Annotated in this window: 55 protein-coding genes (1 of these 55 only partly in view); 20 read left to right on the forward strand and 35 right to left on the reverse strand. The window is 76.2% G+C overall.

The window, feature by feature from the left end:
- Positions 1 to 249 precede the first annotated feature (249 nt).
- A complete protein-coding gene (locus ACI78Q_RS12880; protein ID WP_456923781.1) occupies positions 250 to 1,572 on the forward strand; it encodes an ABC1 kinase family protein in 1,323 nt (440 codons plus the stop codon).
- 8 nt (positions 1,573 to 1,580) lie between these two features.
- On the opposite strand, the gene ACI78Q_RS12885 is transcribed toward ACI78Q_RS12880, so the two are convergent.
- The 5 genes from ACI78Q_RS12885 to ACI78Q_RS12905 form a co-directional block, all read right to left on the reverse strand.
- A complete protein-coding gene (locus tag ACI78Q_RS12885) occupies positions 1,581 to 1,778 on the reverse strand; it encodes a hypothetical protein (protein WP_456923782.1) in 198 nt (65 codons plus the stop codon).
- 122 nt (positions 1,779 to 1,900) lie between these two features.
- Positions 1,901 to 2,065, reverse strand: coding sequence for a hypothetical protein (locus ACI78Q_RS12890; protein WP_456923783.1), 165 nt, complete (start codon positions 2,063 to 2,065; stop codon positions 1,901 to 1,903).
- Positions 2,066 to 2,147: 82 nt separating this feature from the next.
- Positions 2,148 to 2,489 (reverse strand): WhiB family transcriptional regulator, encoded by a 342-nt coding sequence (locus tag ACI78Q_RS12895; protein ID WP_456923784.1) that lies wholly within the window; start codon positions 2,487 to 2,489, stop codon positions 2,148 to 2,150.
- 139 nt (positions 2,490 to 2,628) lie between these two features.
- Complete coding sequence (locus tag ACI78Q_RS12900) at positions 2,629 to 2,970, reverse strand: hypothetical protein (RefSeq protein WP_456923785.1); 342 nt, start codon at positions 2,968 to 2,970, stop codon at positions 2,629 to 2,631.
- 184 nt (positions 2,971 to 3,154) lie between these two features.
- Entirely contained in the window at positions 3,155 to 5,173 is a 2,019-nt protein-coding gene (locus ACI78Q_RS12905) for an ATP-dependent helicase (protein ID WP_456923786.1), read from the reverse strand.
- 159 nt (positions 5,174 to 5,332) lie between these two features.
- On the opposite strand from ACI78Q_RS12905, the gene ACI78Q_RS12910 reads away from it, so the two are divergent.
- From ACI78Q_RS12910 to ACI78Q_RS12920, 3 genes are all read left to right on the forward strand, one after another.
- The gene (locus tag ACI78Q_RS12910) at positions 5,333 to 5,596 is read left to right on the forward strand and encodes a mycoredoxin (RefSeq protein WP_456923787.1); all 264 of its coding nucleotides are present in this window, start codon (positions 5,333 to 5,335) and stop codon (positions 5,594 to 5,596) included.
- A gap of 123 nt (positions 5,597 to 5,719) precedes the next feature.
- Entirely contained in the window at positions 5,720 to 6,262 is a 543-nt protein-coding gene (locus ACI78Q_RS12915) for an ANTAR domain-containing protein (RefSeq protein WP_456923788.1), read from the forward strand.
- 101 nt (positions 6,263 to 6,363) lie between these two features.
- Positions 6,364 to 6,909, forward strand: a complete 546-nt coding sequence (locus tag ACI78Q_RS12920) for a uridine kinase (protein ID WP_456923789.1) — start codon at positions 6,364 to 6,366, stop codon at positions 6,907 to 6,909.
- A gap of 24 nt (positions 6,910 to 6,933) precedes the next feature.
- On the opposite strand, the gene nudC is transcribed toward ACI78Q_RS12920, so the two are convergent.
- The 6 genes from nudC to ACI78Q_RS12950 all read right to left on the reverse strand — a co-directional run bounded on the left by nudC (position 6,934) and on the right by ACI78Q_RS12950 (position 13,870).
- Complete coding sequence (gene nudC, locus ACI78Q_RS12925; RefSeq protein ID WP_456923790.1) at positions 6,934 to 7,932, reverse strand: NAD(+) diphosphatase; 999 nt, start codon at positions 7,930 to 7,932, stop codon at positions 6,934 to 6,936.
- Positions 7,933 to 7,981: 49 nt separating this feature from the next.
- Positions 7,982 to 9,361: a M16 family metallopeptidase gene (locus tag ACI78Q_RS12930; protein ID WP_456923791.1), complete on the reverse strand. Its 1,380-nt coding sequence runs from the start codon at positions 9,359 to 9,361 to the stop codon at positions 7,982 to 7,984.
- Positions 9,358 to 10,668 carry a M16 family metallopeptidase gene (locus ACI78Q_RS12935; protein ID WP_456923792.1) on the reverse strand — a complete coding sequence of 437 codons (1,311 nt, stop codon included), beginning with the start codon at positions 10,666 to 10,668 and terminating at the stop codon, positions 9,358 to 9,360. The genes ACI78Q_RS12930 and ACI78Q_RS12935 overlap by 4 nt, the downstream gene beginning before the upstream one ends.
- A gap of 155 nt (positions 10,669 to 10,823) precedes the next feature.
- Positions 10,824 to 11,432: a hypothetical protein gene (locus tag ACI78Q_RS12940; protein WP_456923793.1), complete on the reverse strand. Its 609-nt coding sequence runs from the start codon at positions 11,430 to 11,432 to the stop codon at positions 10,824 to 10,826.
- A 64-nt stretch (positions 11,433 to 11,496) separates the two neighbouring features.
- On the reverse strand, positions 11,497 to 12,390 hold the full coding sequence (locus tag ACI78Q_RS12945; RefSeq protein WP_456923794.1) for a DUF2510 domain-containing protein: 894 nt from the start codon (positions 12,388 to 12,390) through the stop codon (positions 11,497 to 11,499).
- Between the two features lie 61 nt (positions 12,391 to 12,451).
- On the reverse strand, positions 12,452 to 13,870 hold the full coding sequence (locus ACI78Q_RS12950; protein ID WP_456923795.1) for a M20/M25/M40 family metallo-hydrolase: 1,419 nt from the start codon (positions 13,868 to 13,870) through the stop codon (positions 12,452 to 12,454).
- A gap of 56 nt (positions 13,871 to 13,926) precedes the next feature.
- Here ACI78Q_RS12950 and ACI78Q_RS12955 point away from each other — a divergent pair, with 56 nt between their 5' ends.
- Complete coding sequence (locus ACI78Q_RS12955) at positions 13,927 to 14,763, forward strand: alpha/beta fold hydrolase (RefSeq protein WP_456923796.1); 837 nt, start codon at positions 13,927 to 13,929, stop codon at positions 14,761 to 14,763.
- A gap of 7 nt (positions 14,764 to 14,770) precedes the next feature.
- Here ACI78Q_RS12955 and ACI78Q_RS12960 read toward each other — a convergent pair whose 3' ends face one another.
- The 9 genes from ACI78Q_RS12960 to ACI78Q_RS13000 all read right to left on the reverse strand — a co-directional run bounded on the left by ACI78Q_RS12960 (position 14,771) and on the right by ACI78Q_RS13000 (position 27,508).
- Complete coding sequence (locus tag ACI78Q_RS12960) at positions 14,771 to 15,262, reverse strand: GNAT family N-acetyltransferase (RefSeq protein ID WP_456923797.1); 492 nt, start codon at positions 15,260 to 15,262, stop codon at positions 14,771 to 14,773.
- A gap of 39 nt (positions 15,263 to 15,301) precedes the next feature.
- Positions 15,302 to 18,610, reverse strand: coding sequence for an ATP-dependent helicase (locus tag ACI78Q_RS12965; protein WP_456923798.1), 3,309 nt, complete (start codon positions 18,608 to 18,610; stop codon positions 15,302 to 15,304).
- Complete coding sequence (locus ACI78Q_RS12970; RefSeq protein ID WP_456923799.1) at positions 18,607 to 21,783, reverse strand: ATP-dependent helicase; 3,177 nt, start codon at positions 21,781 to 21,783, stop codon at positions 18,607 to 18,609. The genes ACI78Q_RS12965 and ACI78Q_RS12970 overlap by 4 nt, the downstream gene beginning before the upstream one ends.
- 70 nt (positions 21,784 to 21,853) lie before the next feature.
- The gene (locus tag ACI78Q_RS12975; protein ID WP_456923800.1) at positions 21,854 to 22,180 is read right to left on the reverse strand and encodes an MGMT family protein; all 327 of its coding nucleotides are present in this window, start codon (positions 22,178 to 22,180) and stop codon (positions 21,854 to 21,856) included.
- The gene (locus ACI78Q_RS12980) at positions 22,180 to 23,184 is read right to left on the reverse strand and encodes a hypothetical protein (RefSeq protein WP_456923801.1); all 1,005 of its coding nucleotides are present in this window, start codon (positions 23,182 to 23,184) and stop codon (positions 22,180 to 22,182) included. Before ACI78Q_RS12980 ends, ACI78Q_RS12975 begins: the two co-directional genes overlap by 1 nt.
- A gap of 82 nt (positions 23,185 to 23,266) precedes the next feature.
- Positions 23,267 to 23,851, reverse strand: coding sequence for a TIGR03086 family metal-binding protein (locus tag ACI78Q_RS12985; protein ID WP_456923802.1), 585 nt, complete (start codon positions 23,849 to 23,851; stop codon positions 23,267 to 23,269).
- Between the two features lie 68 nt (positions 23,852 to 23,919).
- Complete coding sequence (gene moeZ, locus ACI78Q_RS12990; protein ID WP_456923803.1) at positions 23,920 to 25,080, reverse strand: adenylyltransferase/sulfurtransferase MoeZ; 1,161 nt, start codon at positions 25,078 to 25,080, stop codon at positions 23,920 to 23,922.
- Between the two features lie 200 nt (positions 25,081 to 25,280).
- Positions 25,281 to 26,069, reverse strand: a complete 789-nt coding sequence (locus ACI78Q_RS12995; RefSeq protein WP_456923804.1) for a DUF3152 domain-containing protein — start codon at positions 26,067 to 26,069, stop codon at positions 25,281 to 25,283.
- Between the two features lie 398 nt (positions 26,070 to 26,467).
- Positions 26,468 to 27,508: an alpha/beta fold hydrolase gene (locus ACI78Q_RS13000; RefSeq protein WP_456923805.1), complete on the reverse strand. Its 1,041-nt coding sequence runs from the start codon at positions 27,506 to 27,508 to the stop codon at positions 26,468 to 26,470.
- A gap of 68 nt (positions 27,509 to 27,576) precedes the next feature.
- On the opposite strand from ACI78Q_RS13000, the gene ACI78Q_RS13005 reads away from it, so the two are divergent.
- Together ACI78Q_RS13005 and ACI78Q_RS13010 are read left to right on the forward strand one after the other, a co-directional pair.
- Positions 27,577 to 28,227: a TetR/AcrR family transcriptional regulator gene (locus ACI78Q_RS13005; RefSeq protein ID WP_456923806.1), complete on the forward strand. Its 651-nt coding sequence runs from the start codon at positions 27,577 to 27,579 to the stop codon at positions 28,225 to 28,227.
- Between the two features lie 102 nt (positions 28,228 to 28,329).
- A complete protein-coding gene (locus ACI78Q_RS13010; protein ID WP_456923807.1) occupies positions 28,330 to 28,566 on the forward strand; it encodes a DUF3107 domain-containing protein in 237 nt (78 codons plus the stop codon).
- 136 nt (positions 28,567 to 28,702) lie between these two features.
- Here ACI78Q_RS13010 and ACI78Q_RS13015 read toward each other — a convergent pair whose 3' ends face one another.
- Positions 28,703 to 29,362 (reverse strand): SDR family NAD(P)-dependent oxidoreductase, encoded by a 660-nt coding sequence (locus tag ACI78Q_RS13015; RefSeq protein ID WP_456923808.1) that lies wholly within the window; start codon positions 29,360 to 29,362, stop codon positions 28,703 to 28,705.
- Between the two features lie 11 nt (positions 29,363 to 29,373).
- A complete protein-coding gene (locus tag ACI78Q_RS13020; RefSeq protein ID WP_456923809.1) occupies positions 29,374 to 30,024 on the reverse strand; it encodes a ferritin-like fold-containing protein in 651 nt (216 codons plus the stop codon).
- 487 nt (positions 30,025 to 30,511) lie between these two features.
- On the opposite strand from ACI78Q_RS13020, the gene ACI78Q_RS13025 reads away from it, so the two are divergent.
- The 4 genes from ACI78Q_RS13025 to ACI78Q_RS13040 are packed head-to-tail and all read left to right on the forward strand — an operon-like array spanning position 30,512 to position 34,998.
- Positions 30,512 to 31,990 carry a DEAD/DEAH box helicase gene (locus ACI78Q_RS13025; protein WP_456923885.1) on the forward strand — a complete coding sequence of 493 codons (1,479 nt, stop codon included), beginning with the start codon at positions 30,512 to 30,514 and terminating at the stop codon, positions 31,988 to 31,990.
- 10 nt (positions 31,991 to 32,000) lie between these two features.
- The gene (locus ACI78Q_RS13030) at positions 32,001 to 33,143 is read left to right on the forward strand and encodes an outer membrane protein assembly factor BamB family protein (RefSeq protein WP_456923810.1); all 1,143 of its coding nucleotides are present in this window, start codon (positions 32,001 to 32,003) and stop codon (positions 33,141 to 33,143) included.
- A gap of 44 nt (positions 33,144 to 33,187) precedes the next feature.
- Positions 33,188 to 34,135 (forward strand): alpha/beta fold hydrolase, encoded by a 948-nt coding sequence (locus ACI78Q_RS13035; protein ID WP_456923811.1) that lies wholly within the window; start codon positions 33,188 to 33,190, stop codon positions 34,133 to 34,135.
- The gene (locus ACI78Q_RS13040; protein WP_456923812.1) at positions 34,132 to 34,998 is read left to right on the forward strand and encodes an oxygenase MpaB family protein; all 867 of its coding nucleotides are present in this window, start codon (positions 34,132 to 34,134) and stop codon (positions 34,996 to 34,998) included. Before ACI78Q_RS13035 ends, ACI78Q_RS13040 begins: the two co-directional genes overlap by 4 nt.
- A 23-nt stretch (positions 34,999 to 35,021) precedes the next feature.
- Here ACI78Q_RS13040 and ACI78Q_RS13045 read toward each other — a convergent pair whose 3' ends face one another.
- From ACI78Q_RS13045 to ACI78Q_RS13065, 5 genes are all read right to left on the reverse strand, one after another.
- A complete protein-coding gene (locus tag ACI78Q_RS13045; RefSeq protein ID WP_456923813.1) occupies positions 35,022 to 35,876 on the reverse strand; it encodes a RecB family exonuclease in 855 nt (284 codons plus the stop codon).
- Positions 35,877 to 35,912: 36 nt separating this feature from the next.
- On the reverse strand, positions 35,913 to 36,770 hold the full coding sequence (locus tag ACI78Q_RS13050) for a PHP domain-containing protein (protein ID WP_456923814.1): 858 nt from the start codon (positions 36,768 to 36,770) through the stop codon (positions 35,913 to 35,915).
- A 50-nt stretch (positions 36,771 to 36,820) separates the two neighbouring features.
- Positions 36,821 to 37,495, reverse strand: a complete 675-nt coding sequence (locus ACI78Q_RS13055; RefSeq protein WP_456923815.1) for a PH domain-containing protein — start codon at positions 37,493 to 37,495, stop codon at positions 36,821 to 36,823.
- Between the two features lie 9 nt (positions 37,496 to 37,504).
- A complete protein-coding gene (locus tag ACI78Q_RS13060; protein WP_456923816.1) occupies positions 37,505 to 37,663 on the reverse strand; it encodes a hypothetical protein in 159 nt (52 codons plus the stop codon).
- Between the two features lie 134 nt (positions 37,664 to 37,797).
- Positions 37,798 to 38,421: a DUF6758 family protein gene (locus ACI78Q_RS13065; protein WP_456923817.1), complete on the reverse strand. Its 624-nt coding sequence runs from the start codon at positions 38,419 to 38,421 to the stop codon at positions 37,798 to 37,800.
- Between the two features lie 74 nt (positions 38,422 to 38,495).
- On the opposite strand from ACI78Q_RS13065, the gene ACI78Q_RS13070 reads away from it, so the two are divergent.
- Positions 38,496 to 38,927 carry an NUDIX hydrolase gene (locus ACI78Q_RS13070; protein ID WP_456923818.1) on the forward strand — a complete coding sequence of 144 codons (432 nt, stop codon included), beginning with the start codon at positions 38,496 to 38,498 and terminating at the stop codon, positions 38,925 to 38,927.
- Between the two features lie 10 nt (positions 38,928 to 38,937).
- On the opposite strand, the gene ACI78Q_RS13075 is transcribed toward ACI78Q_RS13070, so the two are convergent.
- Positions 38,938 to 39,444 (reverse strand): MaoC family dehydratase, encoded by a 507-nt coding sequence (locus ACI78Q_RS13075; protein WP_456923819.1) that lies wholly within the window; start codon positions 39,442 to 39,444, stop codon positions 38,938 to 38,940.
- Positions 39,445 to 39,581: 137 nt separating this feature from the next.
- Between ACI78Q_RS13075 and ACI78Q_RS13080 the strand changes: the two genes are divergently transcribed.
- Positions 39,582 to 40,070 (forward strand): hypothetical protein, encoded by a 489-nt coding sequence (locus tag ACI78Q_RS13080; RefSeq protein ID WP_456923820.1) that lies wholly within the window; start codon positions 39,582 to 39,584, stop codon positions 40,068 to 40,070.
- Positions 40,071 to 40,162: 92 nt separating this feature from the next.
- On the forward strand, positions 40,163 to 41,014 hold the full coding sequence (locus tag ACI78Q_RS13085; RefSeq protein ID WP_456923821.1) for an MFS transporter permease: 852 nt from the start codon (positions 40,163 to 40,165) through the stop codon (positions 41,012 to 41,014).
- Between the two features lie 13 nt (positions 41,015 to 41,027).
- Here the strand turns inward: ACI78Q_RS13085 and ACI78Q_RS13090 are convergent, their stop codons facing one another.
- On the reverse strand, positions 41,028 to 41,321 hold the full coding sequence (locus ACI78Q_RS13090; RefSeq protein ID WP_456923822.1) for a WXG100 family type VII secretion target: 294 nt from the start codon (positions 41,319 to 41,321) through the stop codon (positions 41,028 to 41,030).
- Between the two features lie 150 nt (positions 41,322 to 41,471).
- Here ACI78Q_RS13090 and ACI78Q_RS13095 point away from each other — a divergent pair, with 150 nt between their 5' ends.
- The gene (locus ACI78Q_RS13095) at positions 41,472 to 45,722 is read left to right on the forward strand and encodes an FtsK/SpoIIIE domain-containing protein (RefSeq protein ID WP_456923823.1); all 4,251 of its coding nucleotides are present in this window, start codon (positions 41,472 to 41,474) and stop codon (positions 45,720 to 45,722) included.
- A gap of 20 nt (positions 45,723 to 45,742) precedes the next feature.
- Here ACI78Q_RS13095 and ACI78Q_RS13100 read toward each other — a convergent pair whose 3' ends face one another.
- The 4 genes from ACI78Q_RS13100 to ACI78Q_RS13115 form a co-directional block, all read right to left on the reverse strand.
- The gene (locus ACI78Q_RS13100; protein ID WP_456923824.1) at positions 45,743 to 46,255 is read right to left on the reverse strand and encodes a DUF6912 family protein; all 513 of its coding nucleotides are present in this window, start codon (positions 46,253 to 46,255) and stop codon (positions 45,743 to 45,745) included.
- Positions 46,256 to 46,327: 72 nt separating this feature from the next.
- A complete protein-coding gene (locus ACI78Q_RS13105) occupies positions 46,328 to 47,710 on the reverse strand; it encodes a WS/DGAT/MGAT family O-acyltransferase (RefSeq protein ID WP_456923825.1) in 1,383 nt (460 codons plus the stop codon).
- Positions 47,711 to 47,790: 80 nt separating this feature from the next.
- Positions 47,791 to 49,086 (reverse strand): AAA family ATPase, encoded by a 1,296-nt coding sequence (locus ACI78Q_RS13110; protein WP_456923826.1) that lies wholly within the window; start codon positions 49,084 to 49,086, stop codon positions 47,791 to 47,793.
- Positions 49,086 to 49,952 carry an SAF domain-containing protein gene (locus ACI78Q_RS13115; RefSeq protein ID WP_456923827.1) on the reverse strand — a complete coding sequence of 289 codons (867 nt, stop codon included), beginning with the start codon at positions 49,950 to 49,952 and terminating at the stop codon, positions 49,086 to 49,088. The genes ACI78Q_RS13110 and ACI78Q_RS13115 overlap by 1 nt, the downstream gene beginning before the upstream one ends.
- A 182-nt stretch (positions 49,953 to 50,134) precedes the next feature.
- Here ACI78Q_RS13115 and ACI78Q_RS13120 point away from each other — a divergent pair, with 182 nt between their 5' ends.
- Positions 50,135 to 50,425 carry a helix-turn-helix domain-containing protein gene (locus ACI78Q_RS13120; protein ID WP_456923828.1) on the forward strand — a complete coding sequence of 97 codons (291 nt, stop codon included), beginning with the start codon at positions 50,135 to 50,137 and terminating at the stop codon, positions 50,423 to 50,425.
- 6 nt (positions 50,426 to 50,431) lie between these two features.
- On the opposite strand, the gene ACI78Q_RS13125 is transcribed toward ACI78Q_RS13120, so the two are convergent.
- Positions 50,432 to 51,001, reverse strand: a complete 570-nt coding sequence (locus ACI78Q_RS13125) for a hypothetical protein (RefSeq protein ID WP_456923829.1) — start codon at positions 50,999 to 51,001, stop codon at positions 50,432 to 50,434.
- Positions 51,002 to 51,100: 99 nt separating this feature from the next.
- Between ACI78Q_RS13125 and ACI78Q_RS13130 the strand changes: the two genes are divergently transcribed.
- Both ACI78Q_RS13130 and ACI78Q_RS13135 read left to right on the forward strand, forming a co-directional pair.
- On the forward strand, positions 51,101 to 51,985 hold the full coding sequence (locus tag ACI78Q_RS13130) for a hypothetical protein (protein ID WP_456923830.1): 885 nt from the start codon (positions 51,101 to 51,103) through the stop codon (positions 51,983 to 51,985).
- A gap of 86 nt (positions 51,986 to 52,071) precedes the next feature.
- Complete coding sequence (locus ACI78Q_RS13135; RefSeq protein WP_456923831.1) at positions 52,072 to 52,638, forward strand: Rv3235 family protein; 567 nt, start codon at positions 52,072 to 52,074, stop codon at positions 52,636 to 52,638.
- Between the two features lie 78 nt (positions 52,639 to 52,716).
- Here ACI78Q_RS13135 and secA read toward each other — a convergent pair whose 3' ends face one another.
- On the reverse strand, positions 52,717 to 55,764 hold the full coding sequence (secA, locus tag ACI78Q_RS13140; RefSeq protein ID WP_456923832.1) for a preprotein translocase subunit SecA: 3,048 nt from the start codon (positions 55,762 to 55,764) through the stop codon (positions 52,717 to 52,719).
- Positions 55,765 to 55,823: 59 nt separating this feature from the next.
- Between secA and ACI78Q_RS13145 the strand changes: the two genes are divergently transcribed.
- Together ACI78Q_RS13145 and ACI78Q_RS13150 are read left to right on the forward strand one after the other, a co-directional pair.
- Entirely contained in the window at positions 55,824 to 56,216 is a 393-nt protein-coding gene (locus ACI78Q_RS13145; RefSeq protein WP_456923833.1) for a PPOX class F420-dependent oxidoreductase, read from the forward strand.
- Positions 56,217 to 56,226: 10 nt separating this feature from the next.
- Positions 56,227 to 56,391, forward strand: the beginning of a protein-coding gene (locus ACI78Q_RS13150; protein ID WP_456923834.1) for a GNAT family N-acetyltransferase. Its footprint extends 387 nt past the window's final position; the window shows 165 of its 552 coding nt (coding positions 1-165); the start codon lies at positions 56,227 to 56,229; its stop codon lies beyond the right edge, outside the window.

The following is a 56,391-nucleotide window of genomic DNA, read 5'->3' on the forward strand; positions in this document are numbered from 1 at the left end:
GAGGTCACGCGGGCGCACGGCACCGCCGGTTCCGCGGCCGAGGAGCGCCAGCGACGAGCGGCGCGGAACCGAGCTTGCGAGGTCACGCGGGCGCACGGCACCGCCGGTTCCGCGGCCGAGGAGCGCCAGCGACGAGCGGCGCGGAACCGAGCTTGCGAGGTCACGCGGGCGCACGGCACCGCCGGTTCCGCGGCCGAGGAGCGCCGGCGACGGAGCCGAGCGGGCGACCGCCGGTGAGGGGGCGACCGCGTGAGCGAGACCGGCGGGAGCATGCCCAGGGGCTCGGTTGCGCGCACGGCACGACTGGCGTCGCTGCCGCTCGGCGCCGCCGGCCGGGCCACGCTCGGGATCGGCAAGCGGCTCTCGGGCCGGCCCGCCGACGCGGTCACCGCCGAGCTGCAGCAGCGGACCGCCGAGCAGCTGTTCGCCGTCCTCGGTCAGCTCAAGGGCGGGGCGATGAAGCTCGGCCAGACCCTCTCGGTGTTCGAGGCCGCGGTCCCCGAGGAGGTGGCCGCGCCCTACCGCGAGGCGCTGGTGAAGCTGCAGGAGGAGGCACCGCCGATGGCGGCCCGCACCGTGCACGCGGTGCTGGCTCAGCAGCTCGGGGGCAGGTGGCGGGAGCGTTTCCGCCACTTCGACGACGCCCCCGCGGCGGCGGCCAGCATCGGGCAGGTGCACCGCGCCACCTGGCGGGACGGGCGCGACGTCGCGGTCAAGATCCAGTACCCCGGGGCGGCGACCGCCCTGATGGCGGACCTCAACCAGCTCTCCCGCTTCGCGCGGCTGTTCGCCGCCCTGTTCCCCGGGATGGACGTCAAGCCGCTGATCGCCGAGCTCAAGGCCCGGGTGGTCGAGGAGCTCGACTACGGCCTGGAGGCCGACGCGCAGCGCGCCTTCGCCGCTGCCTACGTCGACGACCCGGAGATCGTCGTCCCCCGGGTGGTGGCGAGCGCGCCGAAGGTGATCGTGTCGGAGTGGCTCGAGGGGACGCCGCTGTCCCGGATCATCGCCTCCGGCACCCGCGAGCAGCGAGACCGCGCCGGCCACCTGATGGCCGTGCTGCACTTCTCCGGCCCGCAGCGCGCCGGGCTGCTGCACGCCGACCCGCACCCGGGCAACTTCCGGCTGCTCGACGACGGCCGGCTCGGCGTCATCGACTTCGGCGCGACCGCCCGCCTGCCCGACGGGCACCCCGAGCCGATCGGCCGGCTGGTCCGCTGGGCCCTCGAGGGCCGCGCCGCCGACGTCCTGGCCGACCTGCGCACCGAGGGCTTCGTGCTCCCGGGTGTCGAGGTCGACGCGCAGGCGGTCCTGGACTACCTCCGCCCCCTCCTGGAACCGATCGAGGGGCCGTACTTCCACTTCACCCGTGCCTGGATGCAGGAACAGGCCGCCCGCATCGCCGATCCGCGCAGCGAGGCCAACCGGCTGGGCCGGATGCTCAACCTCCCGCCGGCCTACCTGCTCATCCACCGGGTGACGATCGGCTCGATCGGGGTGCTCTGCCAGCTCGACTGCGCGGGCAACTACCGCGGCGTGCTCGAGGAGTGGATGCCGGGCTTCACCGGCTGAGGGCCCGGTCAGGGGTCCAGCCGCGCCTCTAGGTGGCGGACGCGGTCCCGGGCGCAGGCGGGGCACAGAGCGGTGAGCGGTCCGTGCGCCCGCGCGGCGGTCGACCCGGTCGGCCGCGGCGGGGTGCTCATCGACCAGCCCGTCGCGACGTCGGCCGGGGTGCCGGTCCGGCCGCACGCGGCGCAGACCAGGTGCTCGGGGTCCACGCCCCCAGCGTGCCCGCGGGCACGCGGTCTGCACAGGGGGCGGCCGGGGCCGGACGCACCGGGAGCGTCCGGACCCGGCCGCGGTCGGGCGGAGGCCGGTCGCCTCCGCGGGGGTGCCGCCGTCAGCGGACGGCGGCGCTGGCCCGCGCGGCGCGCCGCGTCGCGTACTCGGCGCGACGGGCCCAGCGGCGGGCGGCGCGCAGCCGGCGGGCGCGCGCGGCGGTGTCGGCCTCGGCGCGTAGTTCGCGCAGCCGGTCAACGGCCAGGTCGTACTCGTAGCTGTTCACTGCTGGTCCTCGGTCCTCTCGTGTGGCCCCGTCCCGGGCACCGCCCCGAGCGTGCGAGGGGTGCGGAGGACGGGGTCCTCTCTCATGCGACGGCGACCTTGCGCGGGCGTCCGCGGGGGCGCTTGCGTGGGATCACCACGCCCCGCTCGAAGATCTCCCCGCCCCAGACCCCCCACGGCTCGCCGCGGTCCAGCGCGCCCGCGAGGCAGGCGTCACGGACCGGGCAGGACGCGCAGAGCGTCTTGGCCTGCTCCAGTTGCGCCGGGCTCTCGGCGAACCACAGGTCGGGGTCGTTCCGGCACGGCAGGGGGCGCCGCACCGGAGCCGGCGCGGCGGGCGCCGCCGGCCGTCGGGGAAGGGCACCGCCGGTCCGGGGGAGCCCGGGTCGGCGGTGGGTCGTCAGGCGGTCGATCGTCTGCTGCACTGCCGCTCCTCCTCGTACTCGTCGTTCGCAGCCGGCGGGGGCCCGCCGACCGGAGTCGGGGCCGGGTGCCGCGGAGAAAGACAGAGGCCGCGGATCCCGGGGTTCGGGTTCCGCGGCCTCGAGGAGGACCGGTCGAGCGCTAGCTCAGCGGTCTCCCCGGGGAGTGGATCCCGAGGGGGGTGGTGCCGTCGTGCTGGGTGTTCGGCGTACGGACGCCGGTGGTGCCGAAGGCATCGGCCACGCGGGTCGCACGGGTGGCGTCGAAGCCACCGGTGGTGGGCGCGATACCGAACCCGGGCGTGCCGGCGACCGGAGCGCCGAACACCGCGGTCTGCGGGAGACGGGTGGCGACGGCGCTGGTCAGGGGCAGGGCGCGCAGGCGCAGAGCGACGGGCCGGCCGCCGCAGGCGGCCGGACGCACGACGAGGCGACCCGGGCCGGAGACCCCGGCGGGGGCGCTGGACCACATGGTGCTGATCATCGTGTCCCCTCCTCCCGGGGTCGCAGTGCGGCTGTCAGGCCGGACCGTGGCTTGGTGCGGCTCGGGGCGGTACCCCGAGCGCGAGATGGACAGTAGGGGGCCGCCGCAGAGGCGGTCAACGCAATTAGTTCCCCGGTGTGGCGGTGACCCGGGACACCCGTCGGCCAGAGCAGACGGTGAGCGGTCAGGGGCTGACGGTGGCGAGCACGTCCTGGCCGTAGAGCTCCAGCTTGCGGGCGCCGATGCCAGGCAGCGCCCCGAGCTCCCGCAGGGTGGTCGGCCGGCTCTCGGCGATGGCCTGCAGGGTCGCGTCGGTGAACACGACGTAGGCCGGCACCGACGCGGACGCCGCCGCCTCGCTGCGCCACGCCCGCAACCGCTCGAACAGCTCGCCCGCGGCGCCCTCGAGCACCACCTTGGCGCGCTTCTGCCGGCGCGGTGCCGGCGCCGCCGTCGGGGCCGACTCCGGCACCAATCCGGTGAGGAAGCGGCTGCGCGGTCGCGAGCGCCGGCCACCGGGGTTGCGGGCCAGCGACCACGACAGGGTCAGGTGCTCGCGGGCGCGGGTCACGGCCACGTACAGCAGCCGCCGCTCCTCCTCGACCGCCTCGGGCCGGGACAGCGACTGCGCGATGGGGACGACGCCGTCGACCAGGCCGACGACGAAGACGACGTCCCACTCCAGGCCCTTGGCCGCGTGCATCGACGCCAGGGTGACGCCCTGGACCGTCGGGGCGTGCTGCGCGTCGGCCCGCGCCGCCAGGTGCGCGACGAAGCCGGCGAGGTCCAGCGTGGGGGTCTCGGCCACCAGGTCGACGGCGAGGTCGACCAGCGCGGCGAGGGACTGCCACCGGTCGCGCGCGGCACCGCCGGGCGGCGGCCGGTGCTCCACCCAGCCGGTGGAGGCGAGCACGTCGCGCACCGTGGGCACCAGCGCGCCGGGCTCCGAGCCACCTGCCGCGGCGCCGCGCAGCAGGAGGACCGCCTCGCGCACCTCCGGCCGCTCGAAGAAGCGCTCCCCGCCCTTGAGCACGTACGGGACGCCCGCGTCGGTCAGCGCGTTCTCGTAGACCTCGGATTGGGCGTTGATGCGGAACAGCACCGCGATCTCCGACGCCGGCGTCCCGGCCTCGATGAACGCCCGGCAGGCCTGGGCGACGGCCGCGGCCTCCGTCGGCTCGTCGGGGTGCTCGAAGAACCGTGGCGCCGGGCCCTCGGCGCGCTGGCCGAGCAACCGCAGCCCGGGCAGCCCCTTGCGTCGCGGCGCCTGCCCGATCAGCTTGTTGGCCAGCGCGACCACCTGCGGGGTCGACCGGTAGTCGCGCTCGAGCTTGACCACCTCGGCGTCGGGATAGCGGTCGGCGAAGCCCAGCAGGTAGTCCGGGTCGGCCCCGGTGAAGGAGTAGATGGTCTGGTTGGGGTCGCCCACGACGCAGACGCTGGCGCGCCCGCCGAGCCAGGCGTCGAGCAGCCGCTGCTGCAGCGGGTTGACGTCCTGGTACTCGTCGACGACGAAGTGCCGGTACTGCCCGCGCACCTCGCGGGCGACCTGGTCGTGCTCCTCGAGGGCGTAGGCGGTGACCAGCAGGAGGTCCTCGAAGTCGAGGACGCCGTCGCGCTGCTTGGCCGACTCGTAGCCGGCGTACACCTGCGCGACCACGGAGGGCTCGAACGGCGGCTCGCGGCCGGCGGCCTGCGCGCGGGCCGGGTAGTCGTCGGGCGTGGCCAGCGTGGTCTTGGCCCACTCGATCTCGCTGGCGAGGTCCCGCAGGCTGGTGCGGTCGGTGGACAGCCGGGAGCGGGAGGCCGCGGAGGCGACCAGCCGCAGCTTGTTCTCGACCAGCCCGGGCATCGGACCGCCGAGCACCCGCGGCGCGAAGTAGCGCAGCTGGCGCATCGCGGCGGCGTGGAAGGTGCGCGCCTGCACCCCGCCCACACCGAGGCCGGCCAGGCGGCCCCGCAGCTCGCCGGCCGCCCGTGCGGTGAACGTCACTGCCAGGACCTGCTCGGGCACGAACGCGCCGGTGTGGACGCCGTAGGCGATGCGGTGGGTGATGGTGCGCGTCTTGCCGGTGCCGGCACCGGCGAGGATGCAGACCGGCCCGGTCACTGCCTGCGCGGCCGCGCGCTGCTCGTCGTCCAGCTGCGCGAGCACCGCCTCGGCCCCCTGGACGACGGCGGGCGCCCCGGCGGGCTGCGACATCCGGACTCCTCCCCTCGACCGCCTGTCCCGGCGGCCGGCCCCCATCCTCCCAGTCGTCGCCGACGGTCCGGGGAAGCATCCCCAGGGGCGTGGTGTTGGGGACTTCGGTGGCGCGGACACCCCGCTCCACGGACCCGATCGACCAGGAGGACCCCCTCGATGAGCGCAGCCACCGCCGCCGTGACCATGTACACCACCCCGTGGTGCGGCTACTGCGTGCGGCTGAAGAAGATGATGCAGATCGAGGGGATCGACTACGCCGAGGTCGACATCGAGCGCGACCCGGCCGCCGCCGAGATCGTCATGAACGCCAACGGCGGCAACCGCACCGTCCCGACGCTCGTCTTCGCCGACGGCACCGCCCTGACCAACCCGAGCATCGGCCAGGTCAAGGCGCAGCTGGCGGAGGCCGCCAGCGCCTGACGGCGAGTGGTCCCCCCGCGCCGTTGCACCAGCGGGCATGATCGTCGTCCTGAGGGTCGCGACCGCGACCCCTGGACACCCCGGCCGGCCGGCCGGGCCCACGCCCCGCGGGAGGACGCCGTCGTGAGTTTCCGCGTCGAGCACGCCGCCGCCGAGGCCGCCTGCCCGGACGACGCGCTCCCGGTGGAGGGGCCGGCGGTGATGGTGGTCCGCACCGGCCGCGGCTGGTCGGTGCTCTCCCCCGGGCGCGCCGAGGACGTCGCCGACCTCGTCGAGGGCATGTCGCTGGCCGACCTGGTGGCCGAGGAGCTGGGCGCGCTCGTGGAGCCCGACCGCACCGCCCGCCGGGCCGCCCGTGGCGCCAAGGCCGACGTCGACGCCGACGCCGATCCCCGTGACGCCCGCCTCGCCGCGCTGGAGCGGACCGTGTCCCAGCTCGAGCACGCCCTGGCCGCGCGGGTGTCCACGGAGCGGGCGATCGGCGTGCTGGCCGAGCGGAACGGCACGACGCCGCGGCACGCCTTCGAGCTGCTGCGCGGCGACGCCCGCGCCCAGGGCCGGCCGGTCGCCGAGCTCGCCCGCGAGGTCCTCGACGCGCTGGAGAGAGGCGTCGACCCCGGCACCCCCGCGGACGGCGGCCCGGTGCCGGCGGAGGGCCGGTCCTGACCCGTCCGGAACCGCTGACCCCCGCGGCGCTGGGCGACCGGCTGGCCGCGCTGCTCGCCGACCTCGCCCCCGAGCCGGGCGCCGCGGCGCTGCGGGTCGCCGTGGACGGGCCTGACGTCGCGGCACCGACGGAGCTCGCCCACGCCGTGGCCGACCGGCTGCCTGCCCTGGGCCGCCCCGCCGTCGTCGTCCCCGCTGGCGGGTTCCTGCGGCCGGCCTCGCTGCGGCTGGAGCACGGCCGGACCGACCCGGACGCCCGGTACAGCGACTGGCTCGACGCGGGCGCCCTCACCCGGGAGGTGCTGGGCCCGGTCGGCCCCGGCGGTGCCGGCAGCTACCTGCCCGTGCTGTGGGACGTCGCCCGCGACCGCGCCGCCCGCGCCCGGCCGCAGCCGATGCCGGCCGGTGGCGTGCTGCTCGTCCCCGGGTCGCTGCTGCAGGGGCTCGGGCTGGCCTTCGACGTCGTCGTCCACCTGCGGGTCGCCCCGGCCGCCCGGCGGCGGCGCACCCCGGCCGAGCAGGCCTGGGAGCTGCCGGCCTTCGACCGCTACGACGCCGAGGTGGACCCGGTCTCCCTGGCCGACGCCGTCGTGCTGGCCGACTCCCCCGACCACCCCGCCCTCGTCCTGCAAGGACGTCTCGCGTGAACGGACCCGGCCGGGGGCCCTCTCTCAGCCGAGTTCCCCCGCGACCCAGCGGTCGATGATGTGCCGGGCGATGGAGACCGCCGGCGGCAGGACCTGCGGACCGTTCCCCGACCGCAGCTCCTCCCGCGTGAACCAGCGGGCCTCCTCGATCTCGGTGGGGTCCAGCCGGAGCGTGGGGTCGCCGTCGACCCGGGCGGTGAAGCCGAGCATCAGCGACTGCGGGAACGGCCACGGCTGGCTGCTCACGTAGCGGATGTCGGTCACCGCGACGCCGACCTCCTCGGCGACCTCGCGGGCCACGGCCCCCTCCGCGGACTCCCCCGGCTCGACGAACCCGGCGAGGATGGAGAACCGGCCCGGCGGCCAGACCGCCTGCCGGCCGAGGACGCACCGGTCGCCGCCGTCGTGGACGAGCATGATCACCGCGGGGTCGGTGCGCGGGAACAGCTCGGCACCGGTCTGCGGGTCGCGCCGGACCCAGCCGGCCCGTTCCACCGTGGTCTCGGCCCCGGACAGCGGGCTGAAGCGGTGCCGCTCGTGCCACTCCAGGATGCCGATGGCCTGGGCCAGCAGGCCGGCGTCGAGGTCCCCGAGGTCGGCGCCGACCTCGCGCAGCCCGGCCCACGTGTCGACGGGGCGGCCGTCGACGGTCAGCCGCCGGTCCGCCCGCACCGCGGCGTAGGGCACGCCGTCGGCCTCCCCGAGGTAGACCGCCCCGGCGGGCAGCTCGGGTCGCTCGTCCCAGAGGAGCCGGGGGCCGCCCTCCGCCTCCTGCACGGGCACCGCCCGGCGCTCGTCGACGACGAGCACCCGGACCGGACGCCCGCCGGTCGGGTCGGGCAACGACCGCGCCAGGTGGCTGCGGTCGTGCGCCGAGCGGGAGAGCACCGGCATCGCACCGGCGGGAGACGGCCCGCTCTCGGGCCAGGCGACGGCGGCGCGGTCGGCGGGCAGGTCGCCGGCGGGCCGCTCGTCGGGCGCCGGGTTGTCGGCCGGTGTGCTGCCGCCGGCGGGGACGCTCACGGGGTCTCCTCGCTGCCGCTGGTGGGTCGGAGGGACCGTGTGGCTCCGGTCATGCGCTCGGCTCCGGGGTCGCCGCGGCACTGGCCGTGACGTCGACGGGGCCGAGGGTCCGCAGCGGGCCGGCCACCCGTTCGGCGTCGCCGACCACGACCGCGGTCAGAGCTGCCGGCTGCAGGTACCGCTGGGCGGCGGCCCGGACCTCGTCCACGGTGACCTCCGCGAGGGCACGCTGGTGGTCGGCCAGCCAGTTCGGCGGCAGGCCGGCGCCGACCAGCGAGGAGAGCGTGCTGGCCAGCCCGGCGTGGGTCGCGGTGGACAGCGCCATGCTGCCCAGCACGTACCGCCGGGCGCTGTCGAGCTCGTCGGCACCGACCGGGGTCAGCGCGATCCGGCCCAGCTCGTAGTGGATCTCCAGCAGCGCCGGGCCGGTGACCTCCGTGGCGACGTCGACCTCCACCAGGACCGAGGACGCGCCGGCCAGGTGGTCGACCGAGCTGCGCGGGCTGTAGCTGTACCCCCGCCGCTCGCGGATGTTCTCGACCAGCCGGGAGGAGAAGTAGCCGCCGAGGACCATGTTGGCCAGCCGGATGGCGGCGAGGTCCGGGTCGGTGCGGCTCGGCGCGGGGCCGCCCAGGCGGATGTTGGACTGCACCGCGCCGGGCCGGTCGACCACCTCGAGGTGACCGACCGCCAGCTGGGGTGCGGGCGGCGCGGTGACCGCCGTCCCCTCGCCGCTCCAGCCGGCCAGCGCCGTGCCCGCGGCGTCGACCGCCGCGGCGGGGTCCAGGTCGCCGACCAGGACCAGCGTGCTGCCGGCCGGCAGCACGCGTTCGCGGTGCAGCTTGCGCAGGGCGGGGCCGCGCACCGCCGAGACCAGCTCCGGGGGCGGCAGCTGCTCGGCGTAGGGGTGGGTGCCGTAGCGGCGGGCGGCCAGCGCGGTCCGGGCGATCACGCCGGGCTGCGAGCGGGCGATGGAGATGCGCTCGGCGACGCGACCGCGCTCGGCCTCGACCAGGTCGGCCGGGTAGGTGGCGCTGGTCAGGACCTCGGCGAGCACGTCCAGGACCGGGGCCAGGCCCTCGGACAGCAGGGTCGTCGAGAACAGCAACCGGTCGGGGTCGGTGGAGACCAGCAGCTCACCCCCGTGCGCCTGCATCAGCTGGGCGATGCCGGTGGCGTCGTGCCGGGTGGTGCCGAGCAGGACGGCGCCGGCGAGGACCGACGTCCGGGCGGCGTGCGTCGCCGCGGTCCGGGCCGTCGCGGCGGCGAACGGGACCCGCAGCCGCAGTTCGACCAGCGGGACGCCGGGGCGCGGGACGACGACCAGCCGCAGGCCGTTGGGCAGGGTCGTCTCGGTGACCGCCAGCTCCGGCTGGGGGCGGGGCTCACCCAGCGGCGGGACGAGGCCCAGGTCGGGCGCACCGGTCATCGTCGTCCTCCCGTCGCGCGCAGCTCGAGGATCGCGGCGGTGTCGGGGTCCAGCCCGGCGGCCGCGACCTGCAGCTGCTCCGGGGTGACCGCCGACAACCGGGCGGCGAGCTCCCCGGCCAGCTCGGCCCGGCCGTGGATGAGCTCGGCGGAGGCGAAGGCCAGCGTGCGGCCCAGCACCGAGTCCGCCTGGCGCAGCAGCTGCGCCTCCGCCCGGGCCTGCACCCGGGCCAGCTCGTCGCCGCCGACGCCGTCGGTGGCGATCCGCCCGATCTCCTCGTGCACCGCGGCGAGCACCTTCTCCACGGTGACCGACGCCGGGTGGTGCACCTGGGTGGTGAGCAAGGTGGCGTCGCGGACGTCGAAGGGGTCGCCGAACAGGCCCACGTAGCTGTTCTGCGCCACGGCCAGCTGGTCGTCGTGCACCAGCCGGCGCTCCAGGCGCGAGGCATCGCTCTCGCTGAGCAGCTCGGCCAGCAGCACCGTGCCCAGGAACGTGTCGAGGTCGCCGACGGGGTCGGGGACCCGCCAGCCGATCGCCACCGCCGGCGTGGGCGCCAGGCGGTCCTCGACGACGCCGGAGCGGACGGTCGTCGGCGACGGCTCGCCGGTGTACGGCGTCGCGGGGACCTCGCGGGCCTCGATGGGGCCGAACCACCGCCGGACCAGGCGCTCGGTCTCCTCGACGTCGAGGTCCCCGCCCAGGCACAGGACGGCGTTGCCCGGCGCGTAGTAGCGGTGGAAGAAGTCGGTCGCGTCGTCGACGGTCGAGGACTCCAGGTCGACGAAGGAGCCGTAGCCGTCGTGGGTGTTGGCGAAGCTCTCGAAGGCGATCCCCGGCAGCTGCAGCCAGGGGAAGGCGCCGTAGGGCCGGTTGAGCACGTTGACCCGGATCTCCTCCTTCACCACGTCGATCTGGTTGCGGAGGTTCTCCTCGGTGATGGCCGGCGCCGCCATGCGGTCGGCCTCGAGGAACAACGCGCGCTCCAGCGCCTCGGCCGGCAGCGCTTGGTAGTAGTTGGTGTAGTCCTGGTGGGTCGAGCCGTTGAAGGACCCTCCGGCGGCCTGGACGAGGCGGGCGTGCTCCATCTTCGGCACGTTGGCCGAACCCTGGAACATCAGGTGCTCGAAGAGGTGGGCGAATCCGGTGCGGCCCTGGGGCTCGTTGCGCATCCCGACGTCGTAGAAGACGGTCACGGCGACGACCGGCACGCTGCGGTCGGGCGCGAGCACGACCCGCAGCCCGTTCTCCAGTCGGAAGCGCTCCACCGGGTGCCGGAGGGTGAGGTCGGCCCCAGCTGCTGTCACGTGCCGACACTAACCGGGTCCGGGGACGGACCGCCCGTGCGGTTCCGCCTCGGCACCCGGGCGGAGGAGGGGCCGCGATCGGGTGAGCGCCCGTCCGGGAGCCCACAGCCGGGCCCGGCGCGGTGCGGCCGGGCCCGGCGGTGGGGCGGCGCGGGTCAGTCGTCGGACCCGTGCCCCCCACCGGACCGGCCGCGCGAGTCGTCACCGGGACCGTCGTCGGACCCGTGACCCCCACCGATCCGGCCGGTGGAGTCGTCGTACGCGGGCACCCGGGTCGGAGCGGTCGGGGCGGGCGTGGCCGCGGAGTCGTCCCGGCCGCGCCTGCGTCCGGAGTCGTCCCGGCCGCGCCCGCGGCCGGAGTCGTCGGCCCGCGGGCCCTCGACGAAGAACTGCGGCGTCCCGTCGGCACAGGCGACGTGCACCTCCAGCTCCTGGGTGGCGTTCTCGAACTCGACCTGGCCGGGGTCCTGGGAGTCGTCCAGCCACCACCCGGCGGCCGGCGTGCCGCTGAGGGCGACGCCGCCGCCGTCACAGGTGGCCGAGACGACGCCGGCGACGGTCACCTGCTCGCCGGCCGACGGGTCCGCGGGCGCGGACGCCGGGGCGCCGGCGGACGAGGAGGACGACGGGGAGGCGGTGGCCGACGCGGGCTGTGGGGCGGGCGAGGCGTCGGCCCCGCCGACCGAGGCGGCGAGGACGCCGAGGCCGACGGCTGCGGCTGCCGAGGCGGTCCAGAGGGCGCGGGAGGCGCGGGTTCGTGTCATGGACCGACCCTGTCGCCGGCGTGGTCAAGGTCACGCTAAGCCGGGACCAAGGATCCCCCGGGCCTCAGAGCACCTCGACGGCGTCGACGAGCCGGTCGATGACGCCGTACAGCTCGGCGTGGGTGTTGGGGATGGAGACGTAGAGCAGCGCCGGCGCCGGGCGGCCGACGTCGACGAGCAGCAGCGCGGCCCGCTCGCCGGTCGCGTCGTAGCCCGCGACGTCCCAGGTCAGGTCGAACTCGACGAGGTGCGCCTGCGCGCCGTCGACGGTGCGGGCCTCGTCGCGCAGGACGCGCCGCTCGTTGGGCGCCGGGTAGTAGTTGGCCCGCACGCTGTCGGCGACCTGGGTGACGGTGCCCTGCAGGCCCTCCGGGCCGGCGTAGCCGAACCCCGGGGCCAGCGGTCCGGAGGTGCACTGCGCGATGAAGGTACCGCCGCCGGGGGTGAGGTCCTGGGTGGTGAAGAACTGCCCGGCGACCGAGGTGGTCTCGACGACGATCCCGAGGTCGTACTCGTACCAGCCGTCCCCGAGGAACGGGTAGGAGATGCCCGCCGCCTCGTCGATGATCCGGACGGTGCCGGGCGGGAACGTGGGCGCGGCCGCGACCGGCGGGCCGGCGGCGCTCCCCTCGTCGGTGACGACGCCACCGGCGGGCCGGCCCACGAGGAACCCGATCAGGACGACGAGCACCACACCCAGCACCGACAGCCCGACGACCCACCCCGTGCGCCGTCCCCCGGTCGCCGGCGACGGCGGGAGCTCCTCCGGCGGGACGGCGGACGGCGGGACGGACGGCGCTGCGGGCTGCGCCGGTGCGGCCAGCACCCGCACACCGGGGCCGGCCGGCGTGGTGACGTCCGACCAGCTGACCCCGTTCCACCAGCGCACCATCCCGGGGGCGCCGTCGGGGTCGGGGTACCAGCCCGGGGGCGCGCTCCCCTGCCCTGTTGCCGTCACGGCGCCAGCCTAGGACCGCCGTCCGGCCGCACCGGTCACCGACGGGCGCCCGTCCGCACGATCAGCGGGCCGGGAACGGCACGGCCGCCAGCTCGCGCCACAGGTGGGCCGCGGCCTCCGCGCCGCGGTACAGCATCGGCAGCAGCACCCGCTCGTTCGGCGAGTGGATGCGGTCGGTGGGCAGGCCCGCACCGAGGAACAGCAGCGGCGCGCCGAGGACGTCGACCAGGTCGGCCTCGGGGCCGCTGCCGCCCTCGCGGGTGAACAGCACGTCGGCGGCGTCGCGGTCGAACGCCTGCCCGATGGCGGCGAGCAGTGCGGCCATGGCCGGGGAGTCCAGGTCGCTGGCGCACGGGGAGACGCCCCCGGGCGGCGTGTGCACCTCGGCCTCGACGCCCTCGGGCAGGCGCTCCTCGACCCAGGCACGCAGGAGCGGGCCGACGTCCTCCGGGCGCTGGTCGGCGACCAGCCGGAAGGTCAGCTTGGCGTGCGCCTCGGCCGGGATGATCGTCTTGTGGCCGGGGCCGGTGTAGCCGCCCCACATGCCGTTGACCTCGGCCGTGGGGCGAGCGCCGATCCGCTCGAGCGTGCTGAAACCGGCTTCGCCGCTGGCCGTGCGGGACGCCGCGGGCCCGGCCAGCCAGGCCGCCTCGTCGAACGGCACACGGGCCATGAGCTCCCGCTCCCGGTCGGTGAGCGGCCGCACCTTCTCGTAGAACCCGGGCAGCGTCACCCGGCCCTGCTCGTCGTGCAGGGCGGCGAGCAGGGTGGCCATGGCGTGCAGCGGGTTGGGGACGCCGCCGCCGAAGGACCCCGAGTGCAGGTCGACGGCCGGCCCGCGGAGGGTGATCTCGGCGTCGGCCAGCCCGCGCATCGCGACCACGGCGCTGGGCACGTCCGGGGCGGCCATCCCGGTGTCGCTGACCACGACGACGTCGCAGCGCAGCCGGTCGGCGCGCTCCCGGAGCAGGTCGGCGAAGTGCGGGGAGCCGGACTCCTCCTCGCCCTCCACGAGCAGCTTGACGGTGACCGCGGGGGTGTCGCGTCCGGTGGCGGCCAGGTGGGCGCGCATGCCGAGCAGGTGGAAGGCGACGTTGCCCTTGTCGTCGATGGCGCCGCGGGCGTGCAGCTCGGGGCCGTCGGGGCCCTCCACGCGGGTCGGCTCGAACGGCGGGTGCTCCCACAGCTCGACGGGGTCGACCGGCTGGACGTCGTGGTGGCCGTAGACCAGCGCCACCGGTGCGCCCGGGTCGGCCGAGGGCCACTCCGCGTACACGGCCGGCGCCCCGGGCGTCGGCCACACCTCGACGGTCGGGAATCCGGTGCGCCGCAGCGCCTCGGCCAGCCACTCGGCGCTGGCCGCGACGTCGCCGGCGTGCACCGGGTCCGCGGAGATCGAGGGGATGCGCAGCCAGGCGTCGAGATCGGCGTGCAGGTCGTCGAGGTGCGCGGTGACGAAGTCGCGTTCGGGGCTGCTCACGGCCCCGACGCTAGCGCCGGGCGCGGCGGCGCCCGTGCATGCCCTAGCGTCGCGGCATGCCGGGACAGCTGCTGCGGGTGGACGTCGGCGACCTCACCTTCGACGTCCGGGCCGACGGTCCGGACGACGGCCGGCCGGTGCTGCTGCTGCACGGCTTCCCGGAGACGTCGGCGTCGTGGGCGGCGGTCACGCCGCGGCTGACCGAGGCGGGGCTGCGCACGTACGCCGTCGACCAGCTCGGGTACTCCCCCGGTGCCCGCCCGGCCGAGGTCGGCGCGTACGCGCTGCCGAACCTGGCCCAGGTCACCGCCGACCTCATGACCGCGATGGACGTGCCGCGTGCCGACGTCGTGGGCCACGACTGGGGCGCGGGCGTGGGGTGGGCGCTGGCCGCGTGGCACCCCGACCGGGTGCGCACGTTGACCGCGGTGTCGGTGCCGCACCCCTCGGCGTTCACGGCGGCCTGGCGGTCGGACCCCGAGCAGCAGGAGCGCTCGGCCTACATCCGGCTGTTCTGGCAGGAGGGCAGGGCCGAGGAGGTGCTGCTGGCCGACGACGCCCGGCGGCTGCGGCGGATGTTCGGCGACGCCGTCCCCGCGGCGGCGGTCGACGAGTACGTCGCGGTTCTCTCCGCGCCCGGCGCCCTGACCGCCGCCCTCAACTGGTACCGGGCGATGAGCTCGAGCACCCCGGTCGAGCCGGTGGAGGTCCCGACGACCTTCGTGTGGAGCGACGGCGACGTGGCGATCGGCCGGCCCGCCGCCGACGGTTGCGCGGACTGCGTGCGCGGCGACTTCCGCTTCGTCGAGCTCAGCGGGGTCAGCCACTGGATCCCCGAGCAGGCCCCGGACGCGCTCGCCGCCGCGATCATCGACCGGGTCGCGTCGAGCTGACCCCGGGTCAGAGCGCCCGGTAGTACCGCACCAGGGGCAGCGCCGTGAAACCGGCCTGCTCGTAGACCGCCCGGGCCGGTGCGTGGCCGGGGTCCCCGCCGGTGGCGACGACGGCCACCCGCATCCCCTCCTGCCGCATCCGCTCGAGGGCGACGGCCATCAGCTCGGCGGCGATCCCCCGACGCTGGTGGCCGGGGTCGACCGCGATCATCTCGACCTCGCCGCTGCAGGGCTCGTCGTAGGACTCGTCGTGCAGGACGAGCGCCACGAACCCGACCGGCCGGCCGTCGTCGGCCACCCACACCGTGCGCTCCGGGTCGCGGCACACCGCCTCGACCGCGGCCGCCTGGTACGCCCGCCAGTCCGGGTACAGGTGCCGGTAGACGGCCGTCCCGAGCACGGCCTCGAACGAGGCGAAGACCGAGGCCCAGGCGCGCAGCGAGAGGGCGACGACCTCCTCGACGTCCGCGTCGGTGAGCGGGCGGATGACGACGGGCACAGGGTCAGGCTGCCGCTGCGGTCAACCGGTTTCCGGCCCTCACCGGGCGGTGCCCGAGACCAGGGCGAGCAGCCCGGCCTCGTCGAGCAGGTCGACCGGGCGCACCGTGACCCCGGCCGCGACGTGGTGGAAGCCCGCGCTGACCCGCTCCACCGGGACGCCGGTCAGCCGGGACCAGCCGAGCCGGTAGGCCGCCAGCTGCACACCGGCCGCGGCCAGCTCGCCGCCGGTCGGGGCCGGCCCGGTCTTCCAGTCGATCACCTCGTAGCCGCCCGCGCCGTCGGCGAAGACCGCGTCGATCCGACCCCGCAGGGTCAGCGGCCCCAGCGGCGTCTCGAACGGCACCTCGACCTCGACCGGCTGGCGGTCGGCCCACTCGCTGGCGAGGAAGGCCTCCTGCAGCTCGGCCAGGGCGCTGTCGGGGACGGCGAACTCGTCGCCGGAGCCGGGCAGCTCGTCCAGGTCGAGCAGCCTCGCGGCGCCGAAGCGCTCCTCCAGCCAGGCGTGGAAGGCGGTGCCGCGGCGGGCCAGCGGCGCGGGCGCGGCCGGCATCGGCCGGCGCAGCCGGCGGGCCAGCTCGCCCGGGTCGCGGCGCAGGGTGACCAGGGCCGAGACCGACAGGTGGGACGGGAGCGGGACGTCGACGGTGGGCCGGGCCGCGGACCTGCGCTCGCGCAGCAGCAGGTCGGCGTCGCGCACCCACTGGTCGACGACCGGATCGGCCTCCCCCACCCGCAGGTCCGGATCCAGCGGGTGCGCGGCGGACCCGGTGACCAGCTCCGCGGCGGCGGTGAGCGCGCGCCGGCGTCCGGGCGAGAGCGGGTCGGCCGGCCAGATCCCCACCGGCCAGTCCGCGAGCGCCGGGTTCTCCGCGCCGTCCTCCGGGGCCGGCGCCCAGCTCACGACGGTGCCGGCACCGGTCCCGCAGGCCTCGCGCACGGCGTGCAGCAGGGACGACGGGCCGCACGGGTTCACCCCGTCGCGCCACCAGCTGCCCGAGCACAGCAGCAGGTGCCGGGCGCGGGTGACCGCGACGTAGCCCAGCCGGATCTCCTCCCCGGTGCCGAAGGCCTTCCAGTCCTCGACGTACTGCTCGAGGGCCTCCTTGACCACCGCCTGGTCGCCGGAGCCGGGCACGGGCAGCCGCAGCCGGGGCAGCTCCTCCCGGTCGACGGTGCGCAGGTCGACCGGGACCGCGCCGGGGTCCTTGATCCACGAGTCGCTGGCGCCGGGCTTGGCCGGGAACTGGTCGACGGTCATGCCGGGCACGGCGACGACGTCCCACTCCAGGCCCTTGGCCGAGTGCCCGGTGAGCAGCTGCACCGCCTCGGGGTTGACCGCCACCTCGCCCGGTTCCAGGCCGCGCTCGCGCTCCTCGGCGTCGCGCAGGTAGCCGAGGAAGGCCGGCAGCGACGGCAGCTCCGCGAGCTCGGTGAACTGCGCCGCCACGCCGTGGAGGGCGTCGAGGTGCGCGCGGGCGCCGGCCGGGCTGACCTCCGGCGCGCTGGCCAGCTCGGTCTCCAGGCCGAGCGTGCGGGCCACCTCGTCGACCAGGTCGGGCAGCGACTCGCCGAGCCGGGAGCGCAGCCAGGCCAGCTCGGCGCCCAGCCGGCGCAGCCGGCGGTAGCCCTCGGCCGAGTACTCCTCGGCGTCGCCGAGGTCGTCGAGCGCCTCCACGATGCTGCCGCGTTCCTGCGGCGGCTCGGCCGCGCCCTCACCCTCACGGGCCGGGCGGCGGGAGTGCACCAGCGCACGGGCGCGGGCCTCCAGGACGGCGAGGTCGCGGGGGCCGATGCGCCACCGGGCGCCGGCGAGCAGCCGGCCGAGGGCGTCGCCGGCGGTCGGGTCGACGAGCACGGTGAGGGTGGCGACGACGTCGGAGACCTCGGGGACCTCCAGCAGGCCGCCGAGGCCGACGACCTCCACCGGCAGGCCCCGCTCGCGCAGCGCGGCGGCGATGCCCGGCAGCTGCTTGCGCGTGCGGGCCAGGACGGCGACGGTCGGCGGCCGGCCGTCGGGGCGGCGGGCGACGACCGGGTCCGTGCCGTGCCAGCAGGCGGCCAGCCGGTCGGCCAGCGCGGCGGTCTCGTCGGCCACGGTCTCGTACAGGCCGACGGTGACCGCCCCGCGGCCCGCGGTGGGGGCGGGCGCCAGGTCCGGCAGCGGGACGTCGGGTGGCGGCAGCAGGCCTGCGACGGCGTTGGCGACGGCGAGCACCGCCTCGTCGTTGCGCCAGCTGGTCGCCAGCGTCAGCCGCTCGGCACGCCGACCGCGGACGCCGGGGAAGGTGCGGGCGAACCGCTCGATGGTGCCGGCCGACGCGCCGCGCCAGCCGTAGATGGACTGCCGCGGGTCGCCGACGGCCAGCACCGGGTGGCCGGTGTCCCGGCCGAACAGCGCCTCCAGCATCCGCAGCTGCCCGACGCTGGTGTCCTGGTACTCGTCGAGCAGCACCACCCGCCACCGCGCCCGCTCCCGCCGTCCGACCTCGGGCGCGGCGACCGCGATCCGCGCGGCGTGGGCCACCTGGTCGGCGTAGTCGATCGAGCCCATCGCCCGCTTGCGCGCCTCGAACGCCTCGACCAGCGGCAGCAGCGCGACCCGGGCCCGCTGCCGGTCGAGCACGTCGGTGACGTCCTTGTAGGGACCCTTCTTCCGCGGGGCGTCGGGGTAGCCGGCGACCTGCGCCTCGAGTCGGGCGGTCCAGGCGCGCAGCGCGGCGGGGGTGACGTCGTGCTCGCCCATCTCGGCGGCGAGGGCGAGGACGTCCTCGACGGTGGTGAGCAGCGACAGCGGGACGTCGTCCATGTCGCCGGTGTAGGCGGACACGACCTGGGCGGCCTGGCCCCAGCACATGGCCGGCCCGAGCACGCCGGCGCCGGGCTCGACGCCGATCCGCAGGCCGTGCTCGGCGACCAGCGCCGCGGCGTACCCGTGGTAGGTGGAGACCGTGGGCTGGGCGATCTCCAGCCGTTCCCGCAGCTCCGGCTCGGTCTCCGGGTGCCGGGCCAGGGCGCCCAGCCGCAGCCGGATCCGCTCGTTCAGCTCGCTGGCCGCCTTGCGGGTGAAGGTCAGCCCGAGCACCGCCTCGGGTTCCACGACGCGGTTGGCCACCAGCCAGGAGACGCGCGCGGCCATGGTCTCGGTCTTGCCGGAACCGGCGCCGGCGACGACGACCAGCGGCCGGTCGGCCGGGGCGGCGACCACCCGGGCCTGCTCCTCCGACGGGGCGTAGGACAGCCCGCAGCGGGCGGCGACCTCGGCCGGGGAGAGCACCCGCCGGGGCGCGGCCGCGACGTCGGGTTCCAGGCTGAACAGGTCGTCGAGGCTGAGTTGCGCGTCCGTCACGCGGTCACCTGCCGGCCGCGCTCGTGCATCGGGCACGTGCGGCGTGCCGGGCAGCGCTGGCAGTGGGTGCCGGTGCGCACCTCGAAGGCACCCGCGCCCATGCCCTCCCCCACCGCGGCGATCAGCTCGCCGGCCGGGGTCTGCGCCAGGGGGACGTCGGCCGGCAGCGGCTCCTGGTGCTGCTCCTTGGCCTTGGCGCCGGTGCCGACCTGCAGCAGCGCCGCCCCGCCGGGGACGGTGCCGTGGTCGGCGAACGCGCCGGAGGCGACGGCGACCTGGTAGGCGGCCAGCTGGCCGTGCTCCTCGACGTTCCTCGCCGCGGTCTTCCCCGTCTTGAGGTCGACGACGACCAGCCGGCCCTCGGCGTCGCGCTCCAGCCGGTCGACCTGACCGCGCAGGCGGGCGCGGCCGACCACGACGTCGAAGTCCTCCTCGGCGGCGACGAGCTCGCGGCGGTTGGCCGCGTGCCAGCGGAGGAACCGCTCGAGCATCTGCTGCGCGGTGGCGCGCTGGCGCTGGTCGGACCAGCCCGGCCCGAGGTCGAGCTGGTCGAGCTCGACGGCGAGCGCGCCGGGCGCCTCGGCCGGGGGCAGCCCCTCGGCGACGCGCTGCGCGACGGCGTGCACCGCCGAGCCGACGGTGCGGGTGGCGTCGGGTGAGGCCTCCGCGCCGACCGCACCCAGCACCCAGCGCAGCGGGCAGCGCTGGAAGGTCTCGATGGCCGAGGGCCGCACCCGCACCGGGTCCTCCGGCGGCACCAGCGGCGCGTCGTCGGACAGCGGGGCCAGACCCCACCAGTGCGCCGGCGCCGCTCCCGGCACGCCCTCCTCGGCCAGCCGGCGCAGGACCGCCGCGGCGGCCGACCGCCGGCCCGGCGGGGTGTGCGGGTCGGCGACCGCGCGGCGCAGCTCGGCGACGAGTGCGGGCAGGGTGAGCGAGCGGGGCAGGTCGGTCAGTGGCCGGCCGCCCTCCGGCGGCGCCTCGACCAGGTCGAGGAACCGCGACGCCGTGGCGCCCGCGTCGGCGCCGTCGACAGCGCCCTGCACCGCCGTCACCACCAGGCGCCGGCGGGCCCGGGTGCAGGCGACGTAGAACAGCCGCCGTTCCTCGGCCAGGGTGAGGGTGCGCCGGTCGACGGCGGCCGCGTCGATGCCGGCCGCCCGCTCGACGAGGACCTCCGTGCCGAGCAGCGAGCCGCGCTCGCGCAGGTCCGGCCACACGCCCTCCTGCACGCCGGCCACGCAGACCACGTCCCACTCCAGACCCTTGGAGGCGTGGGCGGTGAGCAGCCGGACGGTCTCGTCGGTGGCCGCCCGGGCCGCGCCGGTGTCACCGGGCAGCTCCTGGGCCGCGAGGTGGTCGACGAAGGCCCGGACGTCGGCCGACGGCAGCCGGTCCACGAAGCTCCCGGCGGCGTCGAACAGGGCGACGACGGCGTCGAGGTCGCGGTCGGCGACCGCTCCGGCCGCACCGCCCGCGGCGCTGGCCCGCGCCCACCGCCCGGCCAGCCCGCTGCGCTGCCACATCGCCCACAGCACGTCCTCGGCCGAGCCGTCGGCGGCCAGCGCGACCCGGCCGGCGGCCAGGACGGCGGCGACCCGAGAGGCCGGCCGGGCGACGTGCTCGGGCAGCGTCTCGAGCAGCAGCTCGTCGAGGACGGCGGTCGCGAGAGGGGCGCCCCGCTCGGCGGCGTCGATGCCCTGCCGGGCCAGGGCGATGCGGACCGCCCGGCGCAGCCGACGCAGGTCGAGGACCGTGGCACCGCCCAGCGGGGAGGACAGCAGCGCCTCGGCGGCCGGCTCGTCGAGCCCGGCCGGCGCCCCGTCGTCCCCCGGCAGCAGCGCCTCGAGCGCGGAGAGGAACGGGGCGACCGCCGGCTGGGCGGCCAGCGGCAGCTCGTCGGCGGAGACGGCCGACGGGACCCCCGCGGAGGTCAGCGCCCGGCGCAGCGGCCCCAGCGCGGTCGCCGTCCGGACGACGACCGCCATCTGCGACCACGGCACCCCGTCGAGCAGGTGCGCCCGGCGCAGCACGTCGGCGACGTAGGCGGCCTCCACGGCGGCCGAGCCGAAGACGTGCACCTCCCCGGTGCCGTCGTCGGTGTCCTCGACCGGCTGGAGGCGGCGGTGCTCCCAGGGGCCGGGCAGGCCCTCGGCGACGCGGCGGCTGATCCGCAGCAGCTCGGCGCCCGACCGGCGGCACACCCCGAGGGACAGCCGGTCGGCGCGGCGGCCGTCGGCGTGCCGGAAGCGGTCGGGGAACTCGACGATGCCCCGCGGCTCGGCGCCGCGGAAGGCGTAGATCGCCTGGTCGGGGTCGCCGACGGCCACGAGGTCCCCACCGCCGCCGGCGAGCAGCTCCAGCAGCTCCACCTGGGCGGGGTCGGTGTCCTGGTACTCGTCGACGAACAGCCAGCGGGCCCGCTCCCGCTCCTGCCGCAGCAGCTCGGGGTCCGAGGCGAGCTCGGCGATCGCCTCCCGGACCAGCTCGGCGGGGTCGTACCCGGAGGCGTCACCGCGGCCGGCGGTGGCGAAGGCCGTGACCGCCTCGTACTGGGCCTGGAACGCCGCGGCGTGCACCCACGCGTCGTGGCCGAGCTCGCGCCCCCAGGCGGCGAGCCGGTCGGGCCCCACCCCCCGCTCGGTGGCGCGCAGCAGCAGCTCGCGCAGCTCGGTGCGGAAGCCGGCCGTCGACAGCGCCGGCCCCAGCGACTCCGGCCAGCGGACCGCCCCCTCCTCCTCGACGTCGCCGCGCAGCAGCTGCGCGACGACGGCGTCCTGCTCGGCGGCGGTGAGCAGGCGGGGCGGGAGGTCACCGCGGAGCAGCGCCGCCCGGCGCAGGACCCCGTAGGCGTAGGAGTGGAAGGTGCGGGCCAGCGGCTCCCGGATGGTGCGCGCCACCCGGGTGGTGATGCGGGTGCGCAGCTCGGCGGCGGCCTTGCGGCTGAAGGTCAGGACGAGGACCTGCTCGGGGTCTATCCCGCGGTCGATCCGGGCCGCGACGGCCTCGACGATCGTGGTGGTCTTGCCGGTGCCGGGACCGGCGAGCACCAGCAGCGGCCCGCCGGGGTGGTCGACCACCGCCTGCTGCGTGGGGTCCAGCCGGGGCCGGGCCACCGGGACCGGGTCCCCCTGCACGAGCCGGTAGACCGGCGCCCCGTCCGCCCCCCGCACTGCCGCCACCTCTCGATGACACCACGGCCGTCCGACACGTCCGTCACGGGTGGGGCGCGTGGGGTGTGCCTCAGGGCCAGCCGACGGCGCGGAGGTCGACCCGGCCGTCCCGCACGGGCACGCCCTCGGTGGCCAGCAGCTCCAGCTGGCGCACGCGCACGGGCTCGGCGGCCGTGCCGTCGGCGCGGACCACCCGGTACCAGGGGACGGCACCCCCGCCCTGGGAGAGAGCCCGCGCGACCCGCCGCGGCCCGACGCCGACCAACCGCCCGATCGCGCCGTAGGTGCTGACCCGGCCGGGCGGGATCGCCTCGACGGCGTCGAACACCGCCTCGTCGACGTCTGCGGCGGACGCGGAGGCGCCCGGGGACGGCGGTCCTCCGGGCGCCTCCGGCATCACTGCTGGTAGCTGCTGTTGGCCACCCACCACTCGTAGAGGGCGGCGAGCTCCTCCTGGGTGGTGCCCGGAGCCGTGACGACGCCCTCCACGAGCGCCTCGTCGTCGGTCCACACGATGCCGACCCGGCCGTTGTCGGCGTCGATGGCGCACGCGTAGGACCCGCTGTTGCCGGCCGACGTCCAGACGCTGGTGCCCGTGCCGGTCGTGCAGTCCTCGCCCTGCGGCAGCTCCGGCGCGCCGGCGGTGTCGGAGGTGAAGACGTCGTCCATGGTCGTCCGGTCCGGGTAGAGGAAGAAGTTGCCGTCCTGCGGGACCGCGGCGCTCCCGGTGCAGGCCACGTGCGCGACGTCGCCGTCGCCGGCCAGCGGGGCCTCCTCGCAGCCGGTGAAGTCCGGCGGGACCATCGCGAGCAGGTCGCTCCCGCCGCCGGGCTGCGGTGCGCTGGACGAGGAGCTGCTGCTGGTCGAGGGCCGGGAGGACGAGCTCGACGAGCTGCCGGCGGAGGTCGTGCTGTCGGCGGACGCCGTCGGTTCGTCGTCCCCGCCCAGGGTGAGGAACAGGATCGCGGCGAGGCCGACCACCACGACGACGGCGGCCACGATGCCGATCACCAGGCCCCGCCCGCCCTTGCCGGACGGCGGCCGGCCCGGCTGCCCGTAGGGGCCGGGCTGACCGAACTGGCCGTACGGGGGCTGCCCCGGCTGGCCGTACGCGGGCTGACCGGGCTGCCCGTAGGGACCCTGCTGGCCGTACTGCGGCGGGCCCGGCTGGCCGTACGGAGGCTGGCCCGGCTGCTGGCCGTACGGAGGCTGGCCGTACTGCGGCTGGTCCGGCTGCTGGCCATACGGAGGCCGGCCCGGCTGCGGACCCTGGGGAGCGCCGCCCGGCCCACCCTGCGGCCCCCAGCCGCCCTGGCCCTGCGGCTGACCCCACCCACCCTGACCGGGGGGCGGGGGGCCGGGCGGACCGTAGGGGTCCTGGCCCGAGGGCGGCTGACTCATTCGCGGTACCTCCAGCTGGTCGTTTCCGCCCGCAGCCTAGAGGCGCTTCCGCCAGGCGGATCCGCGCGACCCGCCTGTCCGCTCAGCCGCGCCGGCCGTACCTCGCCAGCAGCCGGGTCTGGGGATCGGCGGTGGCCGGCACGTCCAGCGGCGGGTCGATCAGCCCCGGGACGCCGTCCTCCGGCAGCCGGTCGGCGACGACGAGGCCGGCGGTGACCAGCACCATGTCGAGCTCGGTGTCCCCGCCGGTGGCCCGGGCGAGGTCCCAGGAGTGCACCGTCAGGTCGGCGGTCATCTCCTCGATGTAGTGCGCGGCCAGCAGGGGGCCGCGGGCCAGGTGCACCGTGTGCAGCAGCGCGTGGTCCCCCGCGAACGCGGCCAGGGCGGCGTCGGCCGCGCTCTCCCAGCCGGTCAGCGGATCGTTCCCGAGCAGGTCCGGCGTCGCGTCGGGGAACCGGCCGTCGACCAGGTCGAACGGCTCCCCGGCGAGCAGCGGAGGCGCCCACAGCGCCTCGGAGACCAGGTGGGCCACGAGGTCGGCGACGCTCCACCCCGGCAGGGCCGGGTCCTCCCACTGCTCGGGCTTCACCGCGTCGACCCGGTCGGTGAACGAGGCCTGCGCCCGCTGGAAGAGCTCGATCAGTTCGGCCGGAGAGAATTCGGACACGTCGTCAGTAGACGCCACGAGGGCCCGGACCGCCCCAGCGGGGAGCGATCCGGGCCCTCGGTGGTGCCTCAGTACGTCGGCAGCGCCTTGTCGATGCGCGTCGCCCACGCCGTCACGCCGCCCTGGACGTGGACGGCGTCGGAGAAGCCGGCGTTCTTGAGGGCGGCGAGCACCTCGGCCGAGCGGACGCCGGTCTTGCAGTGCAGCACGATCGGCTTGTCCTGCGGCAGCTGGGACAGCGCCCGGCCGGAGAGGATCTCGTCCTTGGGGATCAGCTTCGCGCCCGGGATCGAGACGATCTCGTACTCGTTGGGCTCACGGACGTCGATCAGCTCGAAGTCCTTGCCGGCGTCCATCATGTCCTTGAGCTCGTCGACGGTGATCGTCGAGCCGGCGGCGGCCTCCTGGGCCTCGACCGACACGACACCGCAGAAGGTCTCGTAGTCGATGAGCCCGGTGATCGGCTCGGCCTCCGGGTCCTTGCGCACCTTGATGGTGCGGAAGGTCATCTCCAGGGCGTCGTAGACCATCAGCCGGCCGAGCAGCGTCTCGCCGATGCCGGTGATCAGCTTGACGGCCTCGGTGGCCTGGATCGCGCCGATGGTCGCGCACAGGACACCCAGCACGCCGCCCTCGGCGCAGCTGGGGACCATGCCGGGCGGCGGCGGCACCGGGTAGAGGTCGCGGTAGTTGGGGCCGTGCTCGTTCCAGAAGACCGAGACCTGGCCGTCGAAGCGGTAGATCGAGCCCCACACGTACGGCTTGTCCAACAGCACGCACGCGTCGTTGACGAGGTAGCGCGTGGCGAAGTTGTCGGTGCCGTCGACGATGAGGTCGTACTGGCTGAAGATCTCCATCACGTTGTCGCTGTCCAGCCGCGTCTCGTGCAGCCGGACGTCGATCAGCGGGTTGATCTCCTTGATGGAGTCGCGCGCGCTCTCGGCCTTGGAGCGGCCCACGTCGGACTGGCCGTGGATGATCTGTCGCTGCAGGTTCGACTCGTCGACGACGTCGAACTCGACGATGCCCAGGGTGCCGACGCCGGCCGCGGCCAGGTACATCAGCACGGGCGAGCCGAGGCCGCCGGCGCCGACCGCCAGCACCTTGGCGTTCTTCAGCCGCTTCTGCCCGTCCATCCCGACGTCCGGGATGATCAGGTGCCGGCTGTACCGGCGGACCTCGTCGATCGACAGGTCGGCCGCAGGCTCCACCAGGGGTGGCAGGGACACGGGTTTGCTCCTCAGTCACTCGACAGCGGCCGCGCGGGGCCGTCGTTCGTCGGGACAACAGACTGACACGCGTTCCTAATCCCGCCCTGGGCGGTCCGGGAGCGGAGGGACGACGGGCGCGCGGCAACTCCGGGAAGACGCGCCCTCACCACCGCCCCGGAGAGCAGGTTCCCCGGAGTCGTGCGAGGGGAGGGAGGCGGCTAGGGGTAGGGCCAGGGGTTCTTGGCGCAGCCCTCGAGGCCGAGGGTCTGCTGCTGCATGACCGGCGCGAGCCGGCCGGCGCCGGGGCACTGCTGGTGCCCGTTGCCGAGGGCGTGGCCGACCTCGTGGTTGATGACGTAGAGCCGGTAGGTGGCGACGTCGCCCTGGTAGTCGGGGACGGCGGTCTCCCAGCGGGCCAGGTTGATGACCGCGCGGTCGCCGTAGCGGCAGGATGTGTAGCCGCCGGTGCCGACCCCGGGGCAGTAGGTCTCCATGTTGCCGGGGCTGATGAGCGTCACCTTGAAGTCGTAGGCGCCCGAGGCGGCCTCGGCCGGCCCGACGCGCTGGAACGACATCCGCCCGCCGCTCCCCCACGACCGCGGGTCGCCGAGCGTGCTCTCGACCGCGGCGGCGAACCCGGCGCCGTCCACCCCGATGCCGTCCTCCACCTCGACGACGAACCGCTGCAGCGGGCCGGTGCCGTACACCTGGGAGGCCCCGTCCACGACGGAGACCGTGCCCGCGCCCTGCTGTACGAAGCCGATCTGGTCGGGTGCCGGCGGGGCGGTCTCGATCGGCCCGGCGTCCCCCTGCGCGGGCGCCGTCACGTCGGCGGGCGCGGGGTCGCTCGTGGGCGCCGACGCCGTCGTGGCAGGCAGTTGCGCGGCCGCGGTGCCGGCGTCGGTGCGCGCCGTCGTCGTCCCGCTGCGGACCAGGTCGACGAGGGTGAGCACGGTGGCGATGGTGAGGATCGGGATCGCGTAGGCCCGCCATCCCCAGCGGGACACGAAACGGCGCACCCGTCCGGCCGGACGACGTGCGGGCGGGCGGTCCCGCGGCTCGCGGCGGGGCGGCACCGGCGGGCGCGGGCCGGCCGCGTCCGCGGGCGTCCGGACGTCGCTGCGGCGGCGGGACGGGAGAGGGACCTCGCCGCGGACGGGAGCCGGATGGGGGCGGGGGGCACCGGGCGGCACACGAGGCAGGTCGCGGCGCGCGACACCGGCGTCCGGGAGCCGGCGCCGGGGTCCGGGAGCCGGCGGGTGAGGTCGGGGGCGCTCGCCCGGCCCGCGGCCGGGAGGTGCGTCCGCGGGGCTCACCCGGCCAGGCTCTCACGGCTCGCGGGCGTGGCGGCAGACCCGGCCGGCGACGGCGTGTGCCGGACCGACTCGTACCGGTGATGCCGGCGCTAGCGCTCCCGGCGCTCCCCGGCGACGTCCTCGGCCAGGGCCAGCACGGCGCGGGCCGTCGGCTCCGGCGCCTCCATCATCGCGACGTGCCCGACGCCGTCCAGGACGAGCAGCCGGCCGTCGGGGACGGCGGCGGCCAGCCGGGGTCCGAGCGCGGGGTCGACGAGCCGGTCCCGGTCGCCCCACACGACCAGCGTCGGCGGGCGCAGGGAGCGGGCGGCGCGCCAGGCGTTGGCCGCGCCGATCCGCAGGTAGGAGGTGATCAGCCCGCGCATGCTGCGGGTCAGCGCCCGCCCGGCCCACGGCTGCGCGGCGCGCTCACGCATCTCGTCCAGCGCCTGCTGCAACCGGGCGCGGGGGATGCGGCGCGGGTCGCCGAAGCACATCTGCACCATCCCGCGCACCTGCTGCTCCGGGGTCACGCCGGCCATCCGGCGCTCGGCGATCGACGGGACGCCGGGCAGCAGGAGCAGCAGGAGGGCCCGGTTGAACGCGGGCGGGACCCGGTAGACCGGCATCGCCGGGGAGACCAGCGTCAGGGAGGCGACGAGGTCGGGCCGGCGGGCGGCCACCATGAGCGCCGCCATGCCGCCGAGGGAGTTGCCCAGCAGGTGCACCGGCCGGCCCGACGCCTCGCCCGGCTCGGCGGCGATCCGCTCGAGGACGTCGATGACGGCGGCCACGTGGCCGCGCATGGAGTACGAGCCGCGGGACGGCGGGTGCGACCGGCCGAAGCCGGGCAGGTCGATGGCCCACCCGTCGAACCGGACGGCGAGCAGCGCGGCCAGGTCGGTCCAGTTGGTCGACGCCCCGCCGAGGCCGTGCACGTAGAGGGCCCGTTCCCGGGGTGCGCCGTCCGGCCCGCCGTCGACCGGGCCGGTCCACGGCGTCCGCCGGACGAACACCTCCCCGCCCCGCACCAGCACCGGCTCCCCCGGCCAGGGCGGCGGCACGAGGTCGACCGACGGCAGCGGCGTCTCCGACAGCCGGGCCGTGCGGACGGCTACCGCCGCGGTGGGGGGCTCGGCAGTGCGGGTCACCCGCCGACGGTAGGTCAGGCCGGTCCGCGGCGCGCGAGGCGGTGACCCGTCGGTAACATCCGTGCGTCATGTCACTGTCCCGGCCCGACGCCTCCCCCGCCCGGCGCACCTCGCGCCTGCCCCGTGGCGCGCGCCGTGCCCAGCTGCTGCAGGCCGCGCAGGAGGTCTTCGTCGCCCAGGGCTTCCACGCCGCGGCGATGGACGACATCGCCGACCGCGCCGGGGTCAGCAAGCCCGTGCTCTACCAGCACTTCCCCGGCAAGCGAGAGCTGTACCTGGCGCTGCTCGAGCAGCAGGTCACGGCGCTCACCGACCGGGTGAGCCAGGCGATGTCCGGCACCGACGACAACCGCACCCGCGTCAACGGCGCCGTCGGTGCCTACTTCGACTTCATCAACGACGAGGGCGCCGCCTTCCGGCTGGTGTTCGAGTCCGATCTGCGCAACGACGACGAGGTGCGGGAGCTCGCCGACCGCGGCCACCTCGCCTGCGTCGAGGCGATCGCCGAGGTGATCGGGGCCGACACCGGCCTGGACCGCGAGCGCTCGCTGCTGCTGGCCTCGGGCATGACCGGGCTGGCCGAGACCAGCGCCCGCTGGTGGCTGGACCGCAAGGGCACCGTCTCCCGGGACGAGGCGGTGTCGCTCATGACCTCGCTGTCGTGGCGGGGCATCTCGCGGTTCCCCCGGCTCGAGGGCGGCGAGACGCCGGCGTCGTGAGGGCCGGCCCCGTTCGCTGACGGCGCAGCCTCGCCGCAGGTCCGCGCCACACCGCTGCACTAGCGTGGGCCGCAGCCGCGCAATTCGAGGAGGCATCCCCCCGTGGAAGTCAAGATCGGTGTCCAACACTCCCCCCGGGAGCTGGTCATCGACAGCCCCCAGACCCCCGACGAGATCGCAGCCGAGGTGGCCAAGGCCATGTCCGGCGCCACGAAGGACGGCCTGCTGACGCTGGTCGACGAGCGTGGCCGGCGGGTCCTCGTGCCCGTCGACCGCATCGCCTACGTGGAGATCGCCCAGGCCGACCAGCGCCGGGTGGGCTTCATCGCCGGGTCCTGACGACCGAAACCCGAGGGGGCGTCTCCGCACCGCGGAGGCGCCCCCTCGGCGTTCCTGGGAGTGCCCCTGTTCCTGGGAGTGCCCCTGGTGCAGGGAGCCGCGCCGGGCGTGCGAGGCGTGGGGGCACCGGGCCCTCTCACAGGTCGACGGTGGTGCGCCAGGCCTCCGGCGGTCCCGCGGTCTCGGCCACCAGCTCCTCGCACAGCGCGGCCACGCGGTCGGGGTCGATCGGCCGGTCCACCCCGGCGAGGCCCCGGACGGTGACGGTCGCGACGTGGACTCCCTCGGGGGCCAGTGCCCGGGCCTGCGCCTCCGTCAGCGCCCGGAGCGCCGCCTCCTGGACACCGATCGTCGCCGTCGAGGCGGCCGGCCGGTCAGCCGCACCCCCGACCGTGACCAGGACGGTGCCCGAGCCGCGCTCGCGCATCCCGGGCAGGACGGCGCGGACGGCGGTCTGGAGCGCGACCGCCCCGGCGGCCAGGTCGGCCAGCAGGTCCTCGGGGGCGAGCTCCGGCACGGTCACCCGGCGGCCGGCCGGGACGTCGACGAGCAGCACGCCGGCCGGGCCGAAGGTGTCCAGGAACAGGTCGAGCGCCGCCGTCAGCGACGCGGGGTCGGCCGCCTCCGCGGGGGCCCGTCCGGCGAGGACGCCGTGAGCGGCGAGGTCGGACTGCAGCTCCGCCAGCTCCTCCTCGCGTCGAGCCACCAGGCCGACGGCGTACCCCCGGGTGCCGAGACGGCGGGCCGTGGCGAGAGGGATGCCGGGGCCGGCCCCCACGACCAGCAGGTGCTCCACGGGGCCTCCTGTCAGGGGTTGAGCCCGAGGGTCTTCATCCGCTCGGTGTGGGCGGAGGTGATGCGCTCGATGAGCCGGCCGAGCCCGGTCAGGTCCCCCGTGCCCGCCATGATCAGCCGGGCGAGGTCGTCGCGCTCGGCGATCACCGCCTGCGACTGGGTGATCGCCTCCCCCACGAGGCGGCGTCCCCACAGCGCGAGCCGGCCGGCGACGGTGCGGTGTGCGGCGATCGCCGCGCGGACCTCGCGGACGGCGAAGTCGGCGTGGCCGGTGTCGGCGAGCACGTCGAGGATCAGCGCCCGGTCCGGATCGGGCAGGAACGTCGCGATCTCGCGGTAGAAGTCCGCGGCCAGCCCGTCCCCGACGTAGGCCTTCACCAGCCCCTCGAGCCAGGTGCGGGGGCGGGTGCTCGCGTGGAAGGCGTCGAGCGCGGCGACGAAGGGCGTCATCGCGGCGGTCGGGTCGGCCCCGAGCTCCGCGAGGCGGGTGGTGAGCCGGGTGTGGTGGCCGATCTCGGCGGCGGCCATCTCCGCCAGCGCCGCACGACCGGCGAGGGTGGGCGCCAGCCGCGCGTCCTCCGCGAGCCGGTCGAAGGCGGTCAGCTCGGCGTAGGCGAGCACCCCCAGCAGGTCGACGACGGCGCGCTCGTCGACCGACGTCACGGGCACCTCCAGGGTTCACCGGCACGGGACCCGCCTGCCCGTCCGGGGGGCTCCAGGGGCCCCGGGCAGCGCGGCGCGGAGAGGCTAACCGGTGCGCACGCTACGATGGGAATCGGCGAGCCCTCGGTTCGCTTGTGTATCTGTGCGCTGACGACCGCTGGACGACGCCCTCCGGGGCTGTCTCCCGGGCCGATCCGACGCCCGGTCTGCTGGCCGCGTCGGCGCTGGAACTGATCCCGCGACAACCGACCGGGACGGGTGTGACGCGGCCCTCCGCCGCCGGAGCCGGTCCCCCAGTAGACCAGAGGCGAGAGCACTGACCTCCATCGAAGACACCACCCCCGGCCCCGACCTCGAGCACGCCGAGACCGGCGCCCCCGCCCCCGAGCAGCTCGAGCAGGCCACCGAGGAGCTCGGCGGCGCCCCGGTCGCCGAGGACGCCCCGCTGTTCAGCGACTTCGACGTCCACCCCGACGTCGTCGCGGCGCTGGCCGAGGCCGGCATCACCCGCACCTTCGCCATCCAGGAGCTCACCCTCCCGCTCGCGCTGGCCGGCAACGACCTCATCGGGCAGGCCCGCACGGGCACCGGCAAGACCCTCGGCTTCGGCGTCCCCCTCTTGCAGCGCGTCGTCCCCGCGGCCGAGGGCGGCGACGGCGTCCCGCAGGCGCTGGTCGTCGTCCCCACCCGTGAGCTGTGCGTGCAGGTCGCCCGCGACCTCGGCACCGCCGGCTCCAAGCGCGGCATCCGCGTGCAGGCCATCTACGGCGGCCGCGCGTTCGAGCCGCAGGTCCAGGCGCTGCAGAGCGGCGTCGAGGTCGTCGTCGGCACCCCGGGCCGGCTGCTCGACCTGGCCCAACAGGGCCACCTGATCCTGGGCAAGGTCCGCGTGCTCGTCCTCGACGAGGCCGACGAGATGCTCGACCTGGGCTTCCTGCCCGACATCGAGCGGATCCTGGCGATGGTCCCGGAGAAGCGGCAGACGATGCTGTTCTCCGCGACGATGCCCGGCCCGATCGTCACCCTCTCCCGGTCGTTCATGACCCAGCCGACGCACATCCGGGCGCACGGCAACGACGAGGGCTCGACGGTCCCGCAGACCACGCAGTTCATCTACCGGGCACACAACCTGGACAAGCCCGAGCTGCTCGCCCGGGTGCTGCAGGCCCGCGACCGCGGGCTGGCGATGGTCTTCTGCCGCACGAAGCGGACCGCGCAGAAGGTCGCCGACGAGCTGGTCGAGCGCGGCTTCGCCGCCGCCGCCGTGCACGGCGACCTCGGTCAGGGCGCCCGCGAGCAGGCGCTGCGTGCCTTCCGCAGCGGCAAGGTCGACGTCCTGGTCGCCACCGACGTCGCCGCTCGTGGCATCGACGTCACCGGCGTCAGCCACGTCGTCAACTACCAGTGCCCCGAGGACGAGAAGACCTACGTGCACCGCATCGGCCGCACGGGCCGCGCCGGCTCCACCGGCGTCGCGGTCACCCTGGTCGACTGGGACGACATCCCGCGCTGGCAGCTGATCAACAAGGCGCTGGACCTCGACTTCACCGACCCGCCGGAGACCTACTCCACCTCGCCGTGGGTCTACACCGACCTCGACGTCCCCGAGGGCGCGACCGGCCGGCTGCCCCGCGCACAGCGGACCCGCGAGGGCCTGGACGCCGAGGCCCTCGAGGACCTCGGCGAGACCGGCAAGCGCACCCGCTCCGGCAGCCGCGGTCCTGGCCGCGAGGACGCCGAGAAGCAGGACGCCGACAAGAAGCCGGCGCGGTCGAACCGTCCGCGTCGCCGGACCCGCGGTGGTGGCGCCGCCGCGGCCGCCGGTGAGGCTCCGGCCGCTGCCGCGACCGCGACGGGCGAGGCCCCGGCGGGCGAGGTCGCGGCCTCCGGCGAGGCGGCCAGGCCCCGCCGCCGTCGGCGGCGCCGGGGCGGCGCCAACCGCGGCTCCGCCGAGCCCGCCGCCTGATGACCCACCCGTGACCGCCCTGAAGCGTCCGCCCCTGCGGGTGTGGGTGTGGACGGCGGCCACGCTGGCGCTGGTCGTCGTCGCCGCCCTGCTGTGGCGGGGGTCCGACGCAGCGGCCACCCAGAGCACCACGTCCGGACCGGCCGGCGTCCCCACGGGGACGCCGGCCGGCGCCGTCTCCGCCGCCTGGACCTCCCCGACGACGGGCGCGGACGACGCCCCCCGCGCGTCGGTGTTCGGCGGCCGGGTGCTGGTCGGGGACGAGCACGGGATCCGGGCGCTCGACGCGGACACCGGCGAGGAGGCGTGGCGCTACACCCGCGCCAACGCGGTGATGTGCGACTGGACGCTGGTCGGCGGCCGGGTGGTCGCCGTCTTCCGCACCGAGGGCCGCTGCGACGAGGCGGTCGCGCTCGTGGCGGACACCGGCGTGCGGTCGTGGACGCGGAACGTCGACCTCCGGTCCGACGTGGTCCTGCACAGCACCGAGGGCATCGTGCTGGCCGCGAGCCCGACCGGCGTCGTCACGATCGACCCGGTCGGCGACAACACCCGCTGGCGCCAGGCACCGACCGAGGGCTGCCGGCTGCTCGACGCCGACGTCGGATCGGCGGGGGTCGTCGTCGTCCAGCGCTGCGCCGACGCGCTGCAGCTGCGCTTGTTCGACGGCTTCGAGGGCAGCCCGCGCTGGACCCGCGACCTGACCGGCGCGACCGCGACGCTGGCCGGCGTCGACCGGGCCGTGGTCCTCGCGGCGGACGACGGCGTGCAGGTGTACGCCGGTGCCGACGGCACCCCCCTCGGCGCCCCCCTGACCGCCGCGGCCGACGGGACGGCGAGCGCCCGCGGCATCGGGGACACCCTCCTCGTGCTGGCCGGCGGCACGCTGTCCGCCGTCGACCAGGCCACCGGCGTCCTGCGCTGGGACACCCCCGCGACCGGGCTCCCCACGGGGCCGGCCGTCGCGGGGTCGGGCACCGCCGCGACGCCGGTCCCCGTCGCGGAGGACGGCGCCGTCGTCGTCCGCGACCTCGCCACCGGTGCGGAGGTGGGCCGCTCGGCGGTCGCCGGCCTGCGTCCGGGCGGGCTGACCACCGTGGCCGGGCCGGTGGTCGTCCTGCAGCTGCCCGATCGGGTGATCGCCTTCCGCTGACCCGGGGGAGGCACCGGGCTGCGCGCCGGGGTTGACTGGGGGTCATGGTGATGTCCGGTGGCCCCGACCCCAGCACCCCCCTCTCCATCGCCCCGGACGACCTGCGGCAGCTGGCCGAGCACGACGCGCGGCACCGCACCTTCCCCGGTGGGGCCGGGCCCCTCACCGCCCTGGACACCGGAGGGGACGGCGCCGTCGGGACCGTCCTCATGGTCGCCGGGTACACGGGCAGCAAGGAGGACTTCGCGCCGCTGCTGCGGCCGCTGTGCGCCGCCGGCCTGCGCGTCGTCGCGCTCGACCAGCGGGGCCAGTTCGAGTCGCCCGGCCCCGACGACCCCGCCCGCTACAGCGTCGCGGAGCTCGCGGCCGACCTGGTCGCCGTCGCCCGGCAGCTGCGCGCCGAGGGCGTCGGCCGGCTGCACCTGGTCGGGCACAGCTTCGGCGGGCTGGTCGGCCGGGCCGCCGTCCTCGCCGACCCGTCCGCGTTCGACTCGCTGACCCTGCTCGGCTCCGGGCCCTCGCGGCTGGTCGGCCCGCGCGCCGAGCTGCTCGACCACCTCTCCCCCCTGCTCGACGCCGGCGGGGTGCCGCTGGTGCAGCAGGCGCTGGAGCAGCTGGCGATGACCGACCCCAAGGCGCAGGAGGTGCCCGCCGCGACCCGCGCGTTCCTCGACCGCCGGTTCCTGGCCAACAGCGCCGCCGGCCTGCGTGGCATGGCCGACGCGATGACCACCGAGCCCGACCGGGTCGCCGAGCTGGCCGCCAGCGGCGTCCCCGTCCTGGTCGCGCACGGCATCGCCGACGACGCGTGGACCCCGGCCGCGCAGGAGGACATGGCCCGGCGGCTGGGTGCCCGCTACGAGGTCGTCCCCGGCTCCATCCACTCCCCCGCCATCGAGAACCCGCTCCGGACGCTGGAGGTCCTGCAGGACTTCTGGGCCTCGGTCCCGGCGCGCGCCGACGACGGCCGGGACGCCGCGGTGCCGTCGTGACCCTCTCGGCGCGGTCCTGGACGGCGGAGGAGGACCTGCTCGGGTTCTTCGGGCCCGACAGCGTCACGTGGCGGGTGCACGCGGACCCCGTGTTCTCCGTCGGGGGCCTGCGGGCGCTGCTGCTGCAGGCGCTGCACCCGGTCGCGATGGACGGCGTCGCGACCTTCTCGGAGGGCTTCCGCACCGACCCGTGGCCGCGGCTGGTCCGGACCGCCGCCTACGTCGACACCCTGACCTTCGGCACCCGCCGCGAGGCGGTGCGCGCGGTGCGGCGGGTGCGCGGCATCCACCGGCGGCTGGCCGGCGTGGAGCCGGCCAGCGGTCGCGCCTACCGGGTCGACGACCCGGACCTGCTGCTGTGGGTGCACTGCTGCGAGGTCGACTCCCTGCTCGACGCCGCCCACCGGACCGGGGTGGTGCGGGCCGGAGCCGACGCCGACCGTTACGTCGCCGAGCAGGTGACCGCGGCCGTCCTCGTCGGGTGCACCGAGGCCGACGTGCCGCGCAGCGTCGCCGGACTGGCCCGCTACCTCACCGCCGTGCGCCCGTCGCTGGCGGTGACGCCGGCGGCCCGCGACGCGCTGCGGCTGGTGGTGACGCCGCCGATGCCGACCTGGGTCCGGTGGCTCACCCCGGCCCGCCCGGCGTGGGGCACCCTGGCGTCGCTGGCGGTCGCCACGCTGCCGCCGTGGGCCCGGCGGATGTACTCGCTGCCCGGGTCGGGAGTGACCGACGCCGCGGCGACGGCGGCCCTCCGGGCCTTCCGCCAGGGGATGCTGCGGCTCCCGCCCCGGGCCCGGCGCTCCCCGATCGTGTGGGCCGGCCTCGAGCGCGTCGCCCGGGCGGTGCCGGTCAGCGCGTGAACCCCGGCGTCCCCCGGTCGCCGTCAGCCGACGGCCGGGGTCTCCTCGGCGAGGAAGCTCCAGGTCTCCCGCGGCGGGGTCGCCGCCTGGCCGACCGCGCAGCTGGGCCGGAAGTCGCACCAGCCGCACTGACGCCCCGGCACCGCGGGGAACGCGACGTCCCGGTCCTCGCCGGCGTCCACCGCGGCGGTGGCCGTGGCGATGTCGGCGGCGATGTCCTCGGCCCGCCGGACGTGGTTGGCCAGCGACCGGTCGGTGTGCTCGAACGCGGCGACCGTCCCGCTGGGCAGGTGGTGCAGCTCCACCCGGCTGCAGGGACGGCGCAGGGTGCGGCGCACCCCCAGCACGTAGGCGGCCAGGGCGGGTGACCCGCGGGCCTCGTCGTCGGTGCTGACCGCCCGGCCGGTCTTGTAGTCCACGACCACCAGCTCGTCGCCGCGCTGGTCGATGCGGTCGACCCGGCCCGACAGCGCCAGCCGCTCGGTCGTGGCGGCCACCTGCCGCTCGGTGCCGACCGGCTCGTCGGTGGGGTCGAGGCCGGCCACGTAGTCGGTGAGCCAGCCGGCGGCCCGGGCCCGCCACCGGTCGGCCTGCTCGGCGTCGCGGAACCCGGCCGTCGACCAGACCGAGTACAGCAGCTGCCGGGCCGCGGCCGGCGTCCGCTTCGGCACCGTCAGCTCCCACCAGGAACGCAGCGCGGCGTGCACCGCCGACCCCACGGTGTTGTGCGCCCACGGCGGGCCCTTGGGCGGGGTCGGCCGGTCGAGGTAGCCGAACCGGTACCGGCGCGGGCAGTCCGCGAAGGCGGCCAGCTTGCTCGGCGTGGCCGGGAACAGCCGCCGGGGCATGCCGGGCATCTCCAGCTGCTCGCCTCCCACACCGCCACGCTAACCGCCGGGGCCGACGGTCCCGCGTCAGTCGCGGTACGGCGCGGCGCCGGTGCCGGCGGCGAGCAGGGCGTCGAGCTGGTCGGGCGCCGTCGTGCAGGCGCCGATCGGCGTCGTCTTGTTCGTGCCGTGGTAGTCGCTGGAGCCGGTGACCAGCAGGCCGAGGTCGCCGGCCAGACCCCGCAGGTGCGCCCGCTCCTCCACGTCGTGGTCGGGGTGGTCGACCTCCAGGCCCAGCAGCCCGGCCGCGACCATCGCCGCGATCGCCTCGTCCCCGACCACCCGGCCCCGCTTGGTCGCCAGGCCGTGCGCGAAGACCGGCACCCCGCCGGCCGCCCGCACCAGGGCGATGCCGTCCAGGACGTCGGTGTCGGCCTTCGCCACGTAGTAGGGGCTGCGGTGGTGCAGCAGCGTGGTGAAGGCGTGGTCGACGGACTCGACGACCCCGGCCTCGACCAGGGCGCGCGCCACGTGCGGCCGGCCGACCACGCCGCCGCCCGAGCGCTCCACGATCTCCGCCCAGGCCACCGGGTAGCCGGCCTCGGCGAGGGAGGTCACGATGCGCTCCCCCCGGCCGAGGCGCTCGGTGCGCAGCCGCGCCCGCTCCTCGGCCAGGGCCGGGTGCGCGGGGTCGAACAGGTAGGCCAGCAGGTGCACGCTGATCGGCGGCGCCCCGGCCGGGAACCAGCGGCAGGACAGCTCCATGCCCGGGACGACGGTCAGCCCCGCGGGCCGCGCCGCCTCCGCCTCCGCCCAACCGCCGGTGGTGTCGTGGTCGGTGAGCGCGACGACGTCCAGGCCGGCGGCCGAGGCCGTGGCGAGCAGGTCGGCGGGGCTCTGGGTGCCGTCGGAGACCGACGAGTGGGTGTGGAGGTCGATCCGCATCACCGGTCAGCCTGCCGCACGGGGGTCGTTCCCGCCGGGAGGCCCGGCACTCAGCGTCGTCGTCCGGCCACCCGCGGGGCCCGCGGACGCCGCCGGATCGGCTGGGTGTCCCGGCGTCCGCCCTCGGGGCCCGGACGGGCGGGGCGGCGGCGCGGCTCGGGGTTGCCCTCGTCGTCCCCCGAGTCCGCGCCGTTCTTGCCGAACAGCAGGTTGCTGACCTTGCGGTAGAGGAGGTCGGCGCGAGGCAGGTAGGTGATCTCCGACAGGGCCTGCTGCTGCCCGGCGGACTCGAAGCGGAACGTGCCGTAACCCAGCAGCTGTCCGAACAGCGTCTCCTTGTACGTCAGGTCGGTGATCCGGCGCAGCGGCAGCAGCGCGACCGTGCGCACGATGAGACCGCTGGTCAGCAGCACCCGGCGGTTGGTGACGATGAAGTGCCGCATCCACCACTCACCGACCCGCAGGCCGAGGAACACCACGGCGCCCACGAGCACGAGGAAACCGGCGGTCGTGGACACCCGGTTGTCGCGGTCGAGCAGCAGCAGCCAGAGGCCCAGGGCGAGGAACGGCAGCGTCTTCACCGTCGGCTCGACCAGCACCGCCCAGTGCCGGCGGGTGGCGACCACCGGTGGCTGCTCGAGTGGGAGGAGGTACTTCTCGGCGTCCTTGCTCCACTGCGGCCGGCGGCCGTCGGACGGCGGCGGGGTCTCTGCCAGACCGGACACGGCGCGCGGTCAGACCAGCGACCCGACGAAGGCCGCGAACGACGACGCCGCGTCGCCGAGCCACTGACCGGCGGTGCGGACGATCTCGGCGGAGCTCTCGGGGGCCTGGATGATGTAGAAGATCACGAAGGCGACGACCAGCCAGGTGAGGACCTTCTTGAGGTTCACCATCACCTCCGCGGGTGCGTGTCGGGAGCGTGGAGACGACGGTGTCCCCACGGCGGATCCCATGGGTAACACAGGTCCCACGGCTCCCTCCCGGGACACGCCGCCGGGGTTGCGGGCCGGAGCGGTCCGGTCCGTCACGTCCCCGGCAGCAGGTGCTCACTGGGCGGACCCAACGGCAGATCGGGGTAGAGCCGTTCGCGGAGGTCGAGCAGCGTGAGCCGCTCGGCCAGCAGCCACGCGGCGGACATCGGCCACATGACCAGCCACAACCAGACGCCGTAGGCCTCCCCCACGAAGGCGGCGCGGTCGTCGGAGGTGGGGACCGCCCACAGCGGCGCGCGCTGCCCGGCGGCGTCGACGTCGGCCGAGGACGGCCCGGAGATGACGTCGCCCGGGTCGAGGCCGGGCAGCCCCGCGTAGCCGCACCCCACGCCGGTACCGGGCTCCTCGGCCACGAGGACCAGCTCCGCCGAGCCGCCGAGGGGTGCCGGCCCGGCGCAGTCGACGACGATCGCGCGGGCGCCGGGCTCACCGCCCCAGGCCAGGCCGGTCACGGACCAGCCCGTCGGCATGGGGTCGGGCACCCACGCCGGCACCCGCGCGTCGGCCGTCACCGCGGCGATGGCGTCGTGACCGACGAGCAGCGTGTGGTGCAGCGGCGTCACGGCGCCGTGGACGTGACACCAGGCCTGACCGGAGTTGCCGGGGCGCACGACCAGCCGCTCACCGCACCGGGGACAGACCGTGGTGGCAGTCATCGGGCATCACCGTCCTGTGACCCGAGGGGTTCGTCAAGCGCAGCGGCCGGGGCGGCGTGCGTACCGTGCGGGGCGTGCCGCCCGAGCCCGTTCCCGCGCCGACGCCGCCGGTGGTCGCCTGCGTGGGGGCGGTGGTGCACGACGCGCAGGGGCGGCTGCTGCTCATCCGCCGGGGGCACGAGCCCAGCCGTGGACTGTGGTCGGTACCCGGTGGGCGGGTCGAGGCCGGGGAGAGCGCCGAGGCCGCCGTGGAGCGGGAGGTGCTGGAGGAGACGGGGCTGCGGGTGCGGGCCGGCGCGCCGGTCGGCCGGGTCGAGATCCCGGGCGCCGGCGTGGTCTACGACGTCGTCGACCTCGCCTGCACCCTGCTGGACCCGGACGCCGAGCCGGTCGCCGGGGACGACGCCGACGCGGTCACCTTCGTCACCGCGACCGACCTGGCGCGGCTGGCGTGCACCCCGCGGCTGGTGGAGACGCTGCGCGGGTGGGGCGTGCTGCCGGCCTGATCCCGCGGACTCAGCGCGGCAGGGGCTCCGGCCGGCCGGGCTGCTCGCCGCCGCGGGCCTCGCCGTAGGAGCGCTTGGGCACCATGACCTTGCGCCGGAAGATGCAGACGACGGTGCCGTCCTGCTTGTACCCGGTGGTCTCCACGTGCACGACGCCACGGTCGTCCTTCGACTTCGACTCGGTCTTGTCCAGCACCGTCGTCTCGCCGTAGATCGTGTCGCCGTGGAAGGTCGGCGCCACGTGCCGCAGCGACTCGATCTCGAGGTTGGCGATGGCCTTCCCCGAGACGTCCGGGACGCTCATCCCGAGCAGCAGCGAGTAGATGTAGTTGCCGACGACGACGTTCCTGCCGAAGTCGGTGGTCTCCGCCGCGTAGTTGCTGTCCAGGTGCAGCGGGTGGTGGTTCATCGTGAGCAGGCAGAACAGGTGGTCGTCGTACTCGGTGACGGTCTTGCCGGGCCAGTGCTTGTAGACGGCCCCGACCTCGAACTCCTCGTAGTACCGGCCGAACTGCATGCGCTGTGCTCCCGGTGTCGACGCTGACGGCGGGGTGGTGGACGGCCGGCGGGCAGGGCCTCCGCGACGGAGGGGCAGTTGCCCACCACGCGGCGTCGGTGCCCCATCTGGACGGGCGCCGATCCTACGATGCCCCGGTGCCGCCGGTAGCCCCCGTTCGTGACCCCGGGGAGCCCGGCGTCCTGACCCTCTCCACCCGCGGCCGCGTGGTGCGGCTGGCCGCCTCGGCCGTCGTCCTGGCGGTGCTGCTCGGCGGCACCGTGTGGGGCACGGACGCGGACTTCCCCTTCGGGCCGTTCCGCATGTACTCGACCCGGGCCGACCCCGACCGCCCGGTCGTGTCCACCCGGGTGGTGGGGTTGACCGCCGCCGGCGAGGAGGTCCCGCTCTCCGGTGGCGAGGTCGGCCTGCGCCGGGCGGAGTTCGAGGGTCAGCTGCCCCGGCTGGTCGACCGGCCCGAGTTGCTGACGCTGCTGGCCGAGAGCTACGCCGACCGCCACCCCGACACGGAGCCCCTGGTGGCGGTGCAGGTCGTGCAGCGCCGGTACGAACTGGTCGACGGCCGGCAGACCGGCGAGGCCACCGACAGCGTCCTCGTGGCCCAGGAACTGGAGGGCACCCCGTGAGCGGGACCGCGCGGACCGGACTGCGTCCCGGCGGGACCGAGCCGGCGAACGGGGACGCGCCGAGGCGGTCCTCCGGCTGGTGGTTCCGGCCGGTGCCACTGGCCCGGATCGCGGTCTTCCGGACCATCGTCTACCTGTTCGTCCCGGTCGACGTCTTCCTCACCACGGCCTGGGTGCGGGCGCACGCCGACGTCCCGACCGAGTACTACCAGCCGCTCACGATCGGGCAGCTGCTCCCGTTGCCGACGCCGACCGCCACGGTGGTGCACGTCGTCCAGTGGGCGCTCGTGGTCACGGCCCTGGCCGCGGCCACCGGCCGGGCGCCCCGACTCCTGGGTTCTGCGGTGTTCCTCCTCTACCTCGAGTGGATGGTCATCGCGATGAGCTACGGGAAGGTGGACCACGACCGGATCGCCTATCTCGTGGCGCTGGCCGTGCTGCCCACGATCGGGCGGGTCCGGTGGCGGGACCGGCGCACCTCCGAGGCGGCCGGTTGGGCCATGGCGGCGGTGTTCGTCACCGTCATGCTCACCTACTTCCTCGCCGCCTGGGCGAAGATGCGCTTCGGCGGCTGGGACTGGGCCACCGGGTCGACGCTGGCCCGCGCGATCGTGCGCCGCGGCACGGTGCTGTCGGACTGGACCCTCGAGGTGCCCGGACTCCTCGTGGGCGCCCAGTGGGCGATGCTCGTCCTGGAGTTCGCCGCACCGCTGATGCTGCTCGTGTGGTCCAACCGGGCACGGGTGGCCCTCGTGGTCTTCCTGCTGGGCTTCCACCTCGCGGTGTTCGCCAGCGTGAAGATCATCTTCCTCCCGCACTGTGTGGCGATCCTGTCGATCCTCCCGTGGGAGCGGCTGCCGGACACCGCCCGCCGGCTGCGCGGGCGACTCGGGCGGGCGCGGCCGGCGGCGGTGCAGCCGACAGGCGCCGCGCCGCCGGGCTGACCTCCTCACGGGCTCAGAGCAGCGCGCTGATCCGGGCCGCCATGTCGGCCTCGTGCTGCTGGTAGGACGCGGCCACGCCGTCGAGCAGGGTGCCCATGCCGGTCAGCGCGTCGCTCACCCCCTGGGCGCTGAGCCGCCACTGCTCGTAGAGCTCGGTGAACCGCAGCGCGGCCTGGCTGTCGGTCCACCCGTCGAGCACCGACGCGTTGACGCTGCTGGACAGGGTGACGTGCCGCGCGGCGGTGTCGGACGCCTCGGCCCGGCACTGCCCGGCCATCGACTGCAGGGTGGCGATCTCGACCTTCACGGTTCCTCCTCGGTCCGGGCCTCTCCCGGTCGCAGCGCACGTTAGGGCGGCGGGGGCGGCGCGGGGTCCGGTCGTCCACAGCCGGAGCGGCCGTCCACAGATGGCGATCCGGACGCCCCCGTGCAGCCGCCGGACGGTCACGGTCGTCCCGTGCCCGAGTCCGCCACCCCCGCCCCGCCCACCGCCCGTTGCTGGACCGTCGTCACGTCCGCCGGCGCGGTCGACGTGGAGGTCGTGGCGGCCGACGACGACCGACTGGGCACGGTGCTCCCCGGGCTGGTCGCCGCCCTGGGAGTGCCGGCCGCCGAGCTGTGGTCCGGGTCGACCCGCCTGCCCGCCGCGCTGCCGCTCACCGATCCGGGGCTGGCGCACGGCGCGGTCCTCGGCCTGGGCCGGCCCGGTCCCCGCCAGGGCGACCGCGAGCGCCGCAGCGCGCTCGAACTGCACGTCGTGGGCGGACCGGAGGCGGGCCGGGCACTCCCGCTGTCCCGCGGGCGGCAGGTGGTGGGGCGCGGGGGTGCCGCCGACATCCCGCTGGACGACCCCGACGTCTCCCGCCGGCACCTGCTCGTCGAGGTGGGCTCCGGCGAGCTCAGCGTGACCGACCTGGGGTCGACGAACGGCAGCCGGCTCGACGACGAGCCCCTCGGCGACCGGCCGTGCCCGTGGCCGCACCACTCGATCGTCCGGGTCGGCGCCAGCACGCTGGCCCCTGCCGGGCCCGGGAGCATCCGGGCAGCGGTGCAGGCGGCCCCCGGCGGTCGTCTCCAGCTGCGCCCGCCGCCGCGACTGGAGCCACCCCGTCCGGAGGTGGAGGTGTCCGCCCCCGCCGCACCGGCCGACCTCCCCCGGCGCCGGCTGGCCTGGGTCGCCGTGCTCCTCCCCGCGCTCGGCGGGGTGCTGCTGGCCTGGCTGCTGCGCACTCCCACCTTCCTGTTCTTCGCCCTCCTCAGCCCGGTCGTCGCCCTCGGCACCTGGCTCTCGGACCGGTGGACGGGGCGCCGTGACCGGCGCCGGACGGCGGCGGCGCACGCCGTGGAGGTCGAGGAAGCCCGGGGCCGCCTCCGGGCGGCGCTCCGCACCGACGAGCGGACGGCGCGCACGGTGCACCCGGACCTGGCGGCGCTCGCCACGGCCGCCCGTCGCCGGTCCGCTCCCCTCTGGCAGCGCCGGCGTGGGGACGGCGACGCGCTGACCGTGCGCATCGGCAGCGGCCCCGGCCTGTCCGCGGTCACGTACGTGCAGGCCGACGGCACACGGGAACGGCAGACCCTCGCGCACCTGCCGGTCGCCGTCGCGCTCGGTGCCACCGGTGGGCTGGCCGTCGCCGGGCCCCGGTCGCACGTCGTGGGCCTGCTGTCCGGCATCGTCGCCCAGCTGGCGGCGCTGCACGCCCCCGGCGAGGTCGACCTGGTCCTGCTCACGAGCACCGAGCACCTCCCGGCCTGGTCGTGGCTCCGCTGGCTGCCACACGTGCAGGCCGGGAGCGTGCACGTCACCGGCGCCCGGGGAGACGGCGACGACGCCGTGCTCGCCCGGTGGCTGACCACGACGGCGGCGGGCCGTCGGGCCGCCGCGGGCGAGCGCGGCTCGCTCGCGGGCAGGGGCACCGACGGGCAACCGGGCTGGCTGGTGGTCCTCCTCGACCGTCCGGCAGGGCCCCGGCTGTCCGCGGCGCTGCGCGCAGCCCGCGACGCGGGCGTCGTCACCCTCACCTGCGGGCCGTCGCTGCACCGCTTGCCCGCGGCGCCCGACGCGGTGCTGGAGCTCGCCGGGGAGACGGGCGACGCCGCGACCCTGCACCGCACCGGAGCCGTCGACCAGTCGGGCATCACCGTCGACCGCCTCCCGGCTCCGGTCGCCGAGGCGCTGGCCCGCGACCTCGCCCCGCTGGCGCCGTCCTCCACCGGGCGGGTCCTCCCCCGCCAGGTCCGGCTGCTCGACCTCCCCGGTGACGGCCTGCGGATCCCGGCCGAGGGTGGACCGACCGGCCGGTGGTCCCGCTCCCGGGACCACCTCGGGGCGCCACTCGGGCGGACGGCCGACGGTGCGCTGACCGTCGACCTGTGCCGCGAGGGGCCGCACGTGCTCGTGGCGGGGACGACGGGCTCCGGCAAGTCGGAGCTGCTGCAGACGCTGATCGCCGGTCTTGCGCTGGGCCACCCACCCGACCGCTGCTCGTTCCTGCTGGTCGACTACAAGGGCGGCGCGGCCTTCGCCGAGGCCGCCACCCTCCCGCACACCGTGGGGCTGCTCACCGACCTCGACGGCACCACCACCGCCCGGGCGCTGCGCTCGCTGCGTGCCGAGCTGACCCGTCGCGAGGCCCTGCTGGCCGCGCACCGGGTGTCCGACATCGCGGCACTGCCCGACGAGGTGGGGTTGGCCCGCCTGGTCATCGTGGTCGACGAGTTCGCCGGCCTGGCCGAGGAGTTGCCCGCCTTCGTCACGGGCCTGGTCGGGATCGCCCAGCGCGGGCGCTCGCTCGGGGTGCACCTCGTCCTGGCCACCCAGCGGCCCGGCGGCGTCGTGTCACCGGAGATCCGGGCCAACTGCACGCTGCGGATCTGCCTGCGCACGACCGGCGAGGCCGATTCCCGGGACGTGCTGGGTACCCCCTCCGCCGCGTTCCTCCCCACGGACGCACCGGGTCGCGCCTACCTGCGGGTGGGCGGCGGCTCCCCGGTCCTCTTCCAGGCCGCCCGGGTCGCGGGCGCAGCGCGGGGGTGGAGCGGACGCGGGCCCCGGGTGCTTCTCTGGAACTGGCCGCTGCCGGCCCCCGTGGACGACGAGGCCCGGCTCGTGGGTGCGAGCGACCTCGCCCGGCTGACCGAGGCGCTGGACCGCCACGCGACCGCGTCGGGAACGCCTCGCCCGCACCGGCCGTGGTGTCCGCCGCTGCCCGACGCGGTCCGTGTCGAGGACCTCCCTCCCGATCCCGGCTCCCCGCCCGCTGCCGACTCGCGGAGCGCCGGACGCCGCCTGCGCATCGGCCTGCTCGACCGGCCCGACTCCCAGTCCCAGCAGCCGCTGTGCCTGGACCTCGAGCGGGGCGGGGCGTGGCTCGCCGTCGGTGGCGCACGCAGCGGTCGGACGACCTTCCTGCGAACCGTGCTCGCGGAGGCGGTCACGAGCCGCTCTCCCGACGACCTGCACGTCCACGTGCTCGACCACGGCGGTGGCGCGCTCGCTGCCGCCGCGGCGGAACTGCCGCACACGGGCACGGCGGTCGGCGGCCCGGACGCGCTGCGCACCGTGCGGCTTCTGGACCGCCTGACCCAGGAGGTGGCCGCCCGCCGCGCCGGGCCGTCGACCGAGGAGAGGCCCCACCTCCTGCTGCTGGTGGACGGCGTGGAGGAGCTGAGCAGCCTGCTCGACGAGGCGGACCCCACCTCCGGCTCGGCGGGCCTGCTGCGCCTGGCACGGGACGGGGCCGCCGCCGGCCTCACCTGCCTCTTGTCCGCCGAGCGTGCCATTCCCGGAGGCCGCCTGGCCGGCGCCGTGGGCACCCGGCTGGTGCTGCCGCTGCCCGACCGGGCCGACTACGCGGTCGCCGGGATCCCGGCCCGCCACGTCCCCGACCACCGGCCACCGGGGCGGGCCCTGATGGGTGAGGACGGCCTCGAGTGCCAGCTGGCACTGCCCCGCACGCTGCCGCCGGCCACCGCGTGGGCGCCCGCCGTCCCGGCCCGCCGTCCTCTGCGCATCCCGGAACTGCCGGCCGCTCCCGTGCTGCCCCTCCCCGAGCGGACCGGCGCCGGCACCGCCCTGCGACTGCCGCTGGGGCCGGGCGGTGACGAGGGCGCCGTCCTCGAGGTGGACCTCGCCGAAGCCGGAGGACTGCTCGTCGTCGGATCCCCGGGGAGTGGGCGCAGCACCGCCCTGGACGCCTTCGCCGCCCACCTGACCGCGGGCGGGGTGCCCGTCCTGCGTGTCGTCGGTGCCCCGGGCCGGTCGGCGGCGGGCTCGTCGGCGAGTCTGGAGTGCACCGACGTGGCCGGCTGGCGGTCGTGGCTGGAGTCGCTGTGCGGGGAGAGCGGTGTGGTGGTCCTCGACGACCTCGGCGCGGTGGGCGAGTCGCCGGTGGGCACCGCGATCGGCGCCGGTGGGACCGCCGGCCGGGTGGTCCTCCTGGCGGCCGGGACGGCTCCGGAGCTGGCGGCGGTGTACCGGGGGCCGGTTCCCGCGCTCCGACGGCGCCGCAGCGGGTTGCTGCTGTGCCCGGCCCCTGGTGACGCCGACCTGCTCGGCACCCGGCTCCCGCGCACCGCGCTCCCCCGCCGTCCCGGATCCGGCTGGCTGGTCACGGCCGGGGTAGCGCAGCGGGTGCAGGTCGCCCGGCGCCGGCCGGCCGAGGCAGCAGGCGCCGCCGCGCGCCAGCTCGTGGCGGCGGCTCGGTGAACGGGGGAACCGAACGCCGGTCAGAGCAGCTCGAGCACCGTGCCGATCTCCTGGCTGGCGTACCAGGCCAGCTCGTGCCCCTCGGCCTGGTCGACGACGAACTGCGCGTCCTCGCTGCCCAGATCGGCCTCCAGGACGACGTTGACCGCGGCCCGCACGTCGTCCTCCGCGTCGGCACCGTCGATGTGGGCGCTCGCGACGTCACGCAGGGCGACGTCCGCGGTGACCCGCACGGCGCCGGGCTCGGTGTCGGGGTCCTCGATCTCGGTGACCGCGGCGTCGGGGACGTCGGCGGCCAGCGCCACGCGGCGGCGGACCGCGGCCGGGTCGATGTCGAGCAGCCGCAGGCTGGCGCGGGCGGCGCCGAGGAGGGCCGCGTACTCCAGTTCCTCCACGTCGGTTCCCGCGTCACTGACCGCGTAGAACTCCCGCAGCCGCGGGGTCACCGCGAAGGCGGTGTGCGGGCCGGCCAGGCGACCGTCGTCCACGAGGGTCCGCAGGACGCTCGTCGTCGCAGGCAGATACACACGCACCGGGCTGACTCCTCTTCACTGGCGGTCAGCGCGACGGTATCCCGGCGGTCGGCGGCGCCGTCCGCCCTCGGCTCAGCCGGCGGTCTCGACCAGCGTCGCGATCTCCTGCTCGATGAGGTCGGCGAGCACGTCGACGTCGGCCACCCTGTCCCGGTCGGCGTTCAACCCGAAGAAGAGGCGGCCGTCGTAGCTGGTGATGCCGACCGACAGACCCTGTCCCGGCGCCAGCGGCACCACGGGGACGACCTCCAGCATCCGTCCCCCCGCCGCGTACAGCGGCTGCTGCGGGCCGGGCACGTTGGTGATCACCAGGTTCGACACGCGGCGGGACAGTCCTCGCGCCGCCCGCGCGCCGAGGGCGTGCAGGGTGGGCGGGGCGAAGCCGGTCAGGGCGATGAGCGTCTGCGCCCCCACCGACCGGCCCTGCTGGTTCACCCCCCGCATCGCGTAGCTGATCCGCGCGAGCCGCACCCGCGGGTTCGGCTCCCCCACGGGCAGGTCCACGAGGTAGCTGGAGACCCGGTTGCCGGGAGCGTCCTCCTCCTCGCCCTGCACGGAGACCGGCACCATGGCCCGGACGGAGGTGGAGCCGAGCACGGCCTGCCCGCGGGACAGCAGCCAGTCGCGCAGCGCTCCCGCGACCACGGTGAGCAGGACGTCGTTGACCGTCCCGCCGTGCGCCTTGCGCACCGCCTTGACGACGTCGAGGTCCGCGCGCGCCACCGCGACCCGCCGCTGGCTGCCGTTGGCCGCGTTCAGCGGACTGCGTGGCGCGGCGGACAGCGCCGACCGGGTGGCCCGGGCCACGCCGCCGACGGCGCTGCCCAGGCGGACGCCGGTGGTCCGCAGGTCGGAGACGGCGTGGCGCGCGGTGTCCACCACCGCCGTGGGCCGGGCGACGTACTCCTCCACGGCGTCGCGGACCAGTCGCAGGGTGGTCGGCAGCCGACGGGGGCGCCACGGTTCCGGCTCCGGGAGGACGACGTCCGGGACGGGGTCCAGCAACACCTGCCCGATGTCCACCGCCCCGAGCCCGTCGACGAGGGCCGGGTGGGTCTTGGTGACGACCGCGACCCGACCCTCGGCCAGGCCCTCCACGAGGTAGAGCTCCCACAACGGGCGGCTGCGGTCCAGCGGTCGCGCGGTCACGCGGGAGACCAGGTCGAGCAGCTGCGTCTCGGTGCCCGGACGCGGCACCGCCGACCGCCGCACGTGGTACTCGGCGTCGAAGTCGGGGTCGTCGACCCACACGGGGTTGGCCAGGTGCCCGGGGACCTCCAGGACCCGCTGCCGGTAGCGCGGGACCAGCGGCAGCCGGGCCTCGACCAGCGCGGCGATCGCCTCCAGGCCGCCCGGCGGCGGCTCGAGCACCAGCACCCCGGCCACGTGCATCGGGCTGTCCGGCTTCTCCAGGTACAGGAAGGACGCGTCCAGGGTGGTCAGTCGCTCCACCATCGGCCTCCTCCCGCTCGGAGGCCCACGCTACGACGGGGGCGATCCGGTCGGCACCCGCTGACGAGGATCACGCGCCCGCCTCAGCCGGCTCGTCGCCGGGAGCCGACGCGCCGACGGCCGGTCGCCGGCCGGCGTACGCCGGTGACGGACGCGGCGAGCGCCCGCAGCTCGGTCCGCAGCGGGGACGCCGGCGCGACCTCGGCGAGGGTGCGGCCGTCCGCGAGGGCGGCATCGGTCGCGCGCCGGTCCGCGGGCAGGAAGGCGGCCACCGGCTGCCCGGCGAACCGGTCCAGCGCCTCGGCGATCTCCCGGCGCGGGTCGCCCGGCACGGGGCCGCGGCGCACCTGGTTGACCACGACCACCGGCTCGACGCCCGGGACGGCGTCCCGCAGCTCCCCGAGGGCCCGGATCGTGCGCTGCAGGGCGACCGGATCGGCGCCGCTGACGCAGATCACCGTGTCCGCGGCCTCGAGGACGGTCAGCGTCACCCCGTTGCGGCGGGGCGCCGCGGTGTCGAAGGACAGCTCCTCGTCCTCCTCCAGGCTGAAGGAACAGTCGACGACGGTCAGGTCGGCCGCTCGGCGCGCCTCCTCGAGCACCGCCGCCACGCCGTGCGGCCGCAGCTCGGGCCAGCGGTCGGCCCGCGCGAGGCCGGTCAGGACGCCGAGCCGTGGGCGCACCGCCCAGGCCAGCCGCGTCAGGGCGGCGTCGTCGAGCGTCCCCGCCAGCGCCTGGCGGGCCGCGCCGGCCAGTCCGGGCGACTCGTCCAGCAGGCCCAGCACCTGGGCCACCACCCCGCCGTACACGTCGGCATCGACCAGCAGGGTCCGCACGTCCAGCCGGGCCGCCTCGTCGGCGAGCCCGACCGCGACCGTCGTCCGCCCGGGGGCGCCCGTCGGCCCCCACACCGCGACGACCCGTCCCGCGCCCGGCTGCCGCTCCACGGGCGCAGCGGCCGGCGTCGTCGCGGGCAGGGCCGCGCGCGGATCGGCGATGTCCCGCCCGGTCCGGAGCCCGCCGGTGACCGCGTCCCGCAGCGCCTGGGCGATGCCGTCGGGCTCGGTGTCGGCCGGCAGCACGTGCACCACGCCGAGTGCGCGCAACCGGTCCGCCGCCCGGTCGTCGCCGGGATCGACGAGCCCGACCACGGCGACACCGGCGGCGGCCAGGCGCGACACCGCGTCGGCGTCCAGCCGTCGCAGGTCGGCGGAGAGCAGTGCGGCCTGGCCGGTGCCGGTGGCGGCGGCCGCGAGCAACTCGGAGACGTCGACGCACCGGCGGACGACGGTGACCCCGTGGTCGGTCCGGTCCAGCGCACCGACCAGCTCCGACTCCCACCCCGCCCCGGTGACGGCGGTGAAGACCTGCACGGCCATCAGGGCGCCGGCTCCGTGGCGGCGTCCGGCTGCCCGGGCGAGGGTTCGCCGGCCGGCGTCTCGGCCACGGGCTGCCCCTCCACTCCCGTGCCCCTGGCGGGTGCGGAGGCACCGGGGGCGGAGGCAGCGGGGCCCGAGGCAGCGGCGGCACCGGTGGGCACGGCGGCCGCCCCGTCCGGCGACGGGGCGTCCACAGACTCGTGCACGACGACGACCAGCGGCCGGCCGGCGATGGCACCGAGCACCGCCGGGGCGCGGCCGGCCGGCACCGAGACCACCACCTGCACCGTCGTCGTCGCCGTGGACAGCACCCCCTCGGCGCGCCCGGAGATCGCCTGGACGGGGGCCGCGCCGACGACCAGCGAGACGTCGGAGGGACCGGTGGCGCCGACCGCCGGGTCCGCGACGGCGTAGACGTCCACGACCTGACCGCGTACCAGGCCCGGTGGGACGTAGCCCGCCTGCACCGGCAGGGCGACCTGGACCAGTTCGGCCGGCTCCTCGAGGGAGGCGCGGGGCAGCAGCTCGCCGGCCCGCACCGCTCGCGCGAGCGTGCGCCCCTCCGGCCGGGTGCCGACCGCCAGGTACGCCCCCGCCGCGCCGTCGAGCCGGACGTCGACCGCGACGAGGTCGGCCGCGGTGAGGACGGTGCCCGCGGCCAGGTCGCCGGTGGCCGACCAGACCGGCACGGTGGCGTCGGCGGCCGCGACCACACGGGCGCCCAACAGCACCGACCCCAGCACGAGGAGGACACCGAGCACGAGGCGCAGGTCCAGCCAGCGCGGCGGCCGCACGCGCCGCGGCACCGGCCCCGCGACCGGGTCGGCCGGACGCGGCGAGGTGGGGGTGGTGATCGGCGAGCTCACGGCCAGCGGTTCCTCCGGGGCTGCGGATCGTCGTCGACGACCTCGTTGGGTGACGGTCGGACGCAGATGATGCGGCACGGACGCGTATCGCCGCAGTCGCCGTCCACACGTTCGGGTGTGGACGACGCGCATGCCACCCGGACGGGGCTGCCAGACTGGGCGGGACCGGACGGAGAGACCTGATGCCCACACCGCGCTTCCTGACCCTCGACGACGTCGCCGAGATCCTCAACGTGTCGTGGTCGCAGGCCTACGCGCTCGTCCGCCGCAAGGAGCTCATCGCCATCCAGATCGGCGGCCGCGGCCAGTGGCGCGTGGAGGTGGACGAGCTGGAGCGCTTCATCCAGCAGAAGTACGCCGAGGCCCGCGCCGGCACCGCGCCGGAGCAGCCCGCCCCCGCGGAGTCCGACGAGCCCGCCGAGCAGGACGCCGAGAGCACCCCCTCCGCCACCGGCGGTCGCCGCCGGCGCTGACCCGGCTCAGCCGAGACCGGGCGCGAGCGTCCGCACCACCGCGACCGCCGAGAGCGCCACCACCCGCACGCCCCGTACCGCATCGGCGCGTCGTGGCTGGTCGGCGTCGTGCTCGGCGAGCTCGAAGAAGTCCGCGCCCACACCGTCGACCGTGCCGACGTGCACGGAGCCGTCGTCGAGGACCACCTGGACGGCGGCCCGGTCGCGGGCCAGGCCGCGCAGCGCGCGCCGCAGGTCGAGTCGACCCCGCACCGCCCCCTCGGGCTCGGCCACCGCCGTGCCCCGCCCCAGGCCGCCCACCGACCGCACCGACGCGAACGCCACCAGTACCTCGCGCCGGGCGTCGTCGGCCAGCAGGAGCCAGTCCCTGCCGACGTCGGTGAGCGTCCCGGCCACGTCCCCGGCGCCCCGGCACCGCAGACCGACGCGCCGGCCCACCGACCCCGCCACCCGCTCGGGAAGCCGGACCGCGCCCACTTCGGCGCGGCGACGGGACCCCTCCTCGGCCCGCTCCATCGCGGCCTCGGCGGCGTCGAACTCCGCCTGCAGATCGGTGAACAGCTGTTGCCAGCGCATGGTGCACCTCCTCGGCCAAGCGTAGATGGATGTCGAATCTTGCGTTTGATTGCGTTTGCGTGGTTTCGTCTCGATCCGTCGCTGAGTCGAGGAGGAGACATGTCGATCCGCCGCCTGTTGGGCACGGGCCTGGCCATGGCCGCGGTCGCGGTCGCCCTCCGTGCGCTCACCCCGGACCTCGGCTGGGTCTCCGGGTACGGCCTGGACCTGCAGCGGGCCGCCGACGACCGAGGGGCCGAGGCACTCCTCCTCGGTGCTGTGGCCGCCGGCGCGTGGACCGTCTGGGCCTGGGGCGTGCTCGGCCTCGCGCTGACCGCGCTGTCCGCGGTCCCGGGTGCCGTCGGCGCCCTCTCCCGCACGCTCGCCCGCCGCCTCCTGCCCGCCGGCGCACGGAGGGCCGCGGCCCTGGCACTCGGCGTCGGCCTCGTCGCCGGGGGCCCGCTGCTGACCGCGTGCGGCCCCGGTCCGGCGGCCGCAGCACCGGCGGCGGTCGCCGGGCCGGCCCCCACGGACGTCCGGCCGGATCCGGCGGGCGTCGTCGCGGACGGGCCCGGCCGCATCGCGGACGGGCCCCGCCACATCGCGGACTGGCCCGGCCGCATCGCGGACTGGCCCACCGCCACCGACCGCGCGCCGGCGGGCACGCCCACGGCACCCACCGAGCCCACTGAGCCCGCCGAGCCCGCAACGTCGACGGAGTCCGCGACACCGGCACGGCCCGCACCGGTCGCCACCGGATCACCTCAGCCCGAGGCGGTCCCCGACTGGCCGATGCCGGCGTCCGGCACCCACGTGGTCCTGCGCGGCGAGTGCCTCTGGGACATCGCCTCCGCTGACCTCCGGCAGCGCACCGGCCGTCCGCCCAGCGGCGGTGAGGTCGCGGCGGCCGTCCACGCCTGGTGGCGGGCGAACGCGGCGGTCATCGGCCCGGACCCCGACGTCCTGCTGCCCGGCCAGGTCCTGAACCCACCTGCGGCGCCGTGACCGCCGCCCGGCCAGGTCCTGAACCCACCAGCGGCGCCGTGACCGCCGCCCCGTCCCCGATCCCACCCCGAGCACCGGAGCATTCGATGACCGCGTCCCTCTCCCCCACCGCGCCGCCCCACGCCGAGGCGCGGCCGCTCCCCGCCGCTCCGCTGCGCCTGGTCGTCGTGCCCACCCCGCAGCCGCCGCTGGACGAGGAACCGGCCCGCCGGCTGGTCCTCCCCGGGGTCGCGGTGCCGCGCCCGGCGCACCGCCCGGGTCCGCGGATCCGTCCCGACCGCGGCCCGGCCGGCTGTGCGACCGGCTTCGGGCCGGCCTGGTCCGGTCGCGCCGACCTGCCCGACCCGAGGCCGGCCGGCCGGCGGCTGCTCCTGCTGACCCTCGAGGCGCTGACGGGGCTCCGACCGCTGGCCCAGATCCAGTCACTGACGTCGGTCGGGGTCTTCGCCGCCCTGACCAGCGGACGCCGGCCGCGCTGGTGCTCGGGCGGCACCGCCCCGGTGCTGCTCGGCCCCGTGCACGTGTGCGAGCCGGTCGACGGGGTCGCGGAGGTCACCGCCGTGGCACGCCGCTCCGGCCGCGCGCACGCGGTGGCGGCGCGGCTGGAGGGCATCGACGGCCGGTGGCGGTGCACCGCCCTGCAGATCGGCTGAGGTGGGACGACGGCCCCGGGACGGCACGGACGACGACGCCCCCGCCGGTCGGACCGGCGGGGGCGTCGTCGTCAAGGATCAGGCGCCGGAGGGGGCGCCGTGGCAGGCCTTGTACTTCCGGCCCGACCCGCAGGGGCACGGCGCGTTGCGCGCCGGCTCCTTGGTGCCGGTGACCGTCGCGGTCTTGGCCGCCTTGGCCGGACCGCTCTCCTTGGGCGAGGCGTCCAGGCTCGGTGCCGAGTAGCTCAGCTGCTCGGTCGACCGGCGCGGCTCCTCCAGGCCCTTGACCGCCAGCTGCGGCCCGGTGCCCGTCGACGCCGGCTCGTCGGGAGCGGCCTGGGCCGGGCGGGCGGTGGGCGCCGACCGGCGGGCGGTCGGGGCCTTCGCCGGCGGCGCGACCGGAGCCTCGGGCTGCCCCCCGGCCGAGGCCGCCGGAGCCTCGGCCGGAGCGGGGGCGGCGGCCGCTGCCGCGGCGGCCGGGGCGGGGGTGGAGGCCGCTGCCGCGGCCTGCGCCGCCTTCGCGGCCGCGGCCTGGCGGGCCAGCACCCGCGCCGTCCCCTCCTGGGCGGCGGCGAGGGCCTTCGCCTCGGCCTCGGCCTGCTTGGCCGCGGCCTCCGCCTCCTGCTGCTCCTTGGTCTTGACCTCCAGGTTGAACAGGAAGCCGACCGACTCCTCCTTGATGCCGTCGAGCATCTGGTTGAACATGTCGTAGCCCTCGCGCTGGTACTCCACGACCGGGTCGCGGTTGGCCATCGCGCGCAGGTGGATGCCGGCCCGCAGGTAGTCCATCTCGTAGAGGTGCTCGCGCCACTTGCGGTCCAGCACCGACAGCAGCACCCGCCGCTCGAGCTCGCGGGTGACCTCCGAGCCGAGGGCGGCCTCCCGTTCCTCGTAGGCGCGGTGGACGTCGTCGAGCAGCTCCCGCTTCAGGACGTCGGCGGTCAGCCCCGCCTGGTCGCCGTCGGCCACGCGGTCGATCAGCTCGTCGCGGTCCAGGCCCACCGGGTAGAGGGCCTTGAGGCCGGTCCACAGCTGCTCGAGGTCCCAGTCCTCGGCGTACCCGGTCTCGGTCGCGCCGTCGACGTAGGCGCTGATCACGTCGTCGACCATCGCGCGCACCTGCTCGTGCAGGTCCTGGCCGTCGAGCACCTTGCGCCGCTCGTCGTAGATGACGGTGCGCTGGCGGTTGAGCACCTCGTCGTACTTCAGGACGTCCTTGCGGACCTCGAAGTTCTGCTGCTCGACCTGCGTCTGCGCCGAGCGGATCGCCCGGGTGACCATCTTCGACTCGATCGGCTGGTCGTCGGGGACCCGCAGCGTGGTCATCATCGACTCGAGCATCGGGCCGTTGAACCGGCGCATGAGGTCGTCGCCCAGCGACAGGTAGAACCGCGACTCACCCGGGTCGCCCTGCCGGCCGGAGCGGCCGCGCAGCTGGTTGTCGATGCGGCGGCTCTCGTGCCGCTCGGTGCCCAGCACGTACAGCCCGCCGGCGTCGGCGACCTCCTCGTGCTCGGCCTTGACCTGCTCCCTGGCCTTGGCCAGCGCGTCGTCCCAGGCGGCCTCGTACTCCTCCGGCGTCTCCGCCGGCGACAGCCCGCGGGCCCGCAGCGCCTCGTCGGCGATGAAGTCGGGGTTGCCGCCGAGCTGGATGTCGGTACCGCGGCCGGCCATGTTGGTGGCCACGGTGACCGCGCCCAGCCGCCCGGCCTGGGCGACGATGTGCGCCTCACGCGCGTGGTTCTTCGCGTTCAGGACCTCGTGCGGGATGCCGCGTCGCAGCAGCAGCTTGGAGAGCACCTCGGACTTCTCCACGCTGGCGGTGCCGACCAGCACCGGCTGGCCCTTCTCGTTCCGCTCGGCGATGTCGTCGATGACCGCGTCGAACTTCGCCTGCTCGGTCTTGTAGATGACGTCGGAGCGGTCCTCGCGGACCATCGGCCGGTTCGTCGGGATGGGGACGACGCCCAGCTTGTAGGTCTGGGAGAGCTCGGCGGCCTCGGTCTGGGCCGTGCCGGTCATCCCGGAGAGCTTCTCGTAGAGCCGGAAGTAGTTCTGCAGGGTGATCGTGGCGAGGGTCTGGTTCTCGTCCTTGATCTGCACCCGCTCCTTGGCCTCGATGGCCTGGTGCATGCCCTCGTTGTAGCGCCGTCCGGACAGCACCCGGCCGGTGAACTCGTCGACGATCAGCACCTCGCCGTTGGTGACGATGTACTGCTGGTCGCGGTGGTAGAGCTCCTTGGCCTTGAGCGCGTTGTTCAGGTAGCTGATCAGCGGGGAGTTGACCGCCTCGTAGAGGTTGTCGATGCCGAGCTGGTCCTCGACGAACTCGACGCCCTCCTCGGTGACGGCGACCGTGCGCTTGGCCTCCTCCACCTCGTAGTGGGTGTCGCGCTTCATCAGCGGCACGATCCGGGCGAACTCGACGTACCACTTGCCGGCCGACTCGGCCGGACCGCTGATGATCAGCGGGGTGCGGGCCTCGTCGATGAGGATGGAGTCGACCTCGTCGACGATCGCGTAGTGGTGCCCGCGCTGCACGAGGTCGGCCTTGCTCCAGGCCATGTTGTCGCGCAGGTAGTCGAAGCCGAACTCGTTGTTCGTGCCGTAGGTGATGTCGCAGGCGTACTGCTCGCGGCGGTGCGCCGGGCGCTCGCCGGAGAGGATCGTGCCGACCGACAGGCCGAGGAAGCGGTGCACCCGCCCCATCCACTCGGCGTCGCGCTTGGCCAGGTAGTCGTTGACCGTGACGACGTGCACGCCCTGGCCGGCCAGCGCGTTGAGGTAGGCCGGGAGGACGCCGGTCAGCGTCTTGCCCTCACCGGTCCGCATCTCGGCGATGTTGCCCAGGTGCAGCGCGGCGCCGCCCATGATCTGGACGCGGAAGTGCCGCTGGCCCAGCGTCCGGGTGGCGGCCTCGCGGACGACGGCGAAGGCCTCCGGCAGGAGGTGGTCGAGGGTCTCCCCCTCCTCCAGCCGCTCCCTGAACTCGTCGGTCTTGGCCCGCAGCTCCGCGTCGGTGAGGTCGGCGACGTCGTCCGCCAGCGACTCGACCGCGTCAGCGATCTTGTTCAGCCGTCGGAGGATCTTGCCCTCACCGGCACGGAGGATCTTCGAGAACACCACGTACCCCAGCGTAGGCGGCGTCCGCAGCGGGACAGGTGGTTGACGGCGACAATCCCGGGGTGGCGCACCACTTGGACGACCTGGGCCCCGGCCTGCTCACCTTCCTCACCGAACGGCACCTGGCCACGCTCACGACCCTGCGCCCGGACGGCAGCCCGCACGTCGTCCCGGTCGGGGTGACCTACGACGCGGCCACCCGCACCGCGCGGGTCATCACCTCGGGGGGCTCGGCCAAGGCCCGCCACGTGCGGTCGGGGCAGTCACGGGTCGCCGTCTGCCAGGTCGACGGACGCCGGTGGGTGACCCTCGAGGGGACGGCGGTGGTGCGGGAGGACGCCGCGTCGGTGGCCGACGCCGAGGACCGCTACGCCCGCCGCTACCGCACCCCGCGGGCGAACCCGGCGCGGGTGGTCCTGGAGATCTCGGTCGACCGCGTCCTGGGGAACGCCTGAGACTGCAGGCGTGGAACTGTCCGGCATCGACCTGACCACCGAGGTGGTGCGCACGGACCGGCTGGTGCTGCGCCCCCACCGCCCCGACGACGAGGACGCCGTCCTGCGCGCCTGCCAGGACCCGGGCATCCAGCAGTGGATCGCCACGGTCCCGGTGCCCTACACCCGGGCCGAC

The sequence above is a fragment of the Geodermatophilus sp. SYSU D00705 genome (genome assembly GCF_054050135.1).

What these genes read in the sequence shown, in the direction of transcription:
- ACI78Q_RS13120 (WP_456923828.1), top strand. Translation starts at nt 50,135, where the DNA reads ATGCCCACACCGCGCTTCCTGACCCTCGACGACGTCGCCGAGATCCTC.
- ACI78Q_RS13125 (WP_456923829.1), bottom strand. Translation starts at nt 51,001, where the DNA reads ATGCGCTGGCAACAGCTGTTCACCGATCTGCAGGCGGAGTTCGACGCC.
- ACI78Q_RS13065 (WP_456923817.1), bottom strand. Translation starts at nt 38,421, where the DNA reads ATGACTGCCACCACGGTCTGTCCCCGGTGCGGTGAGCGGCTGGTCGTG.
- ACI78Q_RS13005 (WP_456923806.1), top strand. Translation starts at nt 27,577, where the DNA reads ATGTCACTGTCCCGGCCCGACGCCTCCCCCGCCCGGCGCACCTCGCGC.
- ACI78Q_RS13130 (WP_456923830.1), top strand. Translation starts at nt 51,101, where the DNA reads ATGTCGATCCGCCGCCTGTTGGGCACGGGCCTGGCCATGGCCGCGGTC.
- ACI78Q_RS13035 (WP_456923811.1), top strand. Translation starts at nt 33,188, where the DNA reads ATGGTGATGTCCGGTGGCCCCGACCCCAGCACCCCCCTCTCCATCGCC.
- ACI78Q_RS13135 (WP_456923831.1), top strand. Translation starts at nt 52,072, where the DNA reads ATGACCGCGTCCCTCTCCCCCACCGCGCCGCCCCACGCCGAGGCGCGG.
- ACI78Q_RS12900 (WP_456923785.1), bottom strand. Translation starts at nt 2,970, where the DNA reads ATGATCAGCACCATGTGGTCCAGCGCCCCCGCCGGGGTCTCCGGCCCG.
- ACI78Q_RS12955 (WP_456923796.1), top strand. Translation starts at nt 13,927, where the DNA reads ATGCCGGGACAGCTGCTGCGGGTGGACGTCGGCGACCTCACCTTCGAC.
- ACI78Q_RS13050 (WP_456923814.1), bottom strand. Translation starts at nt 36,770, where the DNA reads ATGCGGATCGACCTCCACACCCACTCGTCGGTCTCCGACGGCACCCAG.
- ACI78Q_RS13110 (WP_456923826.1), bottom strand. Translation starts at nt 49,086, where the DNA reads ATGGCCGTGCAGGTCTTCACCGCCGTCACCGGGGCGGGGTGGGAGTCG.
- ACI78Q_RS13105 (WP_456923825.1), bottom strand. Translation starts at nt 47,710, where the DNA reads ATGGTGGAGCGACTGACCACCCTGGACGCGTCCTTCCTGTACCTGGAG.
- ACI78Q_RS12910 (WP_456923787.1), top strand. Translation starts at nt 5,333, where the DNA reads ATGAGCGCAGCCACCGCCGCCGTGACCATGTACACCACCCCGTGGTGC.
- ACI78Q_RS12940 (WP_456923793.1), bottom strand. Translation starts at nt 11,432, where the DNA reads ATGACACGAACCCGCGCCTCCCGCGCCCTCTGGACCGCCTCGGCAGCC.
- ACI78Q_RS13075 (WP_456923819.1), bottom strand. Translation starts at nt 39,444, where the DNA reads ATGCAGTTCGGCCGGTACTACGAGGAGTTCGAGGTCGGGGCCGTCTAC.
- ACI78Q_RS12980 (WP_456923801.1), bottom strand. Translation starts at nt 23,184, where the DNA reads ATGAGTCAGCCGCCCTCGGGCCAGGACCCCTACGGTCCGCCCGGCCCC.
- ACI78Q_RS12930 (WP_456923791.1), bottom strand. Translation starts at nt 9,361, where the DNA reads ATGACCGGTGCGCCCGACCTGGGCCTCGTCCCGCCGCTGGGTGAGCCC.
- ACI78Q_RS12905 (WP_456923786.1), bottom strand. Translation starts at nt 5,173, where the DNA reads ATGTCGCAGCCCGCCGGGGCGCCCGCCGTCGTCCAGGGGGCCGAGGCG.
- ACI78Q_RS12975 (WP_456923800.1), bottom strand. Translation starts at nt 22,180, where the DNA reads ATGCCGGAGGCGCCCGGAGGACCGCCGTCCCCGGGCGCCTCCGCGTCC.